The following is a 54,560-nucleotide window of genomic DNA, read 5'->3' on the forward strand; positions in this document are numbered from 1 at the left end:
AAATGTGAATAAGAGACAGGGTAGGGCGCGCAGGCGCCAGCGCAGGTTGCGGGCCTCGTGCAGGCAGGCGGCGCGGCGCCGGGCCAGCGGGCGCGGGTCGAAGGGGCCGGGCGGCGGGGTGTCGGCGGGTTCGGGCGGGACTTCAGCCGCTTCGAGGGGGGCCAGGAAGGGGGCCAGGCGGGCGGCCACGGCGGCGGTGTAGGCGCGGCGGCCGGCTTCGAGCTGGCTGAGCAGGGCCGGCGACACGCCCAGCAGGGCGGCCAGCTCGGCGCGGGTGAGGCCGTAGTAACGGCACACCCGCGCCAGGCGCGATTCGGAATAGGAGGCGGAACGGGCCATCGGAACGGTTGTAAACAATTATGGGATACTTGCCGAAATTGTTTACAAGATATGTAAACAATTATTGCCCTGGCTTCGAAATTGTTTACAAGAGCTGTGAGCAGCCCCACTGGCAACGAAAAGCCCCGCCTGCGGGGGCAGGCGGGGCTTTCCATACGCGTACAACAAGCCTATCGGGGAGGATTTGAACCGGCAGCCGTCGCGTCATTGGCAGCAGGCGCACCGCCGAAACCGGATTGGGCCTTGCGGCCCAGGCGTTCCGCAATCAGGCGCAGTTCTTCCCGGGCAGCAGGGTTGGACCGCAATTCGGCTTCCTCCTGCTGGAGTTGGTACCGGTGCCGCCATTCAATAAGCTCTAGGCGGTCTGCTCGGGGCGCGCCCCGGTTATCACGTAGGTATTTCGCGGCCCACTCGTCAAATTGGGCGGGGCTAAGAGCTGCTCTTGGGGCCGGATGGCGTGGAGTGGCTGCTGGTCCCGTATGCACCGGAACCGCTGGTACCGACGAAGCGGAGCCAGGCCCAGGGGTGTTCGACGGCAAAAACGCTTCGGGTTTCATACTAGCAAGATACGTAAGACAGGCCGTTATAATTCATCCAACACAATGCGCGTGTAGCCGGTTTCAGCTACCATTGCCACCACCTCAAACCGTGTGCGTGGCGCAAACAACACCTCGCTCTCGTTTTGCCCGTCAACCCCGTATTTCGATATTTCTCCAATGAGCCGGCCGGTGCGCGACTGAATGACGAATAAGCAATTCTTGCGGGGACTGTGCAGATACTGATGAGCAACGGTAGCTTTCTGGCTGGCCGAGAGAAAAGCCGGCCAGCTAACGGGCTCGCCCGAATCCATACTGGCGCGATAAAATAAAAGCTGCCCAGTGCGTAGCTGTGCGCCGCAGAAAACCAACCCCACATACGCCGGCAGCTTGGCCAGCGCCGCCGCTAAGCCCTGCCCCAGCAAGGTGTTATTAGCCCCGCTGCTGGCGTGCAACTTTCGGTTTAGGGCCTCGAAGCCATCATCGGTGTAATAATAAATCGCGGCTTTGTCGAGCGTAGTGAGCATGGGCAGGGCGGTGGCCCGGCGGCCTTGCTGCACGGCCCGCCAGCCCTCGGGGCAGTAGTGCCGAAGGTATTCGGCCAGTTGTTGGCGCTGTTGCGGGGTCAGCATGGGCTACTCCTGGCCCGGCGTGGCCCCGCCTCCGCCCTCCACCAGCGCGATTTCGGCGGGCGTGAGCTGGTAGAGCCGGTACACCAGCTGGTCGAGGTCGGCGTCGAGGCGGGCCAGGCGCTGGCGGGCGGCGGCCTGCTGCTGCTGGTGCTGCTCAAAGTGCTGCAGCCACTCCCCTTTCTCGGGCAGGTTGAGGGAGCGGCCGAGGGCTTTGCCCAGGGCCGTGCTCCAGGGCTTCCACTCGGCCGTGAGGGCCAGCTTGCCGGTGAGGGGCGCCGTCAGGCCCAGCTTCTGCTTGGCGTCGAGCAGGGTGCGGGCGTCTTTGAGCTCCACCACGGCCCGCACCGGCCCGCCGAGGGCGCCCTTGCCGTCGGCCCCGAAGTCGCCGAGGGCGCCGTCGGGCTTGGTGCCGTCCACGTTGGTTTTCTTTTCGAGCAGCAGCTGGCGGTAGTCGGGCCGCTCGTGCTCGTAGCCCAGCGCCTGCCCAAACACGAGGGTGAGAAACTCGGCCTGCAGGGCTTCCTCTTTCTGGCTGGTCACGTAGCCCGAGGCAATGCGCTGCTGCCACTGGCGCAGCTTCTCCACGCGGGCGGGCCAGTCGGGCAGCACGGTGGCGGGGTGGTAGGTGGCAAGCGGCGCGGGCAAGGCCGCCGGGGCGGGAGCAAAGAGGGGTAGCATGGCCGCGAAGGTAGCGGCGGGGGTGAGTTGGGCGGCGGGCCGGCTGTTGTAAAGAATTATGGGAGCTGAGCCGAAATTGTTTACAAGGATTGTAAAGAATTATGGGGGCTTGGCGGAAATTGTTTACAAGCGGGGTTGGCCCTGACGCCGGGACCTCACCCCCTGCCCCCCTCTCCTGGGGAGAGGGGGGCAGGGGGTGAGGTCCCGGCAGCTCAGTCCGGCCGCTCGTTCCAATCCACCTTGCTGGCGCGCGTCTGCGACGCGTGCCTACTGGCTTCGAGCCTCTGGCTCGGGCGAAAAGAGGCGCTGGCAGGCGTTGGAAAGCTACCGGTAGGCACGCGTCTGCGACGCGCGCCAGCTTGCGCCAGCTACTCCGGCCGCTCGTTCAGGTTCACCTTCGTGGTCTTATTAATGGAGATGAACACGCCCACGAACAGCATCTGCGGCGCCCCGGGCGTGATGGCCACGCTGCGGAGCTGGCCGCTGGCGTCGGGCTGGCCGGCGAAATTGCAAGGCGGCTCACTGCGCTAAGCTCGCAGCGCCCCCACGTACCGATAGGTGGTGATGAGCACGCCCGAAGGCGTGGCCTGCGAGCCAACGAAGGCCAGCTCGCGCGCGTCGAGGCGGTCGGAAAACAGGCGCTTGCCCGGGCCCAGCACCACGGGGTACACCAGCAGCACCAGCTCATCGGCCAGCCCCTGAACCAGTAGCTCCGACGTGAGCGAGGTGCTGCCCCAGAGGACGAGGTCGGGGCCGGCGGTGGCCTTGAGGCGGCGCACGCCTTCCAGCGCGTCGGTGCCCAGGCCCTGGGCCGGGCCCCAGCCGAGGCTGTCGGGGCGGTGGGTGGCCACGTATTTGGTGGCCGTGTTCAACTGCTTGGCCATCGGGGTATCGCCGGCGGTAGGCCAGTAGCCGGCCCAGAGGTCGTAGGTCCGGCGGCCCAGCAGCAAGTCGAAGCGGCTGCCCTGGGCTTCCAGCACGGCCGCCAGCCCGGCCGGCGAGCGGTAGGGCGTCGTCCAGTCGCCGTGCGTGAAGTGTTCGTCGTTTTCGTGCTGGACAACCCCGTCGAGGGAAATGTGGGCCAGGATGCGGAGCTTTCTCATGGGGGTCTTGCTGGGGTGAATGCCGAGCGCAAAGGTGGCGCACACAGCGCCCCAGCAAAAGGGGCAATTGTGCCAAACAAGGCGGCCGTTTGCGGCAAGGGGGCGGCTAACGGATGGTGGATGAGCTTTGCAGACAAGCGCATTGGCCCGCGCCCCGCACGCCGCATATTTGCTAGCCCGCACCAGCCGCTGGTACGTCTCCCACCCCGCCATGCCCATCCGCCTGCCTGTCGGCTTGCTGCTGTTGCTTGCCGCCGCGCTATGCTTCGGCTGCTCTCACCCCGACAAAGCCCCCACTGCCGCCGCGCTGCCCCCACCGCCGCCGGAGTCGTTTGTGGAGCTCCTGCCGGAGTTGGACTACGGCTACGCCGAACGCTACGGCTGGGCGGCCCTCCGGCAGGCCGTGCAAACACAAATAGTGCTGCCCTTCGGCACGCCCGTGCCCGCCGACACCAGCCGGGTAGTCGTGTGCTTTGAGGTAAGGAACTGGGGTTCGATAGCCGAAGCGCAGGTGGTGCGGGGCCTGAGTCCGGCCGTGGATTCGGCCGTGTTGGCGGCTGTGCACCAGTTGCACTTTCGAACCAGCGGGGTTCCCGAGGGCCGGGGGTACACGCTGGTTATTCCGGCCCCCGGCGCGGCCAGCCCCGCCCAGCGCCGCGAGGCCACCACCCGCTGGCAGCGCACCGCCGTGCGCCGGCCCGGCGAGGCCGATACCGCCTTCGTGCGGCGGGTGCTGCCGCTGTCGTACCCTTGGTACGAGCCCAACGCCCTGCAGTCCCTGGCCTGGCGGGCCAGCCCCTACGGCCGGCAGCTGGTGTTCGCGAAATCGGTCATCGACCCATCTACCCCCTACACCAGCTACGGCTGGCGCGATACCGAGGTGTTCGTACTCGACCCCTACCGGCCGCATACCTACGCCGTGCAACGGTTTCATCTGGAAAATATCGGCGACCTGCCCGACCAGTCGGCGATTCCCTTCGTAGCCGACGTCAATGCCGACGGCCGCCCCGACTTGGTGACGCTTGTCACCTATAGCCAAAGCGAAGACGGTGGCCACATGGATTACTACCGCGTGGAAGTGCTGCACACCGCTGGCCAGGACAAAGCCGGCCGCCCCCGCTACCGCTTCGACAAAACACCTTACCCCTACCTCGAATACCGCCAGGACGAAACCCCGGGCCCCCGCCCCGCGGAATTTACGCCTGCCACCGTGCGCCGGGCACTGGCCCGGCACTGGCGGCGTACCCGACCAGTCGCTGCGCCATTACGTGACAGTGCTACCACCCCGGCCACCCCAAAAGCTCGGGGCACCTCCCCGCAAAAAGACAGCACTGGCCAGTAAGGATTACCCGCCGGCACTTCTTGCTGGCACACGCCCACAAACAGCATCCGCGGCGCCCCGGGCGTGACGGCCACGCTGCGGAGTGGCATGCCGCCTGACCTGCGCGCCGCCCACCGCACCTTCTACACCCGCGTGGAGTGCCTCTACCGAGCCAAAAAATTCACCCTCGACACCGAGCGCGTGCAGCACCTCTTCGAGCGCTACGCCGACCTGAGTGCCCCCTCCCCCCGCAGCCAAAGCGCCAGCCAAGCTGCCTAAGGGCAAGCCAACTGCGAGCAGCCCAGCGTAGGCCCGCCCGGCGATTGGGACATAGTAAGAATAAACGAGGCCGGGCCAAAATACTTACTAATCCCTGGTAAGTATTTTGGCCCGGCCTCGTTTATTCTTACTAGGGGTTCACCTATGTTGCTTTCGGCGGTGCCTCCTGCTACCGGGCGGCATACGTCACGGTTTGATTCCACGTCGTTCCGTCGGGCATGGCTTCGGTGTAGGTGAGCGCAAGGGTCGTAGCGGTTAGCGTCGTAATCTTATTGCTTACTCCTGCTGGATTGAAAATAATCTCGGTTTCGTTGGCGGCGAAAGCCCAGGTTATGGTGCTGGGGGGCGTCGAGGACTGGCATTGCAGCGGCCCATCTTCTATCGTCAAGGTTCGGTCGGCGTTGAAGTGGTCGAGGTCATCCAGCGCGCAGGCAGGAAAGTAATTGGACGGGGGTGATGTGCTTGATGTCACTACACCCACAGGGGTAGTGTAAGCATCTGTAATGCTCTGCTTATTCCAGCCCGTTGTGGTCAGCCATATTTCCCGCTGCGAGCGTTTGTCGGGTTCCGGCTCCTTATCCTTTTTGCAGTTGGTGAGGCCAAAGGCGCTGCCGGTGAGCAGGGCCAGTATAAGAAAGCGTAACGAAATGGTCATGGGTGGATTTGGTTGGTTTCCGTCGAAACGACAGTTACCGCCTGAATATTGGCTGAGCGCAACAATTAGCGTCCGGCATCCGGCAATGTCCTCAGTCCGGCCGCTCGTTCAAATCCACTTTCGTCGTCTTGTTAATCGAGATGAACACGCCCACGAACAGCATCCGCGGCGCCCCGGGCGTGATGGCTACGCTGCGGAGCTGGCCGCTGGCGTCGGGCTGGCTGGCGAAATTGTAGCCGTACACGTTGCTTCGGCCCAGCACGTTGGAGGCCGACACGTAGACGATGGTGAACTGCCCGAACCAGTGGGTGAGGTAGCTCGCGTTGAAGCTCAGGTCCTGGTAGCTGGGCAGGCGGCCCTGGTTGTAGCCGGGCAGATTGGGGTCGTTGTAGCGGCGGGGCGAGCCGTAGGCGTAGGTGAAGCCGAACTGCGTGTGCAGGGGCTGCACCCAGTACTTGCCCACCACGCTCAGGTTGTGCCGGGCCACGAAGGTGGGCACGGCCGTGGTGGGGTAGTCGCGGAACTGCCGGCGCGTGTCCACAAAGCCGTAGCTCACCCAGTAGTCGGCCTTTTTGAAGGTGGTGCGGTCCCGAAACATCACGTCGAGGCCCCGGGCGTAGCCGCTGCCGGCGTTCTGGTAGGTGGTGGGGTTGTAGGGCTGGGCGGCGTCGAAGGTGGTGAGCTGGGCGTAGTTCTTCTGGTAGATTTCGGCCCGCAGCGTGCGCTCCTGCACCTGGTGCTGGTAGGTGAGCAGGTAGTGGGTGGCCCGCTCAAACTGCAGGGCGTGGCTGATGCGCAGCAAGTCGGTGGTGGGCGTTTGGTAGAAGGTGCCCCAGGCGGCCGAGAGCTGGCTGTTCGGCCCGGTTTTGTAGGCCAGGCCCAGGCGCGGGGCGGCATTGAAGCGGCCCAGCAGGGCCGAGTATTCGCCCCGCAGCCCCACGCGGCCGGCCAGCTTGCGGCTGAGCACCAGCTCGCTTTCGGCGAAGGCGGCGGTGCGCTGCTCGTCCACGGCCAGGGTCAGCGGCGTTGCATCAGGCGCGGCCTGGTACTGCTGGCGGTAGCGCTGGGCGTAGCCCTCCAGGCCCATTTTGAGGTTGAACCAGGTGCTGGCCGAGTCGTTGGTGAGCACCAGCCGGGCCACGGCCGAGCGGTCGAGGTCGCGCACGGACTGGGCATCGGGGCGCACCAGGTTATCGTCCTGGGTCAGGGCCAGGCCGGTGTTCAGGCTCCAGCCGCCGGCCAAAGGCGCGCGGTAGGTGGCGTTGAGGTAGGCGTTGTCGTCGGCCAGGGCCACGGGGTGGCCGGCGCTGTACTCGGGGTTGGCGTCGGGCTGGCGCAGGGCCAGGCGCTGGCGGCTGTAGGTGCCGTACACTTTCAGCATGCCGGCCTCCCCTACCTGGTGGGCCAGCTTGAGCGAGCCGCCGAGGGCCTGCGGGGCTTTTTCCCAGCCGAAGGTTTGGGGCACGAGGTTGAAGTACGGGGCCAGGTTGCTGTAGTCGGCGCTGACGGCCACGCTGGTGCGGGCCCAGCGCTGGGTGCGGGCCAGGCTGCCGCCCACGCTCATCAGCGAGAGGCTGGTTTGGGTTTCGGGCGCGAGGTCCGTCGAGTTCAGGGCCACCACGGCGCTCAGCGCCTGCCCGTACTCGGCCGAGTAGCCGCCCGTGCTGAAGACGGTGCCCTTAAACAAAAACGGCGAAAACCGGCCCCGCGCGGCCACATTGGGCACCGAGCCGGCGTAGGGCGTTTGCACGGGCAAGCCGTCGAGGTAAGTTTTGGTTTCCGACGCCGCCCCGCCGCGCACGAAGAGCTGGCCGGTTTCGCCGTTGCGCGTGGTGCCGGGCAGCGCGTTGAGGGCGCCGGCAATGTCGCCGAGCGCGCCGGCCGTGGTCACGATGTCGAGGGGCTTGAGCACGGCGGCGCGCTTCTCGTCGCTGGCCTCAAAAGCGCCGGCCGTCACCACCACGTCGCCGAGGGCAGCGCGGCTGGCTTTCAGCTTGATACTAGGCAGCGCGATGGGGCCCGGGCCCAGCGTCACGGGCAGCTCCAGCGGCTCGTAGCCGATGAAGGTGGCCACCAGCACGGCGGGCCCGGCGGGGTGGTCGGTGCGGAAGGCAAAGCGGCCGAGTGAGTCGGTGCTGGCCCCGTCGAAAGTGGTTTTCAGGAACACGTTCACGCCGGGCAGGGGCTGGCCGTCGGCGTCGCGCACCACGCCGCTGAGCTGGGTGGGTGAAGCGGTGGGTTGGTGGGTTTCGGCGGCGGGGGCCGTTTGGGCCTGGGCGGCGGGGGCGGCGCTCAGCAGGAGCAGCGAAAGCAGGGCAGTTTTCATGGGAACCAGCGGTTAAGAACTGGGTCAAAGGTGGCCGGCGGGCCCGCCCGGGTTCAACTAAATGGTGCCCAAGCGTCGGCTCGTTCGGACGAAGCGCCGGCCCGCGCCGACGAACCTTTGGCCACGCGGGCGGCCCGGTTGGGCGCGCCGGGTCCGCCGCCGCTCGTCGGGTACAGCCGGGCGTTCATGCCTTCCTCATATCCATTCGGCCATGTTTGGCATCCGAGCGGCCGCTTTTGGCGTTTATCCACGGCCCGGCGGGCAGCAGCGCTTATTTTTGCGCTTCTTTCCGCCGTTGCCCCCGCATTTTCTGCTGCCTCCTTTGCCGATGACTGCTCCCGACGCTCCCGTAGACTACCAGCGCCTGTTTCGCTCCCTGCCGGATAATTTCCTGCTCATTGCGCCCGACGCCGACGCCACCATCCTCGACGACACCGACAGCCACGTGGCCGTGTCGCTGCTGGCGCGCGAGCAGGCCGTGGGCCGCCCCTTTTTCGAGGCCTACCCCGCCGTCGACCAGAACCAGGGCGACGTCATCGCGGCCTCGCACGAGCACGTGCGCCGGCACCTGGAGCCGCACACCATGCCCGTCATTCGCTACGACCTGGCCCGGCCCGCCGAGCAGGGCGGCGGCTTTGAGGAAATCTACTGGCAGGCCACCCACTACCCCATTCTCGACGACGAAGGCCAGTTGCAATACATCCTGCAGCGCGCCCAGAACGTGACCGAGCAGCACCGCGCCGCCCTGGAAGCTGCGCGCGTGCAGAAAGCGCTGGCCGAAGCGCAGGACCGCACCAATTTTGTGCTGCAAAACCTGCCCGTGCTCATCTGGACGGCCCGGCCCGACGGCTACCGCGACTTCTTCAACTCGCGCTGGCTGGACTTCACGGGCCGCTCCCTGGCCGAGGAAACCGGCGAGCAGTGGAGCAGCAGCGTGCACCCCGACTACCTCGCCCGGGCCCTCGACGCCTGGCACCACTCCGTGGCCACCGGCGACCCGTACCAGGTAGAATATCCCCTGCGCCGCCACGACGGCCATTACCGCTGGATTCTGGTGCGGGCCACGCCCCGCCGCGACGCCGACGGCCACATCACCATGTGGGTGGGCGGCGCCACCGAAATCCACGAGCAGCGCCAGATGGTGCAGGAGCTGCTGCAAGCCAACGAGCAGCAGGCCCTGCTCTCGGAGCAGGCCTACCAAATGTACCAGAAGGCCGAAGGCCAGCGCGAAACCTTCCACAACCTGTTCATGCAGGCCCCGGCCATGATTTGCATCCTGCGCGGCCCGCAACACGAGTACGAATTTGTGAACCCGGCCTACCAGCAGCTGTTTCCGCACCGCGAGCTGCTGGGCCACACGGTGGAAGAAGTGCTGCCCGAAGTGCGCGAGCAAGGCATCATCGACATCCTGGACAACGTGTACCAGACCGGCGAAACCTTCTTCGGCAACGAGCTCAAGCTGCACCTGGAGCGCGACGCCAGCAAGGAGCTGCGCGACTCGTACTTCAATTTTATCTACCAGCAGTTCCGCGAAAACAACCAGCCGGCCGGCATCATGGTCTTTGCCTTCGAAGTCACCGATTTCGTGCTGGCCCGCCAGGCGCTGGAACGCCTCAACGGCACCCCCGGCAACTAGGCCCGGCCCATTGTGGCCCAGTTATGGCTTGGCCGCCCTGCTAGCTCCCTTTTTCTTCCCGCTTACCCCCTCCCCGCATGGCCCTCTCCTCTTTCGACTTTCAGCAAGCCCGCGTCAAGCAGGTGTTGTTTAAGTCGCGGCTGCGCTCGGTGCTCTACGGGGTGCGCGAGGCCGAGCCGGAACTCTTCTCCCTGCGCGAAAACCCGCTGGGCCAGTGGCTGCAAAACTCCGTGAAGCCCGCCCTCGGCGCCCAGCCCGAAGTGCGCGAAATCGAGCGCGTGCTCCAGCAAATGCTCCAGACCGGCCAGGACCTGGTGGGCCGCTACACCCGCGGCCACATCGAAGAGTCGCGCGCTGGCCTCGACCAAATCAACTCCTACGCCGACCACATCGAAAGCCTCCTCAACCGCCTGGAAAAAGGCATGGCCACGGCTTAAGGCGCCCGGCGGCGCCTCAGCCGTTCCGAAATTCCGCCAGCTGATACAAGTGCCCACCTGCGGGGCTCAGCCGGCGGAGCCAGGGCTCTTGGGCCAGGGCCTGCGTGCCGGGCCCGTAGGAAAAAATGCGGAGCGGCTGGTGCTGCCCCACCTGCCGCAACCGGCCCAGCACGCGGGCCAGAATCTGGCCCGTGAACGGCGTAAACAGAAAGAACACCGTGCCGTCGGCGTAGTCCACGGCGCGGGCATCGGCGTTGAGGAACCGAACCCGGGTGAGGCGCAGCGCGTCGGCGCAGGCTTGCGCGTACCGGCAATACGCGGGCTCAATCTCGACGCCCGCGGTGGTGGCCCCGCTCAGCAGCCGCACCAGCAGCGGCACCTGCCCCAGCCCGGAACCCAGGTCGTAGAACGTATCGTGGGCACTTATTTTGGCCGCCATTTCGAAGATGATGCGGGCCGGTGTCTTTTGGTAATACACCATTTCCGGGTCGTGGGCTTCGGTTGCCAGGGGCTCGGCCAAATCGATGAACAGCCCGTTGGTGAGCGTGTCGAGGGCATCATATTCGGTGGCGGCGGGGCTGCTGCCGGGTTCGGGCGGGCCGGCGTAGGCTTCCAGCAGTGCCCGCAAGCTTTCCGGCGTGCACTGCCCCGCCCGAATCAAGGCGCGCAACCGCTGGAAAAGCCGCTGGTCGAGGGCTTCCAGTTCACCTCTCAGCGCCGTGGCTTGGTTTCTTAGGTTGCTGAGTTCCGCAGGCAACTTCTCGGCAAGCAAGCCGTCCAGACGGTCCAGGACGTGAAATTCCAGCTCATCCAGGACTTCGGCCCGGCTGGCAAAGTTTTCCTCGCTGAAAAGCCCGGGCCGGGCCGTTAAGGCAGCCAGCGTTTCTTTTATTTCCGCAGCTGCCGTGTATAGCAGCGCGTCGCGGTTGTCGTTGGCCACCCCGCTACAGGTTGAACAAGGCCGCGGCGTTGCGCGTGGTGGCTTCGGCTACTTCGGCCACGTCGCGGCCCAGCAGCTCGGCCACGCGGCGCAGCACCAGCGGCAGGTAGGCCGGCTCGTTGCGCTTGCCGCGGTGCGGCACGGGCGCCAGGTAGGGGCAGTCGGTTTCGAGCAGCAGGTGCTGCAGGTCGAGGCCGGGCAGCACCTTGTCGGCCCCGCCGTTCTTGAACGTGGCCACTCCGCCAATGCCCAGCATAAATCCCAGCTTGATGGCCTGCTCGGCCTCCGCGGGCGTGCCCGAGAAGCAGTGAAACACCCCGCGCAGGCGGCCGTCCTGGGCCGCTTCCACCAGGGCTACGGTTTCGGCAAAGGCTTCGCGGGTGTGCAGCACGATGGGCAGGTTGTGCTGTTTGGCCAGCTCCAACTGAATTTTCAGGGCTTCCTGCTGCTCGGCCAGCAGGGTTTTGTCCCAATACAAATCGAGCCCGCACTCGCCCACGGCGGCAAAGGGCCGGCGCCCCAGCCAGGTTTCCACCTCGTACAAGTCCTGCTCGAAGCCGCGCGTGACCGAGCAGGGGTGCAGGCCCATCATGGCGAAGCAGGTTTCGGGCGCCTGGGCTTCCAGCTCCAGCATGGCGTCGATGCTGCTGTGGTCCACGTTGGGCATCACGATGGTGCGCACGCCCGCGTCCTGGGCCCGGCGCAGGGCGTCGAGGCGGTCGGGTTTGAACTGTTCGGAGTAGAGGTGGGCGTGGGAGTCGGTGAGGTGCATTTTTTAGAATTATAAAAAAAACTGGCCCGTCATGCAGAGCGCAGCGTAGCATCTTTACCGCAGCAGTAAACCTTTTAATTGGATTGCGTTGCGCGGTAAAGATGCTACGCTCTGCATGACGGGCTTTTTGTCATCAATATTTTAATCATACCGCCGCCCTTTCCAGACCACGGCGCCGCCCAGCAGCCGGTAGCCAATCAGGCTGAACGTGAGCGCCAGGGTGTAAAATTCAAACAGCGGCAGCAGCCACCAGCGCAGCCGCAGCCCTGCCCGGCGGTGCGCGAAGTACGCCAGCGCGCCCTGCACCAGCATTTTGGCGCCCCATACGGCCAGCGCGGGCCCGACCCCGGCCACCCCCGCCAGCCCCGCCAGCCCCGCCAGCGCCGGCCAAAACCCGCTGAACACCAGCAGCTGCAGGCGCAGCCGTATAGGCAACGCCTCCACGCCGCGCAGCCAGCGGCGCCGCTGCCGCAGCAGGGGCCGCCAGCTGGGCATGGGCAGCGAGTCGGCCCGCGCGGCAGCGCTGAATACGTGCCGGAACCCAAAGCCCCGCGCCACCACGGCCTGAAACAGGGCAAAATCTTCGGTCACGGAGAAGGGCAGCGCCTCGTAGCCGCCGGTGGCCGCGTAGGCGGCGCGGGTCACGAGCATGTTGTTGCCCATGGCCGTCACGGGCCGGCCCTGCTCGCTCACCACCTGCACCAAACTCAGCGACAGTAGCCAGTCAATGCCTTGCAAGTGGTCGAACAGCCGCGGCCCGCGCACCGCCGTGATGCCCGTGACCGTGCCCACGCCCGGGGCCGCGTGGCCCAGCAGCGCCGCAATCCACGTAGCGGGCAGGTGGATGTCGGCGTCGGTAATGAAGAAAAAGTCGGTGGTGGCGTGCCGGGCCAGGTGGGCCAGCACGTTGGCTTTGCCGCGGGCCGCGCCCAGGTTTTCGGCGATGGGGATGACGCGGAACCGGCCCGCGAAGCCCTGCATGGCGGCTTCGGCCACGGCGGCGGTGCGGTCGGTGCTGGCGTCGTCGCCCACCAGAATTTCCAGCAGCTCGGCCGGGTACTCCAGGGCCCGCAGGCTGGCCAGGCAGCGCGGCAGGGCCAGTTCCTCGTCGCGCGCGGCAATGAGGATGCTTACGCGGGGCAGCGGCACGGGCAGCGCGACAGCGGCCTGGGCCCCGCGCCCAGTGGCAAAGCGCCACGCCGCATAGGCCAGCCCCAGCAGCCACAGCCCCAGAAAAGCCCCCAGCGCCCCACTCACGGCGCCAGAAACCGGAAGCCGCGCCCGGCAAAGTGCGCCAGCACCCGCGGCAGCACGAAGCGCAACCGCGCGCTGGCTTTGCGGCTGTCGTGAAACACCAACACGTCGCCGGGCCGCACGGCCGCCAGCGTGTAGCGCAGGCAGTCTTCGGGGCGCAGGGCGGGGTCGTAGTCGCGCGTCAGCACCGACCACATGATGACCCGAAACTCTTTTTGCAAAGCCGGCAGCAGCGGCCACGTGAGCCGCCCATACGGTGGCCGGAACAAGGGCTTCGCCTCCGCTGCCGGCGCCGCACCGGCGGCCGTTGCTTCGGTCCGGTGGGCGCGGGTCAGCCGTTCTATTTCGGCCTGGCACTCGGCCACTTCGGCCAGGTAGGCGGCGCGCGGCAGGCTCCAGGCGCTGCGGTGGTGCTGGGTGTGGTTGCCGAGGCGGTGGCCGGCGGCCAGGGCAGCGCGGGCAATTTCGGGGTAGCGCCGCAGGTTGTCGCCCACGCAGAAAAAGGCCGCCCGGGCATCATATTGGGCCAGTTGGGCCAGCACCCAGGGCGTTTCTTCGGGAATGGGCCCGTCGTCGAACGTGAGGTAGAGGGCCGGGGTGTCGGTGGCCGGAGCAGCCGGGCCGGTCCACTCGCAGCCGGGCAGCAGGGCGTGAAGCAGCTTGGGCGGCCGGGTCAGCAGGGCCGCTTCGAGCCGGGAACCCGCGCCCATCAGGAACGCACGATGTGCATAAAGGGCACTTCCGTATCGGGCAAAGGGCCCAGCACCGCCGCCAATATGGCCAGGAAGGCCGCGGCCGTGTCGGGCTGGCCAGCCGCCGGGCCGCGGCCCAGGTGGCGGTGCGCCTCGCCGGCCCACTCGCCCACCACGGTGGGGCAGCCGGCCGGGCTGCTCAGGCCCAGGGTGGCTTCCAGGGTGAAGTAGCGGGGGCGGGTTTCCTCGGCCTCGGTTTCGGCGGGCTCGTCTTCTTCGTACACCAGGGCCGAGTAATAGGCTTCCATCGTGCCCTGGGGCGGCGGCAGGTGAAACAGGGCCGTGGCCCGGCCGGCCACCTCGTGCCAGCTCAGGCGCAGGCCGCGGGGCGCCACTTTGTCGGCCGCGGGCAGGTTCTCGGCCGCCTTGTCCCACACGTAATGCAGCAGCTCGCGCGCCAGAAACGGGTCGCTCAGCTCGCGGCGCACCGAAGCCGGGCGGCGCCAGGCCAGCTGCGGCAGCAGCACGTGGGTAAAATTGTAGGAATGCAAACGGGCCATAAGGTGCTACAAAAGTAACGCCGGGGCGCCGCGTTCGCTCAACGCTGCGCGTGGGTAAATGAGGAATTTTCAACCCGAAGCCCTGCGGCCCTGTCAATTCCTCACCATTACCGGCCCATGGCCCGCACGGTCGCATCCCACAGCACTTCGGCGCTGCGGGCCCAGGAAAACCGGTCCAGGTTCTGCTGCCCGCGGGCCACCAGCTCCCGGCGCAGGTCGGCATCCTGCCAGAGCCGGGCCAGCCCGGCCGCAATGCTGGCCGGTGCGTGCGGGTCGACGAGCAGAGCGCCGCCCTCCCCCGCCACCTCCGGCATCGAGCTCAGGTTGGACGTGAGCACCGGGCAGCCGCTGGCCTGCGCCTCCACGATGGGAATGCCGAAGCCTTCGAAATAGGGCACATACACCGTGGCGCGCGCCGCGGCGTAGAGGCCGGCCAGCTCCTCGTCGGCCACGCGGCCCGTGAAGTGCACGGCGGCCTGGTGGCGCATCTGCTGGTAGGCTTCGAGGATGGGGCCGGCTTTCCAGGCCTTGCGGCCCACGATGAGCAGCTGGGCCTCGGCGGCGGCCGGGCCGGCCTGGGTTTTGAAGAGGTCGAAGGCGCGCAGCAGGTTGCCCAGGTTTTTGCGCGGCTGCAGCGCCCCCACGAACAGAAAGTACGGCTGCCCGTGGCTGAACTGGCGCCGGATGTCGCGCTGTGCCTCCGCCGGCCGGGGCCGAAACAGCGCGGCGGGCGCGTTGTAGGCCACGCTGATTTTCTCGGGGCTGATGCCGTAGGTCTGCACAATGTCGGCCTTAGTGGCTTCGGATACGGCCACCAGCTGCTGCGAGGCGCGGGCGAAGCGCGGCATGAAAAAGTGGTAGTACTTGCGTTGCAGCAACCCCACATCAAGCGGAAAATGCTCGAACGCCAGGTCGTGCATCACCGTGACGCGCGGCACCGCGGTGGCCAGCGTGGTGAAGCCGTCCGGGCTCAGAAACGCCGCCGGCCGGTGGCGGGCCAGCCACAGCGCCACCGCCCCCTCAAACCACGCCACGAACAGAAACGGGTGGCGCGCCGGCGGCAGCAGCACGTGCGGCACCACGTTGGGCCCAAACAGGTAGCGCGCGTCAAACGCGCGGTCGAACAGGAAGTGAAACGTCACCTCCGGGTGCTGGGCCACCAGCCGGCTCAGGGTTTCAAAGCTGAAGCGGCCGATGCCCTCCAGGTGGGCGCCCGGCAGCAGGAAGCGGGTGTTGACGGCGATGTGAAGTGGGGCGAGCGGGCGGTTGTTGAACGTCATGCAGAGGGCAGCGAAGCATCTTTACCTCAATTGTAAATCAAACAGCCCAACGAAGCGGTAAAGATGCTTCGCTGCGCTCTGCATGACGTTCCACTTAGCCTTTCCCGCCCCGTCCCGGCAGCAGCCCCCCCATCTCCTTGCGCTGCACCAGGCCGGTGCCCAGCACAATCAAGGCAAATACCCCGGCCATGATGCCTGCTTCCACCCACCAGCGCAGGTACAAGCCATATTGCAGGCCGTACCACACGCCGCACAGCAGCCCAAACGCCAGCAGCAGCCGCGCCAGCAGCCGAAACGGCACGCCCACGCCGGTGCGCCGCGCCACCAGCACCAGGTAGCCCCCCGACACGGCCACGGCGCACAGCAGCGTGTTGAGCGAGGCGGCCACGGCCCCGTAGTGGGGCAGCAAAAACAGGTTCAGGCCGATGTTGAGGGCGATACTCAGGGCCACCAGCCAGCTCACGGCGCGCTCGTGGGTGGTGCTGGTGAGCAGGGTGCTGTAGATGGCGAAAAAGGCGTGCACCAGCACGTTGAGGAACAGGATTTTCAAGCACAGGGTCATGCGTGCCACCTCGGCCGGGGTGCTGTGCTTGAACTGCCAGAACACCACCTCGCCCCGAAACAGCACAAACGCCACGACGAACAGCAGCGGCAGCGCCACCACCCGCTGCCCGAACATGAGCAGCTGGCGCTGGGCCCCGGCGTCCTTCGGCACGCTGGCGAATTTGGCAAAAAACAGCGGCAGCACCGTCCAGGCGTACATCATCACGGCGTCGACCCAGCGGTAGGCGCCGGCGTAGTAGCCGGCCTCGGTGGGCGAGGCCAGGCGCTCCAGCATGAGCATGTCGATGCGCTCGTTCACGCCGTAGAGCAGCGTCATGAGGGCGAAAGGAAGGCTGGCGCGCAGGGCCGTGCGGGCCACGGGCCCCTGCCAGCGGTACCGCACGCGGCCAAACAGGCGCGTCATCAGCCCGTAGGTGAGCACGGCGGTGAAAGCGGCCGCGCCCAGCCGGGCGCCCACGTAGTTGGGCAGCGTGAGGCCCAGGGGCAGCAGCGCCAGCACGGCGCCCAGCAGCACAAACTTTTCCAGCACCGAGAGCACGGCGTCGGTGTTGAATTTCTGGTGGGCCTGCAGGGTGCCGCGCAAAAACTGCCCGTACTGGGCCAGCAGCAGGGCCGTGCCCACGGCGCCCAGCAGCAGCAGCTCGGTGCCGCGGTAGCCCAGCACCGCGCCCAGCACCAGCATGGCGGCCAGGGCCACGAAGTTGAGGGCGCCGCGCAGGGGCAGCAGCGTGGGAAAGGTTTCGGCCATGAAGCGGGGCTCGGCGGCCACGCGCTGCACGGCGTAGGGCGTGAGGCCCAGGTCGGAGAGGGCGGCCACCACCAGCGTGAGGGCCGACAGGGCCGTGACCAGCCCGAACGTGGCGTGCCCGAGCCGGTCCTGCACCAGGTTTTCGACCACCACCCAGCCGGGTTTCACCAGCAGGTTGAGCAGGACGACGAAGCTGATATTGCCAAAAAACCGTTTGATGCCGACGAAGAAGCTAAGGCCCGAAAGAGGATAACCGGCACCGGGCGCCGGAAGCGCAAAGCTACGCACCCGGGCCGGCCAGCCGCACGCCGCGCCGCGCGGGGCCGTTTTCCGGCTATCTTTGCCTGCCGCCTTCCCGCTCCTTCCGTCCCATTTAAAAAACGTGCGCGCGACGGCTTCTTTTTCTCTGTATGTCTGCACCTTCGTTCTCGCTGGTGGGCCTGGGGCCCATTATCAACCGCTGGAAATACCTCGTGGCCGGGGCCGTGGCCCTGGCCGCCGTGGTGAGCATTGTGGTGGCGCTGCTGATGCCCAACGTGTACCGCTCCACCGCCATTTTCATCCCCACCAACCCGCAAACTACTGACCCTGACCGCCTCGTGGACGGCGGCAAGCTGGAGCTCAGCGGGCGGGCCGAAGACCTGGACCGCGCCATCACCATCGGCGAGTCGCAGCCGGTGGCGGAGTTGGCCATCAAAAAGTTTAACCTGTACAAGCACTACAAGGCCGGCGCGCCCGGCGACGACGCCACCGACAACTTCGTGCTGAAGGAGTTCACCGACAACCTGGCCATTGTGCACAACGAGCGCGACGCCATCGAACTCACGTTCATGGACAAAGACAAAAACCTGGCCGCGCGGGTGGCCAACACCCTGGTGCAGGTCATCGACTCGGTGAACCAGCAGCTGACGCTGGAAAACCGCCGCCACGTGCTCGACCTCTACCGCCAGCGCTACGAATACCTGAGCACCAGCTACGAGCGCAGCCGCCAGGAACTGGTGGGTGCCCGCCGCCGCTACGGCATTTTCGGCCTGGAAATGCAGGGCCGCTACATGGTGAAGCAACTCATTGAAACCGAAGCCGCCCTGCGCAAGGCCGAAGCCAGCGGCGGCGACGTGGCCGGCCTGCGGCGCGCGCTGCGCGGCCTCACCAAACGCGACGGCGGCAACCTCATCAACCTGGAAAGCTACGTGCAGGGCACCGACTCGCTGAGCATGTTCACGACCCGCGTGGCCGACCTGCAGAGCCGCCTCATCGGGGCGCGCTCGGCCTTCGAAACGGCCGAGCTGAGCTTGAAAGGCCGCATTGCGAGCCTTTACATTGTGCAGAAGGCCTACCCCGCCACCAAGAAAATCAAGCCCGTGCGCTGGCTGATTGTGGTGGGCTCGGTGGTGCTCACGTTCGTGCTGTCGGTTATTTTCATCGCTCTGCTGGAATTGTACCGTCGCAACCGGCCCGGCGCGGCCCGCCCGGCGTGAACCCGCCCGTGAACCATTGGCTGAGCCGCCTGCGGCAGTCCTTCGACGGACCCCAGCTGCTGTTTATGGCCTTTATCGGCGTGCTGCTGCTGGGCGGCGCGGCGGCGGGGCTGCTCAGCATGCCGGCGCTGCTGCTGCCCGCCGGCCTGGCCGTGGCCCTGCTGGTGGCCCTGGTCGAGTGGCGGTGGATTTATTACCTGCTGTTTTTCCTGCTGCCGTTCTCGGAAGAAATCAGCCTGTTTGGCGGGCTCAGCATGGACGTGCCCTCCGAGCCGCTCATGCTGGCCCTCACGGGCTGCGTGGGCGCCACGCTGCTGCTGGGGGCGGGCCACGCGCAGCTGCGCCGCCGCGAGTGGGGCCACCCGCTGCTCATCATCGTGGCCCTGATGCTGCTGTGGACGGCCGTCGACGCCTTTTTCTCGGTCGACTCGCTCAAGTCCGTCAAGTACCTGCTGGCCAAGGTGTGGTACATCACCCCGTTTCTGCTGGGCACGCTGCTCATCGTGCGCCGGCCGGCCGATACGTGGCGCTTCGTGGCCTTCTACGCCGCCGGGGCCAGCCTGAGCGTGCTCTACGTGGCGAGCCGGCACGCCAGCAAGGGCTTTTCGTTTGCCGACATCAACTGGGCGCTGCACCCGTTTTTCCGCAACCACGTCATCTACGCCACCATGTTGGCGCTGCTGGTGCCGTTTTGCTGGTTTGCGCTGCGGGCGGCCACCACGACGGGCGGGCGCCTGGCCTGGCGCCTGATGCTGGGCCTTCTGCTGTTTGGCCTGTTCACGTCCTACACGCGGGCTTCCATGCTTTCGCTGCCCCTGGCGGCCCTGTTTTTTGTGGTGATGCGCGTGCGCTTCACGCGGGTGGTGCTGCTGGCCGTGGCCCTGGGCACGGCCCTGAGCGTGGCCCACATTGCCAGCGGCGACAACTACATGGAGCTTGCGCCCAACTACGAGCGCACCGTGTTCAACGGCAAGAACTTTGAGAAGCACCTCGAAGCCACCTACAAGTTGCAGGACGTGTCGGGCATGGAGCGGGTGTACCGCTGGGTGGCCGCCGCCCGCATGATTGCCGATAAGCCCATTGTGGGCAGCGGCGCGGCCACGTTCTACCCCGAATACAAGCGCTACACGGTGAAGAGCTTCCGCACCTACGTGAGCGACAACCCCGAAAAATCAACCACCCACAACTACTTCCTGCTGCAGCTGGCCGAGCAAGGAATTCCCGGCTTTCTGCTCTTCGCCGTCTTCATCGCCACGGCCCTGCTGAAGGCCGAAAGCCTCTACCGCCGCTCGGGGCAGCAGCCTGAGGTGCGGCGCGTGGTGCTGGGGGCGGCCATGTCGCTGGTGGTCATTGTGTTCCACCTCACCCTCAACGAGCTGGTGGAGGTGGACAAGATTGGGCCGGTGTTCTTCGTGTGCATTGCGTTGCTCGTCCGGGCCGAAACCTGGCTGGCAGAGGCAAGCGCAGCTATTGAGGAAACCGGCGCAACAGTTCCGGCAAATCCGGCTGCTAGCTTATCTTGATGCGTGCTTGCTGACGCCAGAGAGCTAACAAAAAAGTGACAAAATAGCGCAAAAAGTATAAATTTTTAGTGGCACCAACGGTGTAGCACACTGATAGTATTGCATTGCTATATGATGGGCCTTTACAGCGGCATACCTTTGAATCACTCGCGTTAGGTAGGTCCCTCAGCCCAACGGCTCGCTCTGTAAAAAGAGAAGCCCGGCTGCGCTAACAACCGGGCTTCGAGAAGTGTGAGGGTTAAGAAGCAACCCTCACACTTCTGGCAAGAATGACAAAGGACAGCGCGAAGAAACTACTACAAACGGTCGGAAAAGTTGTTTTGGTGGGGTTAGCGGGCGGGTTAGGTAAGGCTATTGGCTTTGCGTTGCTCGCTCATTGGCTCCGGTAGTTGGCAAAGGCCGGGCCGGGAGGTTCGGCCTTTGTTTTTTATCGTTTGCACAACACAACAAATGTACACGGTCTGACGCAAATTAGTTGCGGCTTATCTGTTTACGGCCAACCTGATTATTTAAACCGGCAGCTGAGAATGGTCACGTCGTCGGCAAACTGCGCGTCGTGGGCGCTGAAGGCGTTGATGCTGCGCAGCAGTTCTTGGTGCAGCTTGGGCAGCGGCAGGTAGCGGTTGCGCTGCAGCACGGCCAGCACGCCTTCTTCGCCAAATTCGTTGTTGTGGGCGTCGAATACTTCGGTGAGGCCGTCGGTGTAGAGCAGCAGCAGCGAGTGCGCCGGAATTTCGGTTTCGCCCACGCGCAGCAGCGGCAGCTCTTCCATGATGCCGAGCATGACAGTGCCGTGCTTGAGGGCGTGCACGGCGCCGTCGTCGAGCAGCAGCAAGGGGTCGTTGTGGCCGGCGTTCACGTACTGCAGGCGGCGGGTGCGGCGGTCGTAGATGCCGAGAAAGGCGGTGATGAATTTCTCGCCGCCCGAGTTGCGGAACAGCAGGTGGTTGAGCTCGGGCACGATGGTGGCCAGTTCCACGCCCTGGCGCAGCAGCGTGCGCAGGCCCGCTTGGAAGTTCGACATCAGCAGCGAGGCCGGTACGCCCTTGCCGCTCACGTCGGCCACGCACAGCAGCAGGCGGTCGGCGTCGATTTCGACCACGTCGTAGTAGTCGCCGCCGATTTCGGTGTGGGGCACGTAGCTGCGCTCGATGGCCAGGTGCGCGTCGTTGGGCAGGCTGCGCGGAAACAGCATGGCCTGCACCTCCTGGGCAATTTCAATTTCCTTGCGCACGGCGGCGTCGGCCACGCGCTGGGCTTGCAGGCGGCGGTTTTCCACGGCCCCAATCAGCGTGTTGGCCAAAGAGCCGAGGAAAGGAATAAGTTGCTGGCGCACGTCGTTGTCGCGCAGGCCGCCCACAAAGACGTAGGCCACCACCTGCTTCTGGCGCAGCACGGGAATCACCAGTTCGTACCGGTCCCAGGCCTCGCCGAGGTGCAGGTCCTCCACGGCTTGCGGGTTCGTGACGCCGCCGGCCAGCAAATGCGGCGTCAGCGCCAGCTTTTCGGCTTCGGCCAGGTCGCAGCCCAGGGCCACGCGCACCTTGAAGCCGTGGTCTTCGCGGGCAAAAAGCAGCAGCTGCACCACGTTGCGCTGGCCCTGCAGGGTGAGGCGCAGCATGTGGTAAAGCTCGTCCACGGTGTGGTCGCGGGCCGTCATGTCGTGGGCCACGCCCAGCACCGTATCCAGCTCGAACTGCTTGAGCAGCAGCTCTCGCCGCAGCTTCTTGATTTGCTCGTCGCGCATCGTGACCTGGGCGCCAAGGGCGTCGGCCAGGGGCTCAGCAGAAGAAAGAGGGGCAGAAGCCATACGGCAAGGTAAGCAGCCCGCATGAAACACGCATGAAACGCGAACGGGGCTGCAAACTTACGCCGCCACGGGCGTTTTGGGGTCGTAAGCGTCGCGCAGGCCGTTGCCGAGCAGGTTGAAGCTGAGCACGAGCAGCGAAATGGCCGTGCCCGGCAGCAGCGTGAGCCACAGGCCGGCCTCGGTGCCCAGCAGGTCGTAGCCTTCCTTCACCATGAGGCCCCAGCTGGGTGCGGGCGGCTGCACCCCCAGCCCGAGAAAGCTCAGGCCCGCTTCGAGCAGAATGGCGGCGGCAAAATTGCTGGTGGCCAGCACGATGAGCGGGCCGCGCATGTTCGGCAGCAGGTGCTGGGCAATGAGGCGCCAGGTGGGCAGGCCCAGCACGCGGCCAGCCTCCACGAAGGTGGCAGCGCGCAAACTCAGCATCTGGCCGCGCACCACGCGGGCCACGTCCACCCACATGGTGAGGCCCACGGCCACGAAGCTGACCCACACGCCTTTGCTATCCAGCGCCAGCGAAATGGCGATGACCAGCATGATGCCCGGAATGCTCCACACCACCGTCATCACGCCCAGCAATAGCGAATCGACCCAGCCGCCGAAATAGCCGGCCACGGCGCCCACAGCCATGCCCAGCGCCAGCGAAATGAGCACTGCCACCAGCCCAATGCCCAGCGAGATGCGCGTGCCCAGCAGCAGCCGGCTCAGCTCGTCGCGCCCGGCTTTGTCGGTGCCCAGCACGTAGGGGCGGCTGACGAGGTGCTTCTCCTTGATTTCCTGCTGCAAAGTAGCGGCGGGCCCGGCATGGCCCACCACGGCCGACAGCGCCAGCCGCCGTAGCCGCCCAGCTTCGGCCGAGTGTTCTCCCAGCGGTTTCAGCACAATAGAATCGCCTGAAAATTCGTAGCCGCCGATGGGCGTTTCCTGCATGTCGGGCTCGCGGCCGTGCAGCCAGGTGGCGAAGATGTTATCGGCGCCAGAAGCATTGCGCGCCGAATCGGGCAGGGGCTGGCGCAGCAAGAGCACGCGTAGGCCGGGCCGCTCCTTTTGAATCTGCACGAAGCCGTGGCTGGCATTGGGCGAGTTGTCGGGCAATATCCAGTAGCCCAGCAGCGCCACCAGCGTGCACAGCGCAATGAAGGCCAAGCCGGCCACGGCGGGCCAGTTTTGCCACAGGCGCTGGCGCACGTAGTAGCCCGGCGGCCGGGCCACGGCGGCCGCGCTGGGCGCGGGGGCCGGCGCGGGCGAAACTGCCGTCGAGGCCATCGTTAGCGGGTATTGTGCTGCAAGAGGCCTTCCTTGGAAGCCAGGTAGGAGGCGTCGCGGGCGATGGCGCCGAAGGAAGTGGTTTCGTAGGCCAGTTCGGTGTCCACGTCGGGCCAGTAGCTGCGGATGAGGCCTTGCTCCAGCAGGCTGCGCAGCTGGTTTTCCAGCTCCATTGGCGGCAGGCCGGTTTTCTGGAGCAGCGTGCGAAACGGGGTGACGAAGTACAGCTCGTCGAGCAGGTCGAATTCGGGGTCGGTCACGGGTAGGAGTTGGCGCGATGAGGGAGTAGGGCAAATGTAAGCCCGGGGCCCGGCTTGGCGGGCGGGTGCTGCCCGCGTTGGTACATTTATGGTGGCCCGGCCCCGGCCCGTCATTTTTTATTGCCATGAACAAGTACAAGGTTCTGCTGCTTGCGGCCCTGGCGCCGGTGCTGCTGGGGTTGCTTATTCCCCTGGCCCGCCAGTTGGTCGGCACCTCGCCCTTCATTAGCTACCGCGCCGACGTGCGCCGCACCCCGCTCAGGCTCTACTGGAAAGACGAACACGGCCAGCGGTTCCGGAGCCTGGAGGGTCTGAAAAGCTGGCTGGGCGCGCGGGGCCAGAAATTGGTTTTTGCCATGAATGCGGGCATGTTCAACCCGCAGTACGCGCCCCAGGGCCTGTTTATTGAGGCCGGGGAAACCATCATGCCCCTCGACACCGCCGCGGGTGCCGGCAATTTCTACCTCAAGCCCAACGGCGTGTTCTACCTCACCACCGACAGCGCTGCCCACATTTGCCCCAGTGCGGACTTCCGCCCCAGCCCCCGCGTGGCCTACGCCACCCAATCGGGGCCCATGCTGGTCGTCGACGGCCAATTGCATCCGGCCTTCCGGGCGGGCTCGGCCAACCGCCAAATCCGCAACGGGGTGGGCCTGCTGCCCGATGGCCGCGTGCTGCTGGCCATGTCGCGCCGCAAAATAAACTTCTACGACTTCGCCGAATATTTCCGGCAAGCGGGCTGCCGGCAAGCGCTTTATCTCGACGGCTTCGTGTCGCGCAGCTACGAGCACGGCGCCCGCCAGACCCAGACCGACGGTGACTTCGGCGTGATTATCGGCGTCACCGAAGCCACGGTCCGCCCGGTGCGGCAGTAGCGGCCGGCATGGCTGTTATCTTGCCGCTCTCCTCCCTTCGCGTCAATGCCCCCGTCTCCCGCCCCCGCGCCCCCGGCCAAGCTGCATTTTGCCTCGCTCGAAGCGCTGCGCTTTTTTGCCTTTCTCAAGGTTTACCTGTTTCACGTGCCCATTCAGGTCGAGTCGCCGCTGTTCAATTATCTGAAGCGCGGCGGCGGCATCGGGGTGCAGTTTTTCTTCGTGCTGAGCGGGTTCCTCATCACCTACCTGCTGGTGGCCGACAAGCGCGCCCGGGGCCAGGTCGACGCCCGGGGCTTCCTCATTCGGCGCAGCCTGCGCATCTGGCCGCTGTTCTACGCCGGGGTGCTGCTGGCTTTTCTGGTGCCCGACGACCTGGCCCAGCGCCTGGGCCTGCACATGGTGAGCGGCGGCTACGTGCCCGACTGGCGCTTCTCGTTCACGTTTCTGGAAAACTACAAGATGCTGCTGATGGACAACTTCCCGCGCACCACGCCGCTGCCCGTGTTCTGGTCGCTGTGCATCGAGGAGCATTTTTACCTGGTGTGGGTGGCCGCCATTTTTCTGGTGCCGCGGCGGCACATTCTCACGTTTCTGCTGGCCTGCCTGCCGCTGGCCTACGCGTTTCGGGCACTGGAGCCATTCGTTTTCCCCAACAACGTGCAGATGGAAACCAATGACCTGCTCACCCACCTCGACGAGTTTGCTATCGGCGGGTTGCTGGGCTACTGGGTGGCGGTGGACTACGCCGGGTTTTCGGCCCGCCTGAACGGCATTCGGCTGCCGGTGCGCTACCTGCTGCTGGCCGGGGCGCTGCTCGTCATTGTGTGCCAGGCCGATACGCTGCCCTACGCGGCGGGCAGCTTGTTCAACATTTTTCGCTCCACCGCGGTGGCGCTGCTGTTTGCGCTCATCATCGCCGTTTTTCTGCCGGCTGGCTCCGCCATCCGGCTCGAAAACCCGGTGCTGGCCTACCTGGGCCGCATCAGCTACGGCCTCTACGTGTTCCACATCCTCTTCATTCACATGGCGTTCCAGTACTGCCTCGACCGCCACATCGTCGTTGACAGCCTGGGCAAAGCCGTGCTCATGGTGGCCGTCACGCTCGGGCCCACGGTGGCGCTCAGCAGCTTGTCGTTCCGCTATTTCGAAACGCCGTTTCTGCGGCTGCGCGAGCGGCTGACCCGGCCCGTGGCCCTGAAGGCGGCGGTGTAGCGCCTGGGCCACTGGCTCATCAGCGGACGGCCACGGCCATGCCTTCCTGCGAGGCGACGTAGGCCAGGATGGCGGTAATTTCCTTATTAGAAAGGGTGAAGGAGGGCATTTGCTGCTTGCTGTATTTATTGAAGAGGGCGACGGCGTAGTCGTCGCCGCTGGCCACCACTTTGCTGGAGTTTTTCACCCACGGAATCAGCCAAGAAACGGGCCGGCGCTGGCGGATGCCGGCCAGGGCCGGGCCCACCACCTGCTCGTTCACCGCGTGGCATTGCGCGCAGTTGTTCTTGAACAGGACATCGCCGGCAACAATCATTCCGACATCAGCCGGGGATAAATCAGCCGGCGCGCCAGCGGAAGCTGGGAGGCCCGCGCCTTTACAGCTAAAAACAACACTGTCGGCAACAACTGGGGCCGCGGCGACGGCGGACTCGGCTGCAAAGCCCGCCAAGCCAGCTGCGCTTAGCAGGGTGAAACCAATTAGCACGACAATCAACGCCATGCCCATCGAAAGGGCGAAACCAACCGAGTTGAACCGCATGAGTACCGGGGGTTAGGTGGAATATATATGCGGCAAATTTACCATCCAAGCCCCTTGAAGCAGTTTTTTGGTCGATTTATCTTCACTATAACTACTTCACTGCCCGCCCCTTCCATTGGTAGCTGCCGCGCCAGCCCGCCAGGCCCACGGCCAGCGCATAAGGCGCGTACAGCACCTGCAGCGGCAGCAGCCCCCACAGCCACCTGCGCCGCCCCAAAAACCGCAGCACCGGCGAGAGAAACCACGCATCGGCGCCGAGCTTGATGGCCCAGGCGGCCAGCACCCACGGCCAGAGCGCCGGCCAGGCTAGCCCCGCTCCCACCCCGGCGGCCAGCGCCACGTTGGCGCCCAGCACCAGCAGGGCGAGGCGGCGCGAGGCCGGGCTTTGGTAGTGCCGCCACTTGCTGGCCCAGCGCACCCGCTGCCGCAGCAGCGCCCGCAAAGTAGCTGGCGCGGCCGTGCGGGCTATGGCCGCGGCATCGGCCAGAAAATGCGCAGTGCCGGGAAAAGCCGCGTGAATTTTGTGCAGTAGAAATTCGTCGTCGCCGCTGGCCAGGTGGGCGTTGTCGGCAAAGCCGCCCACGGCCTCGAAGGTGGCGCGGCGGTAGGCCAGGTTGGCGCCGTTGCACATGGTGGGCTGCCGGCGCGCCAGGCAGGCGGCGCCCACGCCCACCAGCCCGGCAAACTCCAGCCCCATGAGGTTATTGAAAACCGTATCTGGCCCCGTGAGCAGCACGGGTCCGCTGATGAAATTGGCGTCTTGCCGTTGGGCAATAAGCGCCGCGTACGCCGCCAGCCAGCCGGGGCCGAGGCGGCAGTCGGCATCGGTGCACACCAGCCAAGGGGCGCGGGCGGCTTGCAGGGCGGCTTGCAGGGCGGCTTTTTTGCCGGTTTCGGGGGCGGCCAGCGAAACGAGACGGAGGGGGAACGTTGCTGCGGAAGCGGCGGCAACCAGTGCGGCGGTGGCGTCGGTGGAGTGGTCGTCGGCGATGAGGACCTCAAACCGGCCGGCCGGAAGCGTCTGGGCGGCCAGGTCGCGCAGGAGCTGGGGCAGGCTTTCTGCTTCGTTGCGGGCGGCAATGAGAACAGAGAATATTAATGAGGAATTATTGTCCGATAATTTCTCATTTCTCCTTCCTAATTCCTCATTAAGCGCAGCATCCCAACCGCCGCGCAGCCACAGCATCAGGGCCGCATACAGCGTCGGCAGCACCAGCAGCGCCACTCCCACGCCCATCATCGGCCGGCGCGTTTCTCGCGTAGCACCCGCAGGCCCGGCACCAGCAGCAGGCCTGCCGCGCTGGGCAGGGCAATGTTGATGACCCACAAGCTCAAACTAGCACTCAGCACCGGCAGCGCCGGTTGCCCCAGCAGCCCAAACAGGTGCGTGGCCGACAGCTCCCGCACGCCCACGTCGGCCAGCGCATTGAGCGAGGGCACCAACGATTTCAACAAAAACGTGCCCGCCACCGCCGCCAGCCCCGGCCCCAGCGGCGAGGCCACGCCATAGGCGTTGAGCAGCAGCAGAAACTGTGCGCAAAATACTCCGTAGCGCAGCCCCGAAAGAGCCAGCACCGCGTGCAGCGCCCGCGCCGGATACGTGGGCATGATGGCCAGCGCCGGCCGAAACCGCCGCAAGGGCCGCCACAGCCCCAGCGCCGCCAGCAGCAGCCGCGAGCGGTACAGCGGCACCAGCACCAGCCCGCCAATCAGGGCCGCCGACACCACCACGCCCAGCCCGGCCGCCGGGTAACCTCTCAAATAAAACGTCAGCAGAAAGTAGAGCAAACCCGCTACGCCCGCCAGCACCGTGGCCACCAGCTGGCAGTAGCGCCCCAGGAAAACAGCCCCCAGGGCACTCACCCGCCGGCTTTTCAGCTCAATGATGCGGCCGGCGTAGTCGCCCACCCGGTTGGGGGTGGCGAAGCCCAGCGTGAGGCCCACCAGCACCGCCCGGAAGCTGCGCCTGAACGTGACGGGCTCCAGGTGCCGGGCTAGGCGGTGCCATTTCCAGGCCTCCAGGCCCCAGTTGAGGGGCACCAAGGCCAGCGCCAGCAGCACCGGGCCCCGGCCGGCCCCGCGCAGCGTGGTGGCCAGCAGCTGCCGCCAGGCCGCGGCCGTGTCGGGCGCCGCGAAGATGGAATTATAGAGCAGGCCCAGCGTGAGCAGCGTGACCCCGATTTTGCCCCAGAACACCAGGCGGCCCCATTTGCGGGCACCGGGACCTTTTTCGGGGGCCGGCGCGGTTGCGGGGGCAATTGGGCTGGGCGGCGTTGGGCCGCCAGCGCTTTCCGGCGCGGCCGTGCCTGCGTCGTAGCTTTGCAAAGGGAGTGCGCTGCCGGCTTCCTGTTTTTTACCGCCCTCGTTTTGCCCGCTCCCCTTCGCCCCCGCCCCGCTCCCGCCGTCGAGCTGCTGCCCAAAATCATTCTGGGCGTCGACCCCGGCACCCAGATTATGGGCTACGCCCTGATTGAGGTGCGGGGCCAGCGCGTGGACGTGCTGTGCTACGACGTCATTAACATGAAGGCCTTGGGGTCGAATCACGCCGTAAAGCTAAAGCGGATTTTCGACCGCATGCTGGAGCTCATCGACGAGTACCTGCCCGACGAGCTGGCCATAGAGGCGCCATTTTTTGGGGTGAACGTGCAGAGCATGTTGAAGTTGGGCCGGGCCCAGGGCGTGGCCATTGCCGCCGCCCTCTCGCGCCAGATTCCCTACGTGGAGTACGCGCCCACCAAGGTGAAGCAGTCCGTTACGGGCTCGGGCTCGGCCACCAAGGAGCAGGTGGCCCACATGCTGCGCCAGACCCTGAAGCTGCCGCCCGTGGCCGAAGCCAGCAAGTTTCTGGACGCCACCGATGCGCTGGCCGTGGCCCTGTGCCACCACTACATGCGGGGCAACAACGTGACGGCCAGCGGCGGCAAAAGCTGGGGTAAGTTCCTGGCCGAGAACCCCGAGCGGCTGGGCGCCAGCACCACTACTAAGAAGGCGCCCCGCAAAACGGCTTGATTTTCGGGTGGGGCCGTGGGGGCAAACTCAACAAAAACGAACGTCATGCAGAGCGCAGCGAAGCATCTCTACCGCGAAGAGTAAATTATTTACTTCCTCGGTAGAGATGCTTCGCTGCGCTCTGCATGACGTTCAGACTTAGAAGGACGCCTCTTCTTGCTTAATGCTTGCCGACCCTAATGAATTGCCTTGGGCCAGGCGTAGTTTTTCGACCATTCCTGAAACACCTGCACCTCGGTGGGATGCGCGGTCAGCCACTGCTGTACTTCGGGCACCTCGGTTTGGGTGGAATGGGCGAGGTAGGCGAACGCCGGCACGAAGCCTTTTTTCTGCATTTCGACGAAATAGGGCACGTAGTAATTCCAGGTGAAGCCGGCTTGCTGCTTGTCGCTCAGGCTGCCCAGGGTTTCGCACAAGGAGCTGAACTGCGCGGCGAAACGCTCGATGTCGGTGGTCGGCTTGGCTTCCTTGGTCAGCGCCGTGGCCGCCGAAAGCGAGAGCATCAGCTCGGCGGGGCCGAAATTGTCCGGGCCGTTGCTTTTGCCGTTGGCGCCCGACAGCGCGGCGCTGGACAGGGTGATGGTGGTGGCCTTTTCGCCGGTTTGCTTCACGCCCAGCGTCATGGCCCGGTCGAGTTGCGGCAGGCGCTGGGTGGCGCGGGGGCCGCGCGGCTCCAGCACCAGAAACCGCGCCAGCGCCAGAATGCCCGGCACCCGCGCCTGGCTGGCCAGCTGCATGAGGCCCAGGCTCATGTGCGAGCTGGCGTGCTGCGGATTGATGGCCACCGCCTGCTGAAAGCTGCCGATGGAAGCCGGCGCTTGGCCGCTGGTGGCCTGCGCCACGCCTTCGTTGAAATACAGCTCGTAGGAATTGGGGTGCCGCTTGAGGCCCTGCTCGTAGACGCGGGTGGCTTCCTTGGGCTTTTTCAAGGCGTCGAGGCTGTTGCCCAGCGTCACGTACACCATGGCGTCCGAGTCGGGGTTGGCCTTCAGCAGCTTTTGGCAAATGTCGACGGCTTCGGCGTTGCGGCCCAGGGCGTTGTAGGCCAGGGCCAGCTCGCTCAGGGCCACTTCGTCTTTGGGCGCGGCGGCCAGCGCCTGCTGGTACTTGGCCACGGCTTCGTCGTACTTGCCCTGGTCGTAGAGCTTCACGCCTTCGGCCACCACGTCGCGGGCGGGCGCGGGGCTGCTGGTTTGGGCGCCCGCCACGCCCACGCTGCACGTCAGCAGCCATGCAATCAATGCTTTCATAAAAAACCGGGGACTACGGATAAGCCGACAAGGTAGCAAGCAAAGCGATAATGCTAGGCACCACTATTATAAGAATTAGCCAACGTGAATTTCCCGCGGCCACATGCGCCGGCGCGTAGCCGCTGATATCATGCCATGCGGGGGCCAATTCCTGCAGGCGCCATCGGGCGAAGCTGCTGGGCGCGTATCCGGGCTCAGCCTTCCGGCTGCTGAATGCGGCCATTCAGGCATTTCGTTCAATGAGTTGGCTATGCGCCAACTGAAACAATTCACTTATGGTCTTAATTTGGTCTGGCAAAGTTTGGCCGTTCGCAAAGCAGCTCGGGCGATTTAACTTAATTCAGTCCGCAACGTAGTCGTTTACACAGCCTTCGCGCGGGTGTCCGGGCTGTTAGCTGGTGAGATGAACGTCATGAAAAACATCCTTTTCCTGGGGACCGTGCTGGCCTTGGCTCCGGCCGCCGCCCGCGCTCAATACGGTCCTGGTGGCACCGAATCCTTGTCGCAGCACCACGCCAACGCCGCCGCCGAAGTTGAAGCGCAGCAGCGAGCCACCGCTTCGACGGGCGGCAACAGCGGCTCGAAACGGATAATGCCGCTGATTCCCTTGTTCCGTACGCCGGAGGAAAAGGCGCGGCGTTCCCACCAAAAGGCGCAGCACGCTCTTAAGAAAAACGACCGCAAGCAGGCCAAAATCAACGCGGAACTTAGCCGGCAGCGGGAGGCGGTGCTAAAGTAATTCTGCCCCCACCCGCAGCTCCCCCGCCGCATACGTCACCGCGTAGCCGCTGATGTCGACCCGGCCGCCCTCGCGCAGGCGGCACCACAGGTCGCCGCCGCGCGGGGAAATCTGGCGGGCGCGCAACTCGGTTTTGCCCAGCTTCCGGGCCCAATATGGGATGAGCGTGCTGTGGGCCGAGCCGGTCACGGGGTCTTCGGGCACGCCCACGCGGGGCGCAAAAAAGCGTGACACGAAATCGATGCCGTGGCTGCCGGGCGCGGTGGCGATGACGCCCACGTACTCCAGGGCGGCAATGCGGGCGTAGTCGGTGCGCAGGGCCAGCACGTCGGCCTCGGTGCTGAAGACGACCAGCAGGTCGCGGGCCGCCAGCACGTGCAGGGGCGTGGCGCGCAGGCCGTCGGCCAGGCCGGTGGGGTGCGCGGCCAGCTCCTGCGGCGGGCGCGAGGGAAAGTCGAGCGTGAGGCGGCCGTCGGCTTCGCGGGCCACGCGCAAGGGGCCGCTCTGGCTGTGGAAGGTGACTTGCTTTTCGGCAAAGCCCAGGTGCGTGAACAGCACGTGCGCGGCGGCCAGGGTGGCGTGGCCGCACAGGTCAATTTCGACGGTGGGCGTGAACCAGCGGATGTCGTACTCGGCCGTCGTTTCGGGGCGGGGCACGATGAACGCGGTTTCGGCCAAGTGGTTTTCGGCCGCAATTTGCTGCATCAGCCCGGCGGGCGGGAAAGCATCGAGCGGGCACACGCCGGCGGGGTTGCCGGTGAAGGGAGTTTGGGCGAAGGCGTCGACGTGGAAATAGCGCATCACGGGCAAACGAAAAGCGGTGGAAGGCAGGGGCAAGAATACGGCGCAAGGGGCAAAAGCCGCCGGGGTCCAACCCCGGAACGCCGGGGTCGGACCCCGGCGCGTCGCTCAAAAAACCCGAAGCCCCAGGCTTTTGGGGCGGCGCGCCGGGTTTTTTGGGTGAGATTCCGAGCTTTTTGGGCGGCCCGCCGGGTTTTTTAGCCGGGACGCCAGGTTTTGTTGGTGGCGGGCCGGGTTTTTTGGGCGTCGCGCCGGGGTCCGACCCCGGAATTCCGCCCAAAAAGCCCGGCTTCCCGGGTTTTTTGGGTGGCGCGCCGGGGTCCGACTGATTTATTTCAAAATATCTTTAATGCCCGCGCAACCGAACCGGCCGGCCGCCGGTCATGGCCTCACAAGGCGGGTGGCGTACGGCCCGCTTTTCACTTTTTTTCCTGCATGCCGCCTCCCCATGCCCCGGTTGATGAGGCCTTGCTGGCGGCGTGCCGGCGGGGCGAATCGGCCGCGCAGCATCGGCTTTACCAACGCCTTTCCTATGCCCTGATGGGCGTATGCCTCCGCTATTGCCCCAACCGGGCCGAAGCGGAGGACGCCCTGCAAAACACGTTCGTTAAAATTTTCACCCGCCTCGACCAGTACCGCGGCCAGGGGCCGTTCGAGGCCTGGGCCCGGCGCATTGCCGTCACCACCTCGCTCCACGCCCTGGAGCAGCACCGCCTGCGCCACCCCAGCCCCGGCGCCGACCTCGAAGCCGAAGCCGCCGACCTGCCCGCCGCCGAGCCCTCGGCCGTGGAGCAGCTGCAGGCCGCCGACCTGCTGGCCCTGCTGGCCACGCTGCCGCCCGGCTACCGCACCGTGCTCAACCTCTACGCCGTGGAGGGCTACTCGCACCAGGAAATCGGCGAGCTGCTGGGCATTGCCGAGGGCACCTCCAAATCGCAGCTGGCGCGGGCCCGCCGCCTGCTCGAAACCCGCTTAGCGGCCCACCATCACCCCCAATTGCCATGACCGACCGCGAACCCGACGACCTGTACGATGCCCTGCGCCGCCGCCTGGCCGACTACGGCCAGGAGCCGCCCGCGCCGCTGTGGGCCACCATTCGGGCGCAGCTGCCGCCGCCCGTGGCCGCGCCGCAGCTGCGCAAGCGCCGCCGCCGCGCCGCCGCGGCCCTGCTGCTGGTGCTGCTGGCCTTTGTGGGGGCGGCCACCTGGCAGTGGGAGCATCGGCGCGAACGCCCCGGCACGGCCCGCCAGGCCGTGCGGCCCCAACCGGAAGGCCTGGCCCACCGCCCGCCCCGGCCGGCGGCGGGCGGCGACACCGACGCGGCTCCGGCTCCGGCCACGGCTTCCGCCCCGGCGGCGCGGACTGCGGCCGGAGTTGCTGCAACGCAAGAATCGGCGGCACCCGCCGTGGCTCCGGCAGCCGTTGCCGCGCAGGCCGGAGTTCGTGCTGATGCCAGCGCCGGCCTCCCGGGCGGCGGCCCCAACCACGGCCTGGCAGTTTCGACCCATTCGGCGATGGCGCTGGCTACTACTTCCGAATCTTCCCGAAAACACCGGTTTGCGGGCCGGCCGAATGGGCCGGCCGGGCGGTCCGGGGTGGACGCCGAAGGCACAGCACCGTCGCACCGGGGCCCGGCTCTTGGCGCCGTAGCGGCTGAAACTGCCGCCGCGAGGCGCACCCTGCTGGCCGCGACCAAACGCCCCGCTGCAACTGGGCCGGCTGCGGAGGGAAAGGGGCCTGGGGCCACGTCAGCGGCGGCAACCGTCGCGCCACCGGTGGCCGTGGCAGCCGTCTTTAGTGAAAACATGCCGGCCTCAACCGCCTTCGTCAGCCCGTTGGCGCTGCGACCAGCGGCGCTGCCGACGGGCGTAATGGCCGGCCGGCCGGCGCGGCTGCCCGCCGATACGCTGCCCGCCGCCAAAGCCGCGGGGCCGCGCCGGTGGGCGGTGCAGCTGCTGGGCGGCCCGGCCTACACTTACCGCCACCTGACCGCCGCCGCGCCGGACGGCCCCGGTCCGGTTCCCAATACGCTGGATGCAAACGCCGCGGGCACCGCGCGCGAACGGGCCGAGGAAGCCCGCACCGGCTTCGCGCTGGCACTGCAGGTGCGCCGGGTGCTAAACGGCCGCTGGAGCCTCAGCACGGGGCTGGGCTACCAGCAATACGCCATGCAGCGGACCTACGATGTGCTCACGGCCACCAGAAGGTCCCCCGGCCCGGTGGTTTCGGCGCCGCCCCAGCCCGCCTTCGACTACATCTATACCCCCGTCAGCTCCCGCGACACCTACCGCTTCCTCACGGTGCCCGTGCGGCTGAGCTACGCCCTGGGCCGGGCCGGCGGCAAGCTGCGCTACGGCCTGCTGGGCGGCGCCGACGCGGCCCTGTACCTGGGCGGCCGCAGCGCGGGCGCCGACGTGGCCCAACACGCGTGGAATACGGTGGACTCCGGGCCCAACCGCACGCTCAACCTGTCGGTGAGCGGCGGGCTCGACCTGCGCTACCGGCTGGCTTCGCGCCTGGAGCTGCTGGCCCAGCCCAGCGCCACGTACTTCCTCAACTCGCTGTCGAAGCCCGCTTCCGGCCTCACGCCGCGGCATTTGGTGGGGGCCGGCGTGGTGCTGGGCGTTTCCTACGACTGGCGCTGAGCGCGGGCGGGCCGCCGCGGCGCCTACTGCATTGCGCCGCCCAGCACCACCTCGCGCACCGGGTTTTCGCCCAGCCAATACGGGATTTCGGCCACGCTGCCCACGTTCAGCACCAGGATATCGGCCCGCTTGCCGGGTTCGAGGCTGCCGCAGTCGGCGGCGTGGCCAATGGCCCAGGCGGCGTTGAGCGTGGCCGCCGCCACGGCTTCCTGCGGCGTGAAGCCCATCTTGAGGCAGGCCACGGAAAGCGCCAGCCACAGGTTTTTGCTGGGGCACGAGCCGGGGTTGAAATCGGTGCTCACGGCCACGGGCAGGCCGTTGTCGATGAACGCGCGGCCCGGGGCGTACTTCTCCTGGCGCAAAAACAGCGGCACCAGCGGCAGCAGCACCGCCACGGTGCGCCCCTGGCTGCGCTGGGCAATGCGGGCGGCGGCGGCGGGCGTGAGGTAGTCGCAGTGGTCGACGCTGGCGGCGCCCAGCTCGGCGGCCATCTCGCAGCCGCCCAGGTCGTGCAGCTGCTCGGCGTGAATCTTCAGGCCAAAGCCCATTTTGTGGGCCTGCTCCAGGAAATAGCGCGCCACTTCCAGCGGAAACGCGCCTTCCTCGCAGAAAATGTCCACGTAGGCGGCCTCCCCTTTCAGGTCGGAAAGCACCTCGCGCAGAATGAAATCGACGTAAGCGCGCGGGCCGGCTTCCTTGAACTCAGGCGGCACCACGTGGGCGCCCAGAAACGTGGGCACCACCCGCACGGGCTGCCGGCGGCCGGCCTCGCGGGCCACCCGCACCAGGCGCAGCTCGGTGTCGCGGTCGAGGCCGTAGCCGCTTTTGGCTTCCAGCGTGGTCACGCCGTAGCGCCGGAAGCCGTCCAGGTGGTGCAGGGCGTTGGCCAGCAATTCGTCCTCCGAGGCGGCGCGGGTGGCGCGCACCGTGCTCAGGATGCCCCCGCCGCTGGCCAGAATGTCGAGGTAGGACTCGCCCCGCAGCTTGCGCTCGAACTCGTGGGCCCGATTACCGCCGAACACGAGGTGGGTGTGGCACTCCACCAGGCCGGGCATCACCACGCAGCCGGTAGCGTCGACGAGGCGGGTTTCGGGCGTGATGCAGGCCAGGTTGAGCTCATCCATCGGGCCCACGGCCACGATTTTATCGCCCTGGCAGGCCACGTAGCCGCGCTCGATGATGGTCCAGTGGTGCAGGTCGGGCCCGGCCAGGGGCCGGTCGGGGGGGCCGCCGGCCAGGGTGAGCACCTGGGCCGCGTGCTGAATGACGAGGGTGTAAGGAAGCATGCGGCAAAGTAAGGCCTTCCATTCCTCATTAAGCCACAGGCGTCAGGTCCAGTATTGCACCGGCGCGGCGGGGAAACGGCGCTGCCACTCGGCGTAGAACCACGCTTTCATGGCGCGCATCTGCTCGGGCTGGTACACGTATTTCAGGCCGCCGAACTTGTTGCGCTTCACGGCGCGGCCCTCCTCGGCCAGGTCGAGGCTGGTATTGGGGTACCATTGCAGCAGCACGTCCTTCGAGCCGGGCGTGAAGCGGTGGGTGATGAACTCCACCGTCAGGTCGCAGTCGAAATCCAGGGCCGCCTGCAGGCGGTCGAGCAACTCGGCGTAGTGCTGCTGCCAGCCGGGGATGGGCATAATGGGCGCCAGCACCACGCCCACGGGGTAGCCCCCGCCGCCCTGGGCTACGGGCAGCGCCAGCCGGCGCAGGGCCTGCATGCGCGCTTCTACCGAAGCCGTGCCGCCTTCCAGGCGCCGGGCCACGGGCTCGGCGTTCAGCGAAAAGCGGGCCCGCGTGCGGCCCTGGTGCGGCAGGCCCAGCAGCGAATGGATGTGGTCGTACTTGCTTACGAAGCGCAGCTGGGCGCCTTCGCGCTGGCCGAAATGCCGCACCGCTGCCGCCAGGCTGCCGGTGAGGTGCTCGATGCCCAGCACGTCGGTGTAGCAGCTGGCCTCGAAGCTGACGACGCGGCTGGGCTGCTCGTAGGCGGCGGTGTTGGCCAGCAGCTGGGGCAGGTTGGCGAAGGCCTTGACCACGGGCGGGCCGCTGAGCGAGCCGGCCAGGTAGCAGTACTGGCAGTGCGCGGGGCAGCCTTCGGCGAGGTTGAGCTGCCAGTCGGCCGAGGGCGGCGTGGGCTGCAGGCGCAGAGCGCCGGCGGGGGCCTTCACCACGGCCAGGGTGTTTTTGGCGGTGCGGTAGGTGGCGCGCACGTCGCCGCCGGGGTCGCGCAGGCCGGTGAGGCGGTTGCTTTTCAGCAGCTCCACTTCCAGGTTTTGGGCCGAGACGCGGGCCAGGATTTGCTGGCCGAATTCCTCGTCGAGGGCATCGGGCGTGAACACCACGCGCTGCGGCAGCCAGAGCTTGGCCGGGTGCGTGCGGGGCGCCAGGGCCGGCGCGTCGGTGAGCAGGGTATCGGAAAGCGAAATGAGAGAGCCGGCAGCGAGCATAAAATCAGGTTAATGACGGATAGTTATGCAACGCTTTCCGGCCGGAATTAAGTCCGTAAAAAGGCCCTGATTCGCGAATAAGTGCCTTTTTATTCACGAATTCCGACGGGCACGGCGTAACCATTCCAGCGGCAAACCTGGCCCGATGAAGCCCGGCTTGCGTACTCACCGGCATCCCGTTTTCCCTGCCCCATGCTCCCTGCCGACGACGCTCCGCTCATCCTCACGCTGACCCTTGACGACGCCACCCAAACGTATTTCAACGACCTGCGCCGCCAGCATTTTCCTCCCCACATTAATTACCTGGCGGCTCACCTCACCCTGTTTCACCACCTGCCCGGCGCGGAGCGGGCCCGCTTGAGCGAGAAGCTGCAGGCGCTGTGCCGCGCCCAATCGCCGCTGCCGCTGCAGGTCACGGGCCTGCGCTCGCTGGGCCGGGGCGTGGCCTTCACCCTCGAAAACGCCGAGCTGCGTGCCCTGCACCGCCGCCTGCAAACGGACTTTGCCCCGCACCTCACGCCGCAGGACCAGCAGAAGCTCCAGCCCCACGTCACCATCCAAAACAAGGTGACGCCCGAGGCGGCGCGGCAGCTGCTGGCCGCGCTGCAGCCCGCCTTTGTGCCGTTTGAGGCCGTGGGCACGGGGCTGCACCTGTGGGCTTACCGCCAGGGGCCGTGGGAAAGCGTGGCCAAGTTCGCCTTCGCGGGCTAGCCACCAGAGGGTCAGTGCCAAACGGCGCGGGGCCGGCGGGGCGCGGGCGGCTGCTCGGCCATGAAATCGCGCAGCAGGTCGGCGATGACTTCCTGGACGTTGCAGGTGCGGGGCAGCAGGGCCGCCCGGCAGCGCGGGTCGAGGTAGCCGAGGAGCCGGGCCAGGGCGGCCGAATCGACCTGGCCGAAGCCCATGCTCCACTCGGGGAAGTTGCGCGCCGGCACCGGCGCGTCGAGCACGGTGGTGAGGCCAGTATGGCGCGGGTCGTGGGCAATGTGGGCGTACAAGCCATCGACCACCGCGGGCTCGCCTTCCAGCACTTGCAGGAATTTGCCGCCGTCGTAAAACAGCAGCCCCGTGATGGCTTGGCTGTGGTTGTGGATGCGCGCCTGTCCCACTAACTGCACCAACTCGTCTTCGTTCAAAGGGCGGGTAGCAGTGCTGCAATAAATCAGTTGTTGAATAGCCATGTTAATCCTCCAAATAGTGCCTGATTCTCCGCCTAAGGCCGTTTTTGGGCCCAATAACGGGCCGCGAACTGCTGCGTAGTACTACGTATGAGAATTAAAAAAGTCGGCGCCCGCGCGGCGCGGGCGGGCCTCCTCAATGGGGACAACTACGTAGCTCCGGCCGCGACGGCGGCTACTTGGAGGACGGCCCTTCCCAAGCGCTTATTTCGGCGCGGCGCTCCCGGGCCACCAGCGCCAGCACCGCGGCATCGGGCCGCAGGCCGATGATGACGGCCGTGCCCCGCTCGCGGGCGTAGGGGTCGGCCACGGCGCCAAAGCGGCGGTAGCTGGCAAAATGCGGGGCCAGCTCGGGGTGGAGCTCGTCGTCGACGATGAGCACGGCCCGGCAATCTTCAACCGGCGGGTACCAGTAGATAAAGCTGCCGTTGAGGCTGTTGGCCGGCGGCAGTGGGTGGTGCCGGTTGAAGTAGTTGATGGCGCTGGCCTGGCCGTAGTTGGCGCAGTGGATGAGGGTGTGGGCGCGCACCGAATCGGGCAGGCTCTGGTAGGCGGCCCAGGTTTTGGCGGCCAGTTCGCGCCAGCCGCGCATGTCGGCGTAGTCCTGCGGCAGGGCGTGGTCCTGGCCGTCTTCCCAGCGGTAAAAGCCCAGCTTGGCAAACCGGGGACGCAGGGCCGCCATGGCCGCCGGGCCGCGCAACGGAAACAGAAACGGCGCGAAAAGCCCCACAAAGGCCAGCGGCAGCAGCACCAGCACCGGCTGCAGCACCCGCGGCCAGCGCAGGCCCAGGCGCGGCCCCAGGCGCGTCAGCCGCGTTTCCCAAAACGCCGCGCCGAAGGCAAACAGCGCCGGGTAGTAGCCCAGGGCGTAATAGTCCTTGCCGCTCAGCACGGCCAGCAGGCCCACGCCCAGCACCGTCACCCAGCCCACCGCCCGGTAGGGCCGGAAGGCGCGCCCCAGCAGCAGGGCCAGCAGCCCCGGCACCCACACCCACACGGCCGGCAGGCAAAACAGCAGCTGGGATTTCCAGAAATCGGCGGGGTCGACATGCACCAACTGGCTGGCTTTGAGCAGCGCCATGTGGTGCAGAAACGGAATGCCGTGGCGGAGCTGCCACAGCAGGTTGGGCAGCCAGAGCAGCAGCGCCAGGCCCGCCGCGCCCCAGAAGTGCCGGCTGAGCAGCAGGCGGCGGCCGGGCGTGAGCAGCAGCGCCCCGCCCAGCGCGGCCACGAAAAACAGCGTGGTGTACTTGTTCAGCAAGCCCAGGCCCAGCGCGGCCCCCAGCAGGTAGAGGTAGCGGGGGCGCTGCTCCTGCCCGTAGCACACCAACGCGTACAGCGCCAGCACAAACCCAAAGACCTCAAAGGAATTGGGCTGAAACAGCAGATTGAGCCGCGCAAAGGCCGTGCCCAGGTAGCAAGTGCCCGCCAGCGCCTGCGCAAACCAGCCGCCGCCCAGCCGCCCCGCCAGCCGCACCACCAGGTACACGGTGGCGGCGCCCCACAGAAACGGCCAGAAATGCACCCAGCCCTCCTGGCCGCCCAGCGCCAGCGTCACCCAGCCCTGCGCGGCAATGAGCGGCGGCACTTCCAAGTAGCCCCAGGCCAGGTGCTGGCCCTGGTTGAGGTAGAGGTATTCGTCGCGGTGCAGGTCGTAGTAAGAGCTGGTGAGCAAGTAGCCCGACACAAATTTGACCAGGGCAAAGGCGAGCGGCAGGAAGCGTTTCATGTCTGGCAAGGTAGCACCGGCGGCCTGCTGCGTTGTGCGGCAGCAAGCATCGCCTCCTTCATAATGGGCCACCAAAAGCCTGGTTTGGCGCCCGCCGGGTGCTACCTTTAGCCACCTCATTTTTCTCCTTGCCGCTGGCCAACCCGCTACCTATTTCATGATTTTTTACGGTTACAAGGGCACGCACGTGCGCACGGCCCCATTGCCCGGCGTGGCCTGTCCCTTCTGCGCCGCCACCGATACCCTGCACGTGAGCCTGTTCAGCCGCTACGCCCACGTCTACTACATCCCGCTGTTTCCCTTCAGCAAGCCGCTGGCGGCCGCCTGCACCAGCTGCCACATGAGCTGGGACAACAAAGCCCTGCCGGCGGCCCTGCAGGCGCCCCTGCGGGCCGTGAAGCAGGACACCCGCATGCCGCTCTGGACGTGGTCGGGCACGGCGTTGCTGCTGCTGGGCCTGGGCTGGGCCGCCGTGGCCGGCGCGCGCAACGACCGCGAAAACAACGCCTTCCTGGCCGCGCCCCACGTGGGCGACATCTACACGGTGCGCGCCAAGGACGACGACAAAAACTACTCGCTGCTGAAAGTGGTGGGCGTGAAAGGCCCCACCGTGGACGTGGTGGCCAACGAGTACGTCATCAACAACAACCACCCCATCGACGAGCTCAACGCGCCCAACAAATACAGCAAAGAGTCGTTTTCGCTGAGCCGGTTCGAGCTGCAAATCATGCAGAACAAAGGCCAGCTGACCGACGTGGACCGGCTGGAAGACTGAGGCCGCCCGGCTACCGCGGCCACAAGCCCGCCCAGCGCAGAAAGTCCTCCCCCACCTGGTCCCAGTAGAAATCGTCGTAGTTAATCTGGCCGTCTTTGAAGCCGAAGAAATTGTGCTCGCGGCCCGGGTACTCGCGAAAAGTGAAGTTGGTGCGGTGCTGCCGGGTGGCTTCGAGGCGCAGGTAGTCGTCGCCGGCCACGCCGTGGTCCAGCGTGCCGAAACCCACGAACACGGGCACCCGCGTGCGCAGCAGCACGGGCAGCTCCGAGGCGGCGAAGCCGTAGGTGTTGCGCGGGTCGTCGCCCTGGCAATCGGTGCGGGCAGGGTCGGCCACCACGGCTTGCCAGCGCCGAAAAATCCAGTTCACCGCGGCCGTGTCAGCCTCCTGCCGGGCCTCGGCCAGCATCGACATGAGCCGGCCCAGGGGGTTGCCGCTCAGGTACACGGCGCGGCTTACCAGCCCCGGCACCGCGGCCAGGTGCGCCACCACGGCCGTGCCCTGCGAGTGCCCGCCGATAACCACGCGGCCGGCCTCCACCCAGGGCTGTTTTTTCAGGAAGCGCAGCACGGCCTCGTCGCGCCGCACGTAGTAGTCGAGGTAATTGCGGGCGCAGTAGTAGGCCGGCGGCTGGCTCCGCTGGAAGATGACGTTGGGGTTTTTCCCGGTCACGTCGGCCGTCAGCGGGATGCCGGGCTTGCTGACGATGGCCAGGTGGCAGGTTTCGAGCACTTTTTTAGGGTGAAAGGGAAACACCGGGTAGGCCCCGCGCTGGTCGTAGAGCAGCAGCGGGGTGGGCAGCGAGCCCTGCACCCACAGCAACAAGGGCTTCCTGAGTTTCTCTTCGCCGGGCTTCGAGAGCAGCAGCACCTGCACGCTGTCGCGCCCGAACATCACCACCTGCCGCCGGTAGCCAAACTCCTCGACGGTGCGCGCGGTGGGGTTGGTTTGAGCATTGGCGGGCAGCGCCAGCCGGCCCAGCAGCAGCAGTAATAATCCCCAAAAGCGCATCATCTGGTCGCAAAAAGCCGGGGCAGTGGTGCCGGGGCGGCGCAAAGTCCGCGGTGAGGCCGTGGCGGTTGCATCCGGCCGTGTTTACGCTACGCGGAAGCTGCGGCCGGGCAACTTATCCGAGCAGCAACCCCTGAATGAACTCCATATAAGCCTCGCGCACGGGCAGCTCAAAATCGGTGTGCAGCTCGCGCCGCTGCGTTTGGGTGGTTTGCTGCGTCACCGGATTGTAGCCTTGCCGCTCAACCAGCTGCCAGTACAACCCAAGCCCCCGTTTCTGCCAGGCGGGCAAATTGTTGAAGTTGATGCCGCGCTGAAACAGCAGCTCGTGTTTCTCGGAAGTGCGCAGGCCGCTCACCTGGGTCGTGGCTCCTGCTTCGGTCGCGCCTTCGCCCCGCAACAGCCAGTAGCAGTGGGCGTTCAGGGAATTGCGCAGGGCGTCTTCGGCCCGCCACCGGAAATAATCCACCACGTCGGTGCGGCGCGGCAGCTGCGCAATGCGGCAGTCAAACGTGCCGAGGCTGCCCAGCAACAGCGAAAATTTCGCCGAAGCTTCGCCGGCCAAAATGCTCTGGTACTTGCGCAGCTTGCGGCCAAAGGTGTCTTCGGCGGGGTCCAGCAGCAGGGAAATTTCGTCGCTCTCGGTGTAGCCGTAGCGCACCCGAAACCCGCACTGCATGAGGTGCTGCACGGTGCCCACCATCAGGTCGCGGAACCGCTCGTCAAACGGCCGCTCAAACGCGTGCACTTCCTTGGTGAGGCGGGTGAAATTGCGGCCGTCGAGCCGGGCCACCAGGTAGAGGCCGGGCAGGGCGCAGTGGTCGTGGGCGGTTTCAAAAACCCGCAGGCGGGCGTCCAGTTCGTCAAATCTCATAGGTGCCAGGGCTCGACCACAAAGCGGCCATCGTCGTCAATGCGCACAAAGTACAGCTCTTCGAAGCCTTCGGCGTAGCTCGGCAGCTCCAGCCGGGCCCGCGTGCCGCGAATGCCGGCAGCGGGCACCTGCTCGGCCGGCGCCCGCTGCCGGTTGCGCAGCAGCGCGGCCTCGGCCGAGGAGCTGAAATAATAGCCGATGACGGCGTAGCCCGCCGCCTTGGCCGGCCCGATGTAGCGCTGGCGCTCCGCGGCGGTGGGGTTGGTGTTGTCGACGGCAAACCGGGCCTGGGTTTCGAGGCAAAACTGCAGCAACCGGGCTTCGCGGTGGCGCGTGCGCAGCAAGTCGAGGCTGATGCGCACGTGCGAATTCAGAAACCGCTGGCAGTAAAACGTGCTTTTGCCACTGGCCTGGATGCCGCAAAAAATGAGCGCCTGCATAGAAATTAAGGGGAGAGCCAGGGCACCGAAATGCCGTAAACTCTTTGCAAGAAAACCACGCTAGCCCAATTCGGGCAGTTGCACCAGCCGCAGGTAGTCGCCCAGCCCGGCGGGCTTCTGGAAGACGTGGATGAAGAGGATGGAATCCTCGCCGCGGCTGCGCCAGATTTCGGCAAAAAAGCCCTCCACCGCAAACAGCGTCAGGTCGAAGCTGTCTTCCTGGCGCTCGGCCAGGCAGGTGCCGTGCCGGGCGAGGTGCTCGGCCTGGCGGCGCTGGTGCAGGGCTTTGAAGTCGGCGAAAGTCATGGCAGCAGAAGGGCGACGGGAAAGGGCAGCCGCAAGGATATGGAATAACGAATATTATTGCTAGGTTGCACCAAATTTAGCCACCAGGAAACCGACCGCATCATGGGCCTCTTCGACTTTATTCGCAACGAACTGATTGAGATTATCGACTGGGTTGACAACTCAACCGATACCGTCATCTGGAAATTTCCGGACCACGAAAACAATCTCAAAAACGGCGCCCAGCTTACCGTGCGCGAGTCGCAGGTGGCCATCCTGATGGACCAGGGCCGCATTGCCGACGTGTACGGGCCCGGCCGCTACGAGCTCAGCACCGCCAACATGCCCGTGCTCACCACCCTGCGCGGCTGGAAATATGGCTTTGACTCGCCGTTTAAAGTCGACGTCTACTTCGTGTCGACCAAGCAGTTCACCAACCTGAAATGGGGCACGCCCAACCCGGTGATTCTGCGCGACCCGGAGTTCAAGCAGGTGCGCATCCGCGCCTTTGGCACCTTCGCCCTGCGCGTGACCGAGGCCGCCAAGTTCCTGCAGGAATTTGCCGGCACCAACTCGCTGGTGCGCATTTCGGACGTGGAAGGGCAGCTGCGCTCGGCCATCGTCAACAAGTTTTCGGACACCCTGGCCGAGGCCAACGTCTCGGTGCTCGACCTGGCCCGCAACTACCAGGAACTGGGCGAGCGGTTGCGCCCGCTGCTGCAAGATGATTTCGGTGCCTACGGCTTAGAGCTCACGCGCTTCTACCTCGAAAATGCCAGCTTGCCGGCCGAAGTCGAAGCCTTCCTGGACAAGACCTCCCAGATGAACATGGCCGGCGACATGGCCCGCTTCCAGCAGTTTCAGGCCGGCCTGGCCGTGGAAAAAGCGGCCGAGCAGGACGGTGGCATCGGCGGGGCGGCGGTGCTGCTGGGTGGCCTGGGCAACATGATGGGCAACGCCACTGCGCCCGCTGCCCAAGCCCCCGCCACCCCGCCCGCCGGCGCCGACCGCGAGCAGGTGATGAAGCTGCTGCGCGACCTCGGTCAGCTGAAAGCCGACGGTATTCTAACCCCGGAGGAGTTCGACGCCAAAAAAGCGGAGCTGCTGGCGCGGCTGTAAAACTTACTGAAACAGAGCGTCATGCTGAGCTGGTCGAAGCGTCTCGCGTGCAAGAGTAACTAATTACCATTGCACGCGAGATGCTTCGACCAGCTCAGCATGACGGCCTACTTGCCTCAACCCAAACCCACCCTACCCCGCCATGGACCCCGCCACTGAAGCAACCCTGCGTCAGCTACGCGAGAAGGATTTGCTGCGCGCGCCTTGCCCCGGCTGCGGCTCGCAGCTGGCTTTCCAGGCCGACACGCAGCAGCTGGGCTGCGGCCACTGCGGCGCCACGCAAGCCCTGACGTTCAGCCGCAACCGGCTCGTTGAAAACCGGCTCGATGGCCTGCTCGTCAACCACGAGTTGAACCCGGCTCTGCTCACCGAGCAGCAGCTGTTCAGCTGCCCGAGCTGCGGGGCCCGCACCCGCGTGGCGGCCGACCAGCCGACGCTGAGCTGTGGCTTTTGCGGCAGCCGCGCCATCAACCCCGAAGCCCAGCGCACCCGGCTGATTGAGCCGGCCGGCGTGCTGCCGTTTCGCCTGAGCCGGACGGCGGCCACCGACCGATTTCGCGGCTGGATTGGCACGAGCTGGCTGGCGCCGAACGACCTCGCCAAAGCCGCCAACCTGGATAATTTGCACGGCATCTACCTGCCATTCTGGACGTTTGATGCGCAGGCGCACTCCGACTGGGACGGCGAGCGGGGCGACTATTACTACGTGACGGTGAGCAGCACCGACGGCAAGGGCCGCAGCGTGACCCGGCAGGAGCGCCGCACCCGCTGGACGTATCGCAACGGCGTGCACGACTGCTTTTACGACGACGTGCTCACGCTGGCCTCGCGCAGCCTGACCCACCAGCAGAAGCACGTGGACGAGGTGCTGAACTACGACCTGCAGCAAGTGGTGGACTACGACGCGCGCGTGCTGCTGGGCTGGGAAGCCGAAGTATATGCCATCGACCTGGCCGAGGGCCTGGACCTGGCCCGTGCCACCGTGCGCGAACGGGAGGAAGCCGCCTGCTCCAAGCTGCTGGGCGGCGACACCCAGCGCGGCCTGCGCGTGGACACCACGTTCAGTGAGGAGTCGTTTAAGCATCTGCTGCTGCCGCTGTGGCTGTGCGCGTATACCTACCGCGGCAAGCTTTACCATTTTCTGGTGAACGGGCAGACGGGGAAGGTGAGCGGCTCGCGGCCCCTCTCCTTCTGGAAAGTGCTGCTGCTGGTGCTGCTCGGGCTGCTGGTGGGCGGCCTGGCCCTCTACGCCTGGAACGACTCCAAAAGCCACACCACCATCACCACGCATCTCGAGTACCGGCACTAGGCTGCCAGAACGAGGTAGAGACGCAATATTTTGCGTCTCGTCGTTGAACGACCGGCACCGTGCCGTTCGGGCATCGTTCGAACGTCCTCGTTCAACGACAAGACGCAACCTGTTGCGTCTCTACCTTCGCGCCGCGTTTTTACGGGCGGCGCCCGGACTTTTCTTATGAATACTTTTCGCTTTCCCCACCCGCTGGTGTTGCTGGTGAGCTTCATCATGCTGGCGGCGGCACTGAGCTACGTGCTGCCCGCCGGCCAGTTTGCCCGCCAGAAAAACAAAGCTACTGGCCGCGAGGTGGTGGTGTCCGGCTCCTACCAGCGCGTGGAACGCACCCCCGTCAGTCCGCTCGACATGCTGGTCGACATTCCCAAGGGCATGGCCGACGCGGCGGGCGTCATCTTCCTGATTTTCCTGGCCGGTGGGGCCTTCACCGTGCTCGACCAGACCGGCGCCCTGCGCCACGGCGTGGACTGGCTGCTGGCCCGCGCCCACGGCCGCGAGGTGCTCGTCATCCCCATCATCAGCCTGCTTTTCGCCACCATGGGCGCCCTGGAAAACATGGGCGAGGAAATAGTGGCTCTAATACCCGTGTTGCTCGTGCTCATGCGCCGGCTGGGCTATCCCGTCATCACGGCAGTGGCGGCCAGTCTGGGCGCGGCCATCGTAGGGGCCGCGTTCAGCCCAATAAATCCCTTCCAGGTCGGCGTGGCCCAGAAGCTGGCGCACCTGCCGCTACTCTCCGGCGGCGGCTACCGGCTGGCGCTGCTGCTGCCGGCCGTGGCGCTCTGGATTGCGGGCGTGATGCGCCACGCCATTCGCCACCGCGTGGCGCCGGAAATCACCGCCGAAGAAGTGGCCGCTGATGCCCGGGGCGCCGGCCGCCACGGCCTGGTGCTGCTGTTGCTGCTGGTGTGCTTCAGCATTTTTGGCTATGGGGTGGTGAGTTTGGGCTGGGACTTCGACCAGATGGGCGCGCTGTTTTTCGTGCTGGGTGTGGGGGCCGGGCTGCTGGGCGGCCTGGGGCTGTCGGGCACGGCCGAGGGCTTTGTGACGGGCTTCCGCGACATTGCCTTTTCGGCGCTGTTGATTGGGTTTGCGCGGGCCATTTTCGTGGTGCTGGAGCAGGGCCACATCGTCGATACCATCGTGCAGGGCATGTCGGCGCCGCTGGCGCATTTGCCGGTCACGCTCTCGGCCCTGGGCATGATGGCGGTGCAAACCGCGCTGCACCTGCCCGTGCCCAGCGTGAGCGGGCAAGCCACGCTCACCATGCCGCTGTTCGCGCCGCTGGCCGACCTCATTGGGCTCTCGCGCCAGGTGGTGGTGCTGGCGTTTCAGTACGCGGCCGGGCTGTGCGAGCTCATCACACCCACCAACGGCTCGCTGCTGGCCATTCTGGCCATCTGCAAGCTGCGGTTTGATGAGTGGCTGCGCTACGTGTGGCCGCTGTATGCGCTGCTGCTGGCGCTGGGCGCGGCGGGCGTGGTGGCCGGCATCTGGCTGGGGGTGTGATGCTTATGGCTTAATCAAGCAATTAAACTCGTCTGTCATCCTGAGCGCAGCGAAGGACCTTCTCACGTTGAAATGCTTTATGCAAATGTGAGAAGGTCCTTCGCTGCGCTCAGGATGACAGGCAATTTCTATCCTATTAATCAATTTAATCAATCTGCCCGCAGCTCGCTGGCCTGGAAAATGCGCGGGAGCTTGCGCTTGCGCTCCACAATCTGGAAGGAGGCGGTGTCGGTGGCTTCGTCCCAAAACACGTCGGACACTTGACCGAAGTGGCGGTACTGGCCGGGCTGGGACGTCACTTCCTCCACGGCATCGCCGAAGCTGAACTTGGGCTTGTGGTAAATTTCTTTGAACAGCTCGGGGCGCACGAGGAACTGCTGCTCGTCGTAGCGAATGGTTATCCACTCGCCGTCTTCGTCTTCGCTGATTTTTTCGAAGAGCTTGCCCACGGGTTCGAGCAGCTCGAAGGAGCGACGGTTGGCGGGGTGAATGTAGCGGAAGCCGTAGTCGGGCGACCAGCCGTAGAGGCCAAAAATAACGGGTTTGGGACGGGGCATGGGCAGGATAAACGCGGGGCAAATATTATTCACAAAACACCGGCCGGCCCGTTGAAGTTGCCGCGGAAGGGGTTTTAGCCCGGCTTTGGTGCCGGGGCCAGGTGCCCAGCGGCGTGGGCCAGCAGGCGGTCGCGGTGGGCGGGGCCTTCGTGCAAGTCGGCGAAGGCAATGCGGTGGGTCTGGCCATCGGTGCAGCGCACCAGCGCATCGGCGGGGCCGGCGGGCTCCACGGCGGCCACTTCGGCCCAGCGCAGGCGGTGGGCCCGGCCCAGGCGCGAGGTGCGCACGGCAAAGCCCGCGGGGTGCAGGTGCAGAAACAGGCGGCCATCCAGTTGCCTCATCCGAAAGGCCAGCACCACGAAAACGGCCGCAATGGCCGCATACAGCCACGGCAGCACGTGCAAGCGGTGGGGCTGGCCCGCCAGTTCGGCCTCGTGGTGCCGGTGCCAGATGTGGTAGCTTTCGAGGGCCAGAATGGCAGCGGCGGCCAGTTCCAGCCAGGCCACCGGCTCGCGGTGGTGGGGGTTGTGGCGCAGCAGCCGCCACTCGCGCACCATGAGCACGAGGTAGGCGGCGCCGATGAGCACCTCCAGCGCACGCAGAAGCGTGAAGGGCTCGTCGCCGCCCAGCACCGGCGCAATGCCAAACAACAGCACCACGGCCGGCCCGAAGTGCCCGAACGATTTGCCCACCTGCTGCCGGGCGTGGCGGCGGTGGTAGAGCGTGGTGCATTCCTCAGCAGCGGGCGAAGTAGTCGGGTCCATGCCCGCAAAGTCGGCAGAATTTGGCAAACGCTGCGGCCGGGTAGGCGGCGTGGCCTGGCCCGCTTCCGGCGCCCCGCCCGGGCCCGCGCAGCCAAAAGCTCATCCATTCCGTATAACCCCGCTACCTACTGCCCAGCATCGGCCGCATTTTCGGCTGCCCGGGCAGCGGGCTTTGCTTTTTTCGATGCCCCCCGTTTCTGCTTCCACCCCCGCGCCCCGCGCCAAAACCTCCGCTTCCCCTTCCGCCGCTCAGGCCCACGCCGGGCCCGCCCCGCAGCCCGGCATGGGCGCCGTGCCCCACGCCGGCGGCACCACTTTCCGGATGTGGGCGCCCCACGCCGAGGCGGTTTCCGTCGTCGGCACTTTCAACGACTGGGACGCGCAAAAAAACCCGCTGCAACTAGAAGGCGACGGCTACTGGGCCACCGACGTGCCCGCGGCCAAGCCCGGTGACGAGTACAAGTACCACCTCACCAACGGCCAAAACCAGTTCGACCGCAACGACCCCTACGCCCGGCAAGTGACCAACTCGGCCGGCGCCTCGGTGGTGCACGACCCGCATTTCGACTGGGCCGACGACGAGTTCCACATGCCGGCCTGGAACGAGCTGGTGATTTACGAGCTGCACGTGGGCACCTTCAACGCGCCCGATGCCGATAAAGTCGGCACCTTCGCCAGCGTAGCCGAAAAGCTGCCCTACCTGCGCGATTTGGGCATTAATTGCATTGAGTTGCTGCCGGCTACGGAGTTTCCGGGCAGCCGCTCGTGGGGGTATAATCCCTCGAACCCGTTTGCGCTGGAAAGCGACTACGGCGGGCCGGTGGCCTTCAAAGAGCTGGTGAAGCAGGCCCACCGGCACGGCATTGCGGTGGTGCTCGACGTGGTGTACAACCACTTCGGCCCCGGCGATTTGGACTTATGGCAATTTGATGGCTGGAGCGAGAACGACGGCGGCGGCATCTACTTCTACAACGACTGGAAGGCCGAAACGCCTTGGGGCCACAACCGCCCCGACTACGGCCGCCCCGAAGTGCGCCAGTACATCCGCGACAACGCCCTGATGTGGCTGCAGGAATACCGCGTGGACGGCCTGCGGGCCGACGCCATTGCCTTCATCCGCAACGTGAAGGGCGAGGAAAACCCCGGCGACGACCTGCCCGAGGGCTGGAGCCTGATGCGCTGGATAAACGAGGAAATCGACCAGACCATGCCCTGGAAAATCACCATTGCCGAGGACATGCGCGGCAACGCCGGCATCACCGAAAGCGTGGCCAACGGCGGCCAGGGCTTCGATTCGCAGTGGGACTCCTCCTTTGTGTACCCCATCGTAAAAGCCCTCACCACGCCCACCGACGCCGACCGCAACATGCCGGCCGTGGCCGAGGCCATTTCGGAATCATACAACGGCGACGCCTTCCGCCGCGTCATCTACACCGAAAGCCACGACGAAGTGGCCAACGGCAAAAGCCGCGTGGCCGAGGAAATCATGCCCGGCGACGCCAGCAGCTACTTTTCCAAGAAGCGCACCACCCTGGGCGCCGCGCTGGTGCTCACCGCGCCCGGCATCCCGATGCTCTTCCAGGGCCAGGAGTTTCTGGCCGAGGGCGAGTTCAACGACGCCGAGCCGCTGCAGTGGGCCGACGTGGACGCCCGCCCCGGCCTGGTGAACCTGTACCGCGACCTGATTGCGCTGCGCCGCAACTTCCGGGGCCAGACGCGGGGCCTGGGCGGGCAGCACACCCACGTTTTTCACGTCAACAACGAGGAGAAACTGGTGGCCTTCGCCCGCTGGGCCAACGGCGACGGCGGCCCCAACGACACCACGGTGGTCATCGCCAACTTCGCCAACGCGGCCCGCGACAACTACACCCTCGGCCTGCCCGCCCCCGGCCGCTGGACGGTGCGCTTCAACAGCGACTGGCGCGGCTACGACGGCGAATTTTCCGACTTCGACAGCTTCGGCCTCGACGCCGTGGCCGGCGAGTACGACGGCTACGCCTGGCACGGCAGCATCGGGCTGGCGCCGTACGCGGTGCTGGTTTTGTCGCAGGATTAAAAAGCCGGAATTACAAAAAGGCCCGTGCAGCGGTTTTCCGGCACGGCCGCTCGGGCCTTTGGGGGCTGAATTGGACGCTAGCTCTTACGGGAACCACGGTGCATTTCCCTTCTTTGGCGGCGCCCAACCAAGCGGCCGTGCGCTGTCCAGTTGATACCTTTTGGCGGCGCTTCTGCCCTTTCGCCGTTTCTTTGCCTCATGGCCAATACCACCGCGAAAACCATCAACCGCCCCGCTTCCGAACTACAAAATGCGGCCTTCATCCTCGCCGGCGTGTTCGCGGCCGCGTTCGGCTTAAAGGCCTTCCTGCTCTCCAGCCACTTCATCGACGGCGGCGTCACGGGCGTGTCGATGCTGGTGGCGGCGGCGCTGCGCCTGCCGCTGGCCGTGCTGCTGTTGGTCATCAACCTGCCCTTCGTGGCACTGGGCTACCGGCAGATGGGCCGCCGCTTTGCCGTGCGCAGCGCCATTGGCATTGGTGGGCTGGCGCTGGTGCTGGCCTTCGTGCCCTTCCCTGATATCACCTCCGACCGCCTGCTCACGGCCGTGTTTGGCGGCGTGTTCATCGGGGCGGGCATTGGGCTGGCCATGCGCGGCGGCGCCGTGCTCGATGGCACCGAAATTGCCGCCCTGCTCGTGAGCCGCCACTTGGTGCTCCTCAAAGTCAGCGACATCATCCTGATTCTGAACGTCATCATTTTCGGCGTGGCCGTGTGGGTGCTCGGCACCGAGCCGGCGCTGTACTCCATGCTCACTTACTTCGCAGCCTCCCGCGTGATGGAATTCGTGCTCAACGGCATCGAGCAATACACCGGCGTTACCATCGTCTCCGAGCACAGCGAATCCATCCGGCTGGCCATCACCGAGGGCCTGGGGCGCGGCGTGACGCTCTACCAGGGCAAGGCCGGCTTCGGCAAGCGCGGCGAGCAGCTGAACGAGCGCGACATCGTCTTCACCGTCGTCACCCGCCTGGAATTGCCCCAGCTCCACGCCGAAATTCAGCGCATCGACCCGCACGCTTTCGTGGTGCAGTATGGCATTGACGACGCGCAGGGCGGCATCATCAAGAAGCGGCCGCTGCACTAGGGGCAGGATTTATCTGAGGAAAAAACCGTCATGTCGAGCTTGTCGGGACATCTCGCGTGCAGTACCAACTCAATTGGATTAGTGCTGGCACGCAAGATGTCTCGACAAGCTCGACATGACGGGCTATTAGCTCTTCTTCAGTAGCTTAAATGCGTGCTGCCAGTCATTATTCCGAAAGCCCGGAATGCACCACAGCAGGCACAGCGGCTCGATGGCGCGGGCGGCTTCGGCCCCGCCCATGTCCTCCGCTTCGTAGCCGAAGGCCCGGATGAGTTCGGCGGCCTCCGCCTTGGCCCCGTCATCATTCCCGCAGATAAACATGGTGGGCGTGAGGCCGCCGAAGTCGGGGTTCACTATCACGGCCGCGCCCACGCTGTTGAAGGCCTTCACAAAATGCGCGCCGGGCACGGCCTGCTGGCACTGCTCCATCAGCGACTCATCGAAGCTGGTAGTGAAGTGCAGCACGCCGTTTTGCGGCGGCACATCGGAAATCGGGTTGGTGGTGTCGAGGATGGTTTTGCCGGCCAACGCGCCGGGGTCCAGCGCGCGCAGCAGGTGCGGCGCCACCGCGCCCTTCACGGCCAGCACCAGCACATCGCCAAAAGCCGCGGTGGCCGCGAAGTTGCCCATCTGGCCGGTGGGGCCGGCGTTGGCGTGCCAGGCGCGCAGCTTGTCGGGGTGCTCGGTGCCAAGCATCACGGCGTGGCCGCGCTGCAAAAAACCATCGGCCAGCGTGGTGGCCACCACGCCGGAGCCCAGAATTCCAATGTTTTTCATGGCAGTTCCTTAGTTGAAAAGTAACAGCCAATATATGAATTATACCGTAGCTTGGTCGTAGCGCTCGTCAGCCAGGCCGGGCCAGGCGCCTTCAAACAGGAATTCGGCCAGTGGCTTGCGGGTGCGCGGGGCCAGTTCCTTCTCGCGCAGGGCATCGGGCAGGGCGGCCGGGTCGCCGGGGTAGCCGAGGGTGAACACGGCCACGGGCTCGTAGCCGGCCGGAATGTTGAAGGCGGCGCGCAGCTTGTCGGGTGAGAAGCCGGCCATTTGGTGCACCTGCAGGCCCAGCTCCGTGGCCTGAATGGCCATGGTGGCCGTGGCCTGGCCCACGTCGTGCCGGGCCCAGGCGTTGGGGTTGTCGTCGTGCGAGAAGGTGAGCTTGGCAATGCTTATGCCCAGCACCGGCGCGTTTTTGGCCCACACCTGGTTGAATTCGCCCATGCTGGTCAGGATTTTAGCAAACGCCTCGGGGCTGCCGGCCTGGGTGCCCACGAGGTAGCGCCAGGGCTGCTCGCCAAAGCAGGAGGCCGCCGACGAGGCCGCCGTGAAGACCTGGTGCAGGGTCTCGGCCGGCACGGGCTGGGGGCTATAAGCGCGGGGGCTGCGGCGCTGGGTGAGCACCGGCAGGATGGCGGTTTCGAGGGTGAGGACGTTGGTGGTGTCGGACATCGGGAGCACTGAATAAGGATGAATTTGAATTGCAAGGCGGGTAACCGGCGCCGGGGCGCGAAGTTTTGCCACGGCCGAGGTACCTACGGGGCGCTGCCCGAAAAACTGCTGCCCACGGTGGCATCTAACGGCCAACCGGCTTACCTTTCGCCGCGTTCTTACCCTCGTACTCCTTCCTTGCCCGCCCGTATGCTCCCGCAGTCCAATGCCCCCGAAGTCCTGTTTCCCGATTCGCTGCTGGTCGAAGTGGCCTGGGAAGTCTGCAACCAGGTGGGCGGCATCTACACAGTCATCCGCTCGAAAGTGCCGGCCACCGTGCCCGCCTGGGGCAGCCGCTACTGCCTGGTGGGCCCCTACTTCCCCAACATGGCCCAGGGCGAGTTCGAGGCCTTCGACGACCTGACCGTGCACACCGCTTCCGACCCCTTCGGCGCGGCCGTGCGCACCATGCGCGCCCAGGGCTACGACGTGTGCTACGGCACCTGGCTCGTGACGGGCCGGCCCCGCGTGGTACTTATCAACCCGTTTCAGGCTTATAACAAGCTCGGCGAGCTGAAATCGGACCTCTGGCAGCGCCACGGCATTCCCTCGCCGGATAATGACGACCTCTTGCACCAGGTCATTGCCTTTGGGCACCTCACCACCATCTTCTTTCAGCACGTGGCGGCCCAGGTGAAGCCCAAGCAGCGCCTATTGGGCCACTTCCACGAGTGGATGACCGGCGTGGCCATTCCGGAGCTGCGCCGCCTGCAGGTGCCGGCCCACCTGCTTTTCACCACCCACGCCACGCTACTGGGCCGCTACCTGGCCATGAACGACCCCGATTTTTACGACCACCTGATGTGGGTGAACTGGGAAAACGAGGCCAAGCACTTCAACATCGAGCCGGCCGTGAAGATGGAGCGCGCCGCCGCCCACGGCAGCCACGTCTTCACCACCGTGAGCGAGCTAACGGTGCGCGAGTGCATTTATCTATTAGACAGAATACCCGATGCGGTGCTGCCCAACGGCCTCAACATCGAGCGTTTCGTGGCCCTGCACGAGTTCCAGAACCTGCACCAGCAGTACAAGGCCAAAATTCACGAATTCGTAATGGCCCACTTTTTCCAGTCGTACGCTTTCGACCTCGACCGGACGCTGTATTTCTTCACTTCGGGCCGCTACGAGTACCACAACAAAGGCTTCGACCTGACCCTCGAAGCCCTGGCCCGCCTCAACCACCGCCTGCAGCAAAGTGGGCTGGACGGCCAGGTGGTGATGTTTTTCATCACCAAGCGCCCTTACACCAGCATCAACCCGCAGGTGCTGGAACGCCGCGCCCTGCTGGATGAAGTGCACGAAACCTGCCAAGCCATCGAGCGGCAGGTGGGTGAGCGCCTGTTCTACGCCGCCGCCGCCAGCCAGGACCACAAGCTGCCCGACCTCAGCAACATGGTGGACGACTACTGGCGCCTGCGCTACCGCCGCACCCTGCAAAGCTGGAAAACCAACACCCTGCCGCCCGTCATCACCCACAACCTGGTGAACGACCAGGACGACGACATTCTGAACTTCATGCGCCGGGCCAGCCTGCTCAACCACAAGCACGACCGGGTGAAAATGGTGTACCACCCCGATTTCGTGTCGCCGGCCTCGCCCCTGCTGGGCATGGAGTACGGGCAGTTTGTGCGCGGCTGCCACCTGGGCGTGTTCCCGAGCTACTACGAGCCCTGGGGCTACACCCCGCTCGAATGCGTGGCCCGCGGCGTGCCCGCCATCACCTCCGACCTGTCCGGCTTCGGCGACTACGTGCTCGAAACCATCCCGGAGCCCG

General features: G+C 66.0%; 53 protein-coding genes (1 of these 53 running past the window's edge). 20 read left to right on the plus strand and 33 right to left on the minus strand.

Annotated features, from left to right (window positions below; genetic code table 11):
* The 4 genes from I2H31_RS23450 to I2H31_RS23465 form a co-directional block, all read right to left on the minus strand.
* Positions 1 to 339, minus strand: a 339-nt coding sequence (locus I2H31_RS23450) for a helix-turn-helix domain-containing protein (RefSeq protein WP_196295500.1), incomplete at its 3' end; no start/stop codon positions are given.
* Between the two features lie 583 nt (positions 340 to 922).
* The gene (locus I2H31_RS23455) at positions 923 to 1,402 is read right to left on the minus strand and encodes an ADP-ribosyltransferase domain-containing protein (RefSeq protein WP_196295501.1); all 480 of its coding nucleotides are present in this window, start codon (positions 1,400 to 1,402) and stop codon (positions 923 to 925) included.
* 108 nt (positions 1,403 to 1,510) lie between these two features.
* Positions 1,511 to 2,185: a hypothetical protein gene (locus I2H31_RS23460; protein WP_196295502.1), complete on the minus strand. Its 675-nt coding sequence runs from the start codon at positions 2,183 to 2,185 to the stop codon at positions 1,511 to 1,513.
* Positions 2,186 to 2,712: 527 nt separating this feature from the next.
* A complete protein-coding gene (locus I2H31_RS23465) occupies positions 2,713 to 3,288 on the minus strand; it encodes a dihydrofolate reductase family protein (RefSeq protein ID WP_196295503.1) in 576 nt (191 codons plus the stop codon).
* Positions 3,289 to 3,499: 211 nt separating this feature from the next.
* On the opposite strand from I2H31_RS23465, the gene I2H31_RS23470 reads away from it, so the two are divergent.
* Together I2H31_RS23470 and I2H31_RS23475 are read left to right on the plus strand one after the other, a co-directional pair.
* Positions 3,500 to 4,630, plus strand: coding sequence for a hypothetical protein (locus I2H31_RS23470; protein WP_196295504.1), 1,131 nt, complete (start codon positions 3,500 to 3,502; stop codon positions 4,628 to 4,630).
* 87 nt (positions 4,631 to 4,717) lie between these two features.
* A complete protein-coding gene (locus I2H31_RS23475; protein WP_196295505.1) occupies positions 4,718 to 4,888 on the plus strand; it encodes a type IIL restriction-modification enzyme MmeI in 171 nt (56 codons plus the stop codon).
* A gap of 169 nt (positions 4,889 to 5,057) precedes the next feature.
* On the opposite strand, the gene I2H31_RS23480 is transcribed toward I2H31_RS23475, so the two are convergent.
* Positions 5,058 to 5,543, minus strand: a complete 486-nt coding sequence (locus I2H31_RS23480; protein ID WP_196295506.1) for a hypothetical protein — start codon at positions 5,541 to 5,543, stop codon at positions 5,058 to 5,060.
* A gap of 91 nt (positions 5,544 to 5,634) precedes the next feature.
* Complete coding sequence (locus I2H31_RS23485) at positions 5,635 to 7,869, minus strand: TonB-dependent receptor (RefSeq protein ID WP_196295507.1); 2,235 nt, start codon at positions 7,867 to 7,869, stop codon at positions 5,635 to 5,637.
* 328 nt (positions 7,870 to 8,197) lie between these two features.
* Here I2H31_RS23485 and I2H31_RS23490 point away from each other — a divergent pair, with 328 nt between their 5' ends.
* Complete coding sequence (locus I2H31_RS23490) at positions 8,198 to 9,505, plus strand: PAS domain-containing protein (RefSeq protein WP_196295508.1); 1,308 nt, start codon at positions 8,198 to 8,200, stop codon at positions 9,503 to 9,505.
* Between the two features lie 77 nt (positions 9,506 to 9,582).
* Positions 9,583 to 9,942 carry a hypothetical protein gene (locus I2H31_RS23495; RefSeq protein ID WP_196295509.1) on the plus strand — a complete coding sequence of 120 codons (360 nt, stop codon included), beginning with the start codon at positions 9,583 to 9,585 and terminating at the stop codon, positions 9,940 to 9,942.
* A gap of 16 nt (positions 9,943 to 9,958) precedes the next feature.
* Here the strand turns inward: I2H31_RS23495 and I2H31_RS25735 are convergent, their stop codons facing one another.
* The 7 genes from I2H31_RS25735 to I2H31_RS25740 all read right to left on the minus strand — a co-directional run bounded on the left by I2H31_RS25735 (position 9,959) and on the right by I2H31_RS25740 (position 17,172).
* A complete protein-coding gene (locus I2H31_RS25735; RefSeq protein ID WP_196295510.1) occupies positions 9,959 to 10,882 on the minus strand; it encodes a class I SAM-dependent methyltransferase in 924 nt (307 codons plus the stop codon).
* Between the two features lie 4 nt (positions 10,883 to 10,886).
* Positions 10,887 to 11,654: a TatD family hydrolase gene (locus I2H31_RS23505; RefSeq protein WP_196295511.1), complete on the minus strand. Its 768-nt coding sequence runs from the start codon at positions 11,652 to 11,654 to the stop codon at positions 10,887 to 10,889.
* Between the two features lie 141 nt (positions 11,655 to 11,795).
* On the minus strand, positions 11,796 to 12,911 hold the full coding sequence (locus tag I2H31_RS23510) for a glycosyltransferase (RefSeq protein ID WP_196295512.1): 1,116 nt from the start codon (positions 12,909 to 12,911) through the stop codon (positions 11,796 to 11,798).
* Positions 12,908 to 13,618, minus strand: coding sequence for a polysaccharide deacetylase family protein (locus tag I2H31_RS23515; RefSeq protein ID WP_196295513.1), 711 nt, complete (start codon positions 13,616 to 13,618; stop codon positions 12,908 to 12,910). Before I2H31_RS23515 ends, I2H31_RS23510 begins: the two co-directional genes overlap by 4 nt.
* Entirely contained in the window at positions 13,618 to 14,160 is a 543-nt protein-coding gene (locus tag I2H31_RS23520) for a hypothetical protein (RefSeq protein WP_196295514.1), read from the minus strand. Before I2H31_RS23520 ends, I2H31_RS23515 begins: the two co-directional genes overlap by 1 nt.
* Before the next feature lie 107 nt (positions 14,161 to 14,267).
* The gene (locus I2H31_RS23525) at positions 14,268 to 15,440 is read right to left on the minus strand and encodes a glycosyltransferase family 4 protein (RefSeq protein WP_196295515.1); all 1,173 of its coding nucleotides are present in this window, start codon (positions 15,438 to 15,440) and stop codon (positions 14,268 to 14,270) included.
* A 94-nt stretch (positions 15,441 to 15,534) separates the two neighbouring features.
* Positions 15,535 to 17,172, minus strand: coding sequence for an oligosaccharide flippase family protein (locus I2H31_RS25740; RefSeq protein ID WP_317192269.1), 1,638 nt, complete (start codon positions 17,170 to 17,172; stop codon positions 15,535 to 15,537).
* Between I2H31_RS25740 and I2H31_RS23535 the strand changes: the two genes are divergently transcribed.
* Together I2H31_RS23535 and I2H31_RS25745 are read left to right on the plus strand one after the other, a co-directional pair.
* Positions 17,163 to 18,230 carry a GumC domain-containing protein gene (locus I2H31_RS23535; protein WP_196295517.1) on the plus strand — a complete coding sequence of 356 codons (1,068 nt, stop codon included), beginning with the start codon at positions 17,163 to 17,165 and terminating at the stop codon, positions 18,228 to 18,230. The genes I2H31_RS25740 and I2H31_RS23535 overlap by 10 nt on opposite strands.
* A gap of 8 nt (positions 18,231 to 18,238) precedes the next feature.
* Positions 18,239 to 19,753 carry an O-antigen ligase family protein gene (locus I2H31_RS25745; RefSeq protein WP_196295518.1) on the plus strand — a complete coding sequence of 505 codons (1,515 nt, stop codon included), beginning with the start codon at positions 18,239 to 18,241 and terminating at the stop codon, positions 19,751 to 19,753.
* Positions 19,754 to 20,258: 505 nt separating this feature from the next.
* Here I2H31_RS25745 and I2H31_RS23545 read toward each other — a convergent pair.
* The 3 genes from I2H31_RS23545 to I2H31_RS23555 are packed head-to-tail and all read right to left on the minus strand — an operon-like array spanning position 20,259 to position 23,086.
* On the minus strand, positions 20,259 to 21,563 hold the full coding sequence (locus I2H31_RS23545; RefSeq protein ID WP_230688017.1) for a PP2C family protein-serine/threonine phosphatase: 1,305 nt from the start codon (positions 21,561 to 21,563) through the stop codon (positions 20,259 to 20,261).
* A 57-nt stretch (positions 21,564 to 21,620) separates the two neighbouring features.
* Positions 21,621 to 22,826: an ABC transporter permease gene (locus tag I2H31_RS23550; RefSeq protein WP_196295519.1), complete on the minus strand. Its 1,206-nt coding sequence runs from the start codon at positions 22,824 to 22,826 to the stop codon at positions 21,621 to 21,623.
* 2 nt (positions 22,827 to 22,828) lie between these two features.
* Positions 22,829 to 23,086 carry a hypothetical protein gene (locus tag I2H31_RS23555; RefSeq protein WP_196295520.1) on the minus strand — a complete coding sequence of 86 codons (258 nt, stop codon included), beginning with the start codon at positions 23,084 to 23,086 and terminating at the stop codon, positions 22,829 to 22,831.
* A gap of 125 nt (positions 23,087 to 23,211) precedes the next feature.
* On the opposite strand from I2H31_RS23555, the gene I2H31_RS23560 reads away from it, so the two are divergent.
* Together I2H31_RS23560 and I2H31_RS23565 are read left to right on the plus strand one after the other, a co-directional pair.
* Positions 23,212 to 23,961 (plus strand): phosphodiester glycosidase family protein, encoded by a 750-nt coding sequence (locus tag I2H31_RS23560; protein WP_196295521.1) that lies wholly within the window; start codon positions 23,212 to 23,214, stop codon positions 23,959 to 23,961.
* Between the two features lie 45 nt (positions 23,962 to 24,006).
* Positions 24,007 to 25,173 (plus strand): acyltransferase family protein, encoded by a 1,167-nt coding sequence (locus I2H31_RS23565; protein WP_196295522.1) that lies wholly within the window; start codon positions 24,007 to 24,009, stop codon positions 25,171 to 25,173.
* A gap of 19 nt (positions 25,174 to 25,192) precedes the next feature.
* Here I2H31_RS23565 and I2H31_RS23570 read toward each other — a convergent pair whose 3' ends face one another.
* The 3 genes from I2H31_RS23570 to I2H31_RS23580 form a co-directional block, all read right to left on the minus strand.
* Positions 25,193 to 25,714, minus strand: coding sequence for a c-type cytochrome (locus I2H31_RS23570; RefSeq protein ID WP_230688018.1), 522 nt, complete (start codon positions 25,712 to 25,714; stop codon positions 25,193 to 25,195).
* A gap of 91 nt (positions 25,715 to 25,805) precedes the next feature.
* The gene (locus I2H31_RS23575) at positions 25,806 to 26,954 is read right to left on the minus strand and encodes a glycosyltransferase (RefSeq protein ID WP_196295523.1); all 1,149 of its coding nucleotides are present in this window, start codon (positions 26,952 to 26,954) and stop codon (positions 25,806 to 25,808) included.
* Positions 26,951 to 28,039, minus strand: coding sequence for a lysylphosphatidylglycerol synthase transmembrane domain-containing protein (locus I2H31_RS23580; protein WP_196295524.1), 1,089 nt, complete (start codon positions 28,037 to 28,039; stop codon positions 26,951 to 26,953). Before I2H31_RS23580 ends, I2H31_RS23575 begins: the two co-directional genes overlap by 4 nt.
* Positions 28,040 to 28,081: 42 nt before the next feature.
* Between I2H31_RS23580 and ruvC the strand changes: the two genes are divergently transcribed.
* On the plus strand, positions 28,082 to 28,723 hold the full coding sequence (ruvC, locus tag I2H31_RS23585; protein WP_262895811.1) for a crossover junction endodeoxyribonuclease RuvC: 642 nt from the start codon (positions 28,082 to 28,084) through the stop codon (positions 28,721 to 28,723).
* Between the two features lie 176 nt (positions 28,724 to 28,899).
* Here the strand turns inward: ruvC and I2H31_RS23590 are convergent, their stop codons facing one another.
* The gene (locus tag I2H31_RS23590; protein WP_196295525.1) at positions 28,900 to 29,973 is read right to left on the minus strand and encodes a tetratricopeptide repeat protein; all 1,074 of its coding nucleotides are present in this window, start codon (positions 29,971 to 29,973) and stop codon (positions 28,900 to 28,902) included.
* A 412-nt stretch (positions 29,974 to 30,385) separates the two neighbouring features.
* Between I2H31_RS23590 and I2H31_RS23595 the strand changes: the two genes are divergently transcribed.
* Entirely contained in the window at positions 30,386 to 30,712 is a 327-nt protein-coding gene (locus I2H31_RS23595; protein ID WP_196295526.1) for a hypothetical protein, read from the plus strand.
* Here I2H31_RS23595 and I2H31_RS23600 read toward each other — a convergent pair.
* The gene (locus I2H31_RS23600; RefSeq protein WP_196295560.1) at positions 30,704 to 31,513 is read right to left on the minus strand and encodes a PhzF family phenazine biosynthesis protein; all 810 of its coding nucleotides are present in this window, start codon (positions 31,511 to 31,513) and stop codon (positions 30,704 to 30,706) included. The genes I2H31_RS23595 and I2H31_RS23600 overlap by 9 nt on opposite strands.
* Before the next feature lie 435 nt (positions 31,514 to 31,948).
* On the opposite strand from I2H31_RS23600, the gene I2H31_RS23605 reads away from it, so the two are divergent.
* Positions 31,949 to 32,518, plus strand: coding sequence for an RNA polymerase sigma factor (locus I2H31_RS23605; protein WP_196295527.1), 570 nt, complete (start codon positions 31,949 to 31,951; stop codon positions 32,516 to 32,518).
* Positions 32,515 to 34,158, plus strand: a complete 1,644-nt coding sequence (locus I2H31_RS23610) for an outer membrane beta-barrel protein (protein WP_196295528.1) — start codon at positions 32,515 to 32,517, stop codon at positions 34,156 to 34,158. Before I2H31_RS23605 ends, I2H31_RS23610 begins: the two co-directional genes overlap by 4 nt.
* 23 nt (positions 34,159 to 34,181) lie before the next feature.
* Here I2H31_RS23610 and hutI read toward each other — a convergent pair whose 3' ends face one another.
* Positions 34,182 to 35,444: an imidazolonepropionase gene (hutI, locus tag I2H31_RS23615; RefSeq protein WP_196295529.1), complete on the minus strand. Its 1,263-nt coding sequence runs from the start codon at positions 35,442 to 35,444 to the stop codon at positions 34,182 to 34,184.
* 42 nt (positions 35,445 to 35,486) lie between these two features.
* Positions 35,487 to 36,515, minus strand: coding sequence for a spore photoproduct lyase family protein (locus tag I2H31_RS23620; RefSeq protein ID WP_196295561.1), 1,029 nt, complete (start codon positions 36,513 to 36,515; stop codon positions 35,487 to 35,489).
* A 285-nt stretch (positions 36,516 to 36,800) separates the two neighbouring features.
* Between I2H31_RS23620 and I2H31_RS23625 the strand changes: the two genes are divergently transcribed.
* Positions 36,801 to 37,319: a 2'-5' RNA ligase family protein gene (locus tag I2H31_RS23625; RefSeq protein WP_196295530.1), complete on the plus strand. Its 519-nt coding sequence runs from the start codon at positions 36,801 to 36,803 to the stop codon at positions 37,317 to 37,319.
* Between the two features lie 11 nt (positions 37,320 to 37,330).
* Here the strand turns inward: I2H31_RS23625 and I2H31_RS23630 are convergent, their stop codons facing one another.
* Entirely contained in the window at positions 37,331 to 37,789 is a 459-nt protein-coding gene (locus tag I2H31_RS23630; RefSeq protein ID WP_196295531.1) for a BLUF domain-containing protein, read from the minus strand.
* Positions 37,790 to 37,961: 172 nt separating this feature from the next.
* Positions 37,962 to 39,515, minus strand: coding sequence for a glycosyltransferase family 39 protein (locus tag I2H31_RS23635; RefSeq protein WP_196295532.1), 1,554 nt, complete (start codon positions 39,513 to 39,515; stop codon positions 37,962 to 37,964).
* Between the two features lie 157 nt (positions 39,516 to 39,672).
* On the opposite strand from I2H31_RS23635, the gene I2H31_RS23640 reads away from it, so the two are divergent.
* Positions 39,673 to 40,290 carry a S26 family signal peptidase gene (locus I2H31_RS23640; protein ID WP_196295533.1) on the plus strand — a complete coding sequence of 206 codons (618 nt, stop codon included), beginning with the start codon at positions 39,673 to 39,675 and terminating at the stop codon, positions 40,288 to 40,290.
* 10 nt (positions 40,291 to 40,300) lie between these two features.
* Here I2H31_RS23640 and I2H31_RS23645 read toward each other — a convergent pair whose 3' ends face one another.
* The 4 genes from I2H31_RS23645 to I2H31_RS23660 form a co-directional block, all read right to left on the minus strand.
* Positions 40,301 to 41,302 carry an alpha/beta hydrolase family protein gene (locus I2H31_RS23645; RefSeq protein WP_196295534.1) on the minus strand — a complete coding sequence of 334 codons (1,002 nt, stop codon included), beginning with the start codon at positions 41,300 to 41,302 and terminating at the stop codon, positions 40,301 to 40,303.
* 112 nt (positions 41,303 to 41,414) lie between these two features.
* Positions 41,415 to 42,173 (minus strand): tRNA(His) guanylyltransferase Thg1 family protein, encoded by a 759-nt coding sequence (locus I2H31_RS23650; RefSeq protein ID WP_196295535.1) that lies wholly within the window; start codon positions 42,171 to 42,173, stop codon positions 41,415 to 41,417.
* Entirely contained in the window at positions 42,170 to 42,613 is a 444-nt protein-coding gene (locus I2H31_RS23655) for an AAA family ATPase (protein WP_196295536.1), read from the minus strand. The genes I2H31_RS23650 and I2H31_RS23655 overlap by 4 nt, the downstream gene beginning before the upstream one ends.
* Before the next feature lie 60 nt (positions 42,614 to 42,673).
* A complete protein-coding gene (locus I2H31_RS23660; RefSeq protein WP_196295537.1) occupies positions 42,674 to 42,919 on the minus strand; it encodes a hypothetical protein in 246 nt (81 codons plus the stop codon).
* A gap of 102 nt (positions 42,920 to 43,021) precedes the next feature.
* On the opposite strand from I2H31_RS23660, the gene I2H31_RS23665 reads away from it, so the two are divergent.
* The 3 genes from I2H31_RS23665 to I2H31_RS23675 all read left to right on the plus strand — a co-directional run bounded on the left by I2H31_RS23665 (position 43,022) and on the right by I2H31_RS23675 (position 46,838).
* Positions 43,022 to 44,017, plus strand: coding sequence for an SPFH domain-containing protein (locus tag I2H31_RS23665; RefSeq protein WP_196295538.1), 996 nt, complete (start codon positions 43,022 to 43,024; stop codon positions 44,015 to 44,017).
* A 142-nt stretch (positions 44,018 to 44,159) separates the two neighbouring features.
* Positions 44,160 to 45,326, plus strand: a complete 1,167-nt coding sequence (locus I2H31_RS23670; protein ID WP_196295539.1) for a primosomal protein N' (replication factor Y) - superfamily II helicase — start codon at positions 44,160 to 44,162, stop codon at positions 45,324 to 45,326.
* 165 nt (positions 45,327 to 45,491) lie between these two features.
* Positions 45,492 to 46,838 (plus strand): YfcC family protein, encoded by a 1,347-nt coding sequence (locus I2H31_RS23675; protein ID WP_196295540.1) that lies wholly within the window; start codon positions 45,492 to 45,494, stop codon positions 46,836 to 46,838.
* Between the two features lie 149 nt (positions 46,839 to 46,987).
* On the opposite strand, the gene I2H31_RS23680 is transcribed toward I2H31_RS23675, so the two are convergent.
* A complete protein-coding gene (locus I2H31_RS23680) occupies positions 46,988 to 47,395 on the minus strand; it encodes a DUF6960 family protein (RefSeq protein ID WP_196295541.1) in 408 nt (135 codons plus the stop codon).
* A gap of 74 nt (positions 47,396 to 47,469) precedes the next feature.
* Positions 47,470 to 48,159: a hypothetical protein gene (locus I2H31_RS23685; protein ID WP_196295542.1), complete on the minus strand. Its 690-nt coding sequence runs from the start codon at positions 48,157 to 48,159 to the stop codon at positions 47,470 to 47,472.
* A 184-nt stretch (positions 48,160 to 48,343) separates the two neighbouring features.
* On the opposite strand from I2H31_RS23685, the gene I2H31_RS23690 reads away from it, so the two are divergent.
* Both I2H31_RS23690 and I2H31_RS23695 read left to right on the plus strand, forming a co-directional pair.
* Positions 48,344 to 50,215, plus strand: coding sequence for an alpha-amylase family glycosyl hydrolase (locus I2H31_RS23690; RefSeq protein WP_230688020.1), 1,872 nt, complete (start codon positions 48,344 to 48,346; stop codon positions 50,213 to 50,215).
* A gap of 198 nt (positions 50,216 to 50,413) precedes the next feature.
* Complete coding sequence (locus I2H31_RS23695; RefSeq protein ID WP_196295543.1) at positions 50,414 to 51,301, plus strand: YitT family protein; 888 nt, start codon at positions 50,414 to 50,416, stop codon at positions 51,299 to 51,301.
* A 126-nt stretch (positions 51,302 to 51,427) separates the two neighbouring features.
* Here I2H31_RS23695 and I2H31_RS23700 read toward each other — a convergent pair whose 3' ends face one another.
* Both I2H31_RS23700 and I2H31_RS23705 read right to left on the minus strand, forming a co-directional pair.
* Positions 51,428 to 52,078, minus strand: a complete 651-nt coding sequence (locus I2H31_RS23700; protein WP_196295544.1) for an NADPH-dependent F420 reductase — start codon at positions 52,076 to 52,078, stop codon at positions 51,428 to 51,430.
* Between the two features lie 39 nt (positions 52,079 to 52,117).
* Complete coding sequence (locus I2H31_RS23705) at positions 52,118 to 52,747, minus strand: nitroreductase family protein (RefSeq protein ID WP_196295545.1); 630 nt, start codon at positions 52,745 to 52,747, stop codon at positions 52,118 to 52,120.
* Positions 52,748 to 52,936: 189 nt separating this feature from the next.
* On the opposite strand from I2H31_RS23705, the gene I2H31_RS23710 reads away from it, so the two are divergent.
* On the plus strand, positions 52,937 to 54,560 hold the 5' portion of the coding sequence (locus tag I2H31_RS23710) for a glycosyltransferase (protein ID WP_196295546.1). Its footprint extends 215 nt past the window's final position; 1,624 of the gene's 1,839 nt are visible here — the first part of the coding sequence; its start codon is at positions 52,937 to 52,939; its stop codon lies beyond the right edge, outside the window.

It is taken from the genome of Hymenobacter ruricola (assembly GCF_015694525.1).
In the GTDB taxonomy this organism is placed as follows: domain Bacteria; phylum Bacteroidota; class Bacteroidia; order Cytophagales; family Hymenobacteraceae; genus Hymenobacter; species Hymenobacter ruricola.

Excerpts from the sequence above, each read along its gene's own strand:
- I2H31_RS23455 (WP_196295501.1), bottom strand. The coding sequence starts at position 1,402 with ATGCTCACTACGCTCGACAAAGCCGCGATTTATTATTACACCGATGAT.
- I2H31_RS23460 (WP_196295502.1), bottom strand. The coding sequence starts at position 2,185 with ATGCTACCCCTCTTTGCTCCCGCCCCGGCGGCCTTGCCCGCGCCGCTT.
- I2H31_RS23465 (WP_196295503.1), bottom strand. The coding sequence starts at position 3,288 with ATGAGAAAGCTCCGCATCCTGGCCCACATTTCCCTCGACGGGGTTGTC.
- I2H31_RS23470 (WP_196295504.1), top strand. The coding sequence starts at position 3,500 with ATGCCCATCCGCCTGCCTGTCGGCTTGCTGCTGTTGCTTGCCGCCGCG.
- I2H31_RS23475 (WP_196295505.1), top strand. The coding sequence starts at position 4,718 with ATGCCGCCTGACCTGCGCGCCGCCCACCGCACCTTCTACACCCGCGTG.
- I2H31_RS23480 (WP_196295506.1), bottom strand. The coding sequence starts at position 5,543 with ATGACCATTTCGTTACGCTTTCTTATACTGGCCCTGCTCACCGGCAGC.
- I2H31_RS23485 (WP_196295507.1), bottom strand. The coding sequence starts at position 7,869 with ATGAAAACTGCCCTGCTTTCGCTGCTCCTGCTGAGCGCCGCCCCCGCC.
- I2H31_RS23490 (WP_196295508.1), top strand. The coding sequence starts at position 8,198 with ATGACTGCTCCCGACGCTCCCGTAGACTACCAGCGCCTGTTTCGCTCC.
- I2H31_RS23495 (WP_196295509.1), top strand. The coding sequence starts at position 9,583 with ATGGCCCTCTCCTCTTTCGACTTTCAGCAAGCCCGCGTCAAGCAGGTG.
- I2H31_RS23505 (WP_196295511.1), bottom strand. The coding sequence starts at position 11,654 with ATGCACCTCACCGACTCCCACGCCCACCTCTACTCCGAACAGTTCAAA.
- I2H31_RS23515 (WP_196295513.1), bottom strand. The coding sequence starts at position 13,618 with ATGGGCGCGGGTTCCCGGCTCGAAGCGGCCCTGCTGACCCGGCCGCCC.
- I2H31_RS23520 (WP_196295514.1), bottom strand. The coding sequence starts at position 14,160 with ATGGCCCGTTTGCATTCCTACAATTTTACCCACGTGCTGCTGCCGCAG.
- I2H31_RS23525 (WP_196295515.1), bottom strand. The coding sequence starts at position 15,440 with ATGACGTTCAACAACCGCCCGCTCGCCCCACTTCACATCGCCGTCAAC.
- I2H31_RS23535 (WP_196295517.1), top strand. The coding sequence starts at position 17,163 with ATGTCTGCACCTTCGTTCTCGCTGGTGGGCCTGGGGCCCATTATCAAC.
- I2H31_RS23545 (WP_230688017.1), bottom strand. The coding sequence starts at position 21,563 with ATGGCTTCTGCCCCTCTTTCTTCTGCTGAGCCCCTGGCCGACGCCCTT.
- I2H31_RS23550 (WP_196295519.1), bottom strand. The coding sequence starts at position 22,826 with ATGGCCTCGACGGCAGTTTCGCCCGCGCCGGCCCCCGCGCCCAGCGCG.
- I2H31_RS23560 (WP_196295521.1), top strand. The coding sequence starts at position 23,212 with ATGAACAAGTACAAGGTTCTGCTGCTTGCGGCCCTGGCGCCGGTGCTG.
- I2H31_RS23565 (WP_196295522.1), top strand. The coding sequence starts at position 24,007 with ATGCCCCCGTCTCCCGCCCCCGCGCCCCCGGCCAAGCTGCATTTTGCC.
- I2H31_RS23570 (WP_230688018.1), bottom strand. The coding sequence starts at position 25,714 with ATGCGGTTCAACTCGGTTGGTTTCGCCCTTTCGATGGGCATGGCGTTG.
- I2H31_RS23575 (WP_196295523.1), bottom strand. The coding sequence starts at position 26,954 with ATGATGGGCGTGGGAGTGGCGCTGCTGGTGCTGCCGACGCTGTATGCG.
- I2H31_RS23590 (WP_196295525.1), bottom strand. The coding sequence starts at position 29,973 with ATGAAAGCATTGATTGCATGGCTGCTGACGTGCAGCGTGGGCGTGGCG.
- I2H31_RS23595 (WP_196295526.1), top strand. The coding sequence starts at position 30,386 with ATGAAAAACATCCTTTTCCTGGGGACCGTGCTGGCCTTGGCTCCGGCC.
- I2H31_RS23600 (WP_196295560.1), bottom strand. The coding sequence starts at position 31,513 with ATGCGCTATTTCCACGTCGACGCCTTCGCCCAAACTCCCTTCACCGGC.
- I2H31_RS23605 (WP_196295527.1), top strand. The coding sequence starts at position 31,949 with ATGCCGCCTCCCCATGCCCCGGTTGATGAGGCCTTGCTGGCGGCGTGC.
- I2H31_RS23610 (WP_196295528.1), top strand. The coding sequence starts at position 32,515 with ATGACCGACCGCGAACCCGACGACCTGTACGATGCCCTGCGCCGCCGC.
- hutI (WP_196295529.1), bottom strand. The coding sequence starts at position 35,444 with ATGCTTCCTTACACCCTCGTCATTCAGCACGCGGCCCAGGTGCTCACC.
- I2H31_RS23625 (WP_196295530.1), top strand. The coding sequence starts at position 36,801 with ATGCTCCCTGCCGACGACGCTCCGCTCATCCTCACGCTGACCCTTGAC.
- I2H31_RS23630 (WP_196295531.1), bottom strand. The coding sequence starts at position 37,789 with ATGGCTATTCAACAACTGATTTATTGCAGCACTGCTACCCGCCCTTTG.
- I2H31_RS23635 (WP_196295532.1), bottom strand. The coding sequence starts at position 39,515 with ATGAAACGCTTCCTGCCGCTCGCCTTTGCCCTGGTCAAATTTGTGTCG.
- I2H31_RS23640 (WP_196295533.1), top strand. The coding sequence starts at position 39,673 with ATGATTTTTTACGGTTACAAGGGCACGCACGTGCGCACGGCCCCATTG.
- I2H31_RS23645 (WP_196295534.1), bottom strand. The coding sequence starts at position 41,302 with ATGATGCGCTTTTGGGGATTATTACTGCTGCTGCTGGGCCGGCTGGCG.
- I2H31_RS23650 (WP_196295535.1), bottom strand. The coding sequence starts at position 42,173 with ATGAGATTTGACGAACTGGACGCCCGCCTGCGGGTTTTTGAAACCGCC.
- I2H31_RS23655 (WP_196295536.1), bottom strand. The coding sequence starts at position 42,613 with ATGCAGGCGCTCATTTTTTGCGGCATCCAGGCCAGTGGCAAAAGCACG.
- I2H31_RS23660 (WP_196295537.1), bottom strand. The coding sequence starts at position 42,919 with ATGACTTTCGCCGACTTCAAAGCCCTGCACCAGCGCCGCCAGGCCGAG.
- I2H31_RS23665 (WP_196295538.1), top strand. The coding sequence starts at position 43,022 with ATGGGCCTCTTCGACTTTATTCGCAACGAACTGATTGAGATTATCGAC.
- I2H31_RS23670 (WP_196295539.1), top strand. The coding sequence starts at position 44,160 with ATGGACCCCGCCACTGAAGCAACCCTGCGTCAGCTACGCGAGAAGGAT.
- I2H31_RS23675 (WP_196295540.1), top strand. The coding sequence starts at position 45,492 with ATGAATACTTTTCGCTTTCCCCACCCGCTGGTGTTGCTGGTGAGCTTC.
- I2H31_RS23680 (WP_196295541.1), bottom strand. The coding sequence starts at position 47,395 with ATGCCCCGTCCCAAACCCGTTATTTTTGGCCTCTACGGCTGGTCGCCC.
- I2H31_RS23685 (WP_196295542.1), bottom strand. The coding sequence starts at position 48,159 with ATGGACCCGACTACTTCGCCCGCTGCTGAGGAATGCACCACGCTCTAC.
- I2H31_RS23690 (WP_230688020.1), top strand. The coding sequence starts at position 48,344 with ATGCCCCCCGTTTCTGCTTCCACCCCCGCGCCCCGCGCCAAAACCTCC.
- I2H31_RS23695 (WP_196295543.1), top strand. The coding sequence starts at position 50,414 with ATGGCCAATACCACCGCGAAAACCATCAACCGCCCCGCTTCCGAACTA.
- I2H31_RS23700 (WP_196295544.1), bottom strand. The coding sequence starts at position 52,078 with ATGAAAAACATTGGAATTCTGGGCTCCGGCGTGGTGGCCACCACGCTG.
- I2H31_RS23705 (WP_196295545.1), bottom strand. The coding sequence starts at position 52,747 with ATGTCCGACACCACCAACGTCCTCACCCTCGAAACCGCCATCCTGCCG.